This window comes from Pseudomonas sp. FG36 (assembly GCF_057809275.1).
Window position 1 is genome coordinate 1 of the sequence record NZ_JBMDJQ010000001.1, and the last position, 54,805, is coordinate 54,805.

The 54,805-nt window shown below is 64.8% G+C and carries 54 protein-coding genes, 1 pseudogene and 1 riboswitch (1 of these 56 cut by a window edge); of the genes and pseudogenes, 31 read left to right on the forward strand and 24 right to left on the reverse strand.

Annotated features, from left to right (window positions below):
* Positions 1-49 precede the first annotated feature (49 nt).
* The 5 genes from ACODS9_RS00005 to ACODS9_RS00025 form a co-directional block, all read right to left on the reverse strand.
* Positions 50-1,384, reverse strand: coding sequence for an MFS transporter (locus tag ACODS9_RS00005; protein WP_401110542.1), 1,335 nt, complete (start codon positions 1,382-1,384; stop codon positions 50-52).
* Between the two features lie 148 nt (positions 1,385-1,532).
* The gene (locus ACODS9_RS00010) at positions 1,533-1,985 is read right to left on the reverse strand and encodes a hypothetical protein (RefSeq protein ID WP_489092943.1); all 453 of its coding nucleotides are present in this window, start codon (positions 1,983-1,985) and stop codon (positions 1,533-1,535) included.
* 177 nt (positions 1,986-2,162) lie between these two features.
* Positions 2,163-3,737 carry a GGDEF domain-containing protein gene (locus ACODS9_RS00015; RefSeq protein WP_489092944.1) on the reverse strand — a complete coding sequence of 525 codons (1,575 nt, stop codon included), beginning with the start codon at positions 3,735-3,737 and terminating at the stop codon, positions 2,163-2,165.
* Positions 3,738-3,905: 168 nt separating this feature from the next.
* Positions 3,906-4,385: a hypothetical protein gene (locus tag ACODS9_RS00020; protein ID WP_489092945.1), complete on the reverse strand. Its 480-nt coding sequence runs from the start codon at positions 4,383-4,385 to the stop codon at positions 3,906-3,908.
* 56 nt (positions 4,386-4,441) lie between these two features.
* Positions 4,442-4,597, reverse strand: coding sequence for a hypothetical protein (locus ACODS9_RS00025; RefSeq protein WP_156177603.1), 156 nt, complete (start codon positions 4,595-4,597; stop codon positions 4,442-4,444).
* A 166-nt stretch (positions 4,598-4,763) separates the two neighbouring features.
* Between ACODS9_RS00025 and ACODS9_RS00030 the strand changes: the two genes are divergently transcribed.
* From ACODS9_RS00030 to ACODS9_RS00040, 3 genes are all read left to right on the forward strand, one after another.
* Entirely contained in the window at positions 4,764-5,135 is a 372-nt protein-coding gene (locus ACODS9_RS00030; RefSeq protein ID WP_023631227.1) for a GFA family protein, read from the forward strand.
* A gap of 47 nt (positions 5,136-5,182) precedes the next feature.
* On the forward strand, positions 5,183-5,617 hold the full coding sequence (locus tag ACODS9_RS00035) for a bleomycin resistance protein (RefSeq protein ID WP_489092946.1): 435 nt from the start codon (positions 5,183-5,185) through the stop codon (positions 5,615-5,617).
* A gap of 136 nt (positions 5,618-5,753) precedes the next feature.
* A complete protein-coding gene (locus tag ACODS9_RS00040; protein WP_489092947.1) occupies positions 5,754-6,074 on the forward strand; it encodes a hypothetical protein in 321 nt (106 codons plus the stop codon).
* Positions 6,075-6,185: 111 nt separating this feature from the next.
* Here ACODS9_RS00040 and ACODS9_RS00045 read toward each other — a convergent pair whose 3' ends face one another.
* The 8 genes from ACODS9_RS00045 to ACODS9_RS00080 form a co-directional block, all read right to left on the reverse strand.
* Positions 6,186-6,971, reverse strand: a complete 786-nt coding sequence (locus ACODS9_RS00045) for an ABC transporter ATP-binding protein (protein WP_489092948.1) — start codon at positions 6,969-6,971, stop codon at positions 6,186-6,188.
* Positions 6,968-7,984 (reverse strand): FecCD family ABC transporter permease, encoded by a 1,017-nt coding sequence (locus ACODS9_RS00050; RefSeq protein ID WP_401110515.1) that lies wholly within the window; start codon positions 7,982-7,984, stop codon positions 6,968-6,970. Before ACODS9_RS00050 ends, ACODS9_RS00045 begins: the two co-directional genes overlap by 4 nt.
* The gene (locus ACODS9_RS00055; RefSeq protein ID WP_401110513.1) at positions 7,981-8,994 is read right to left on the reverse strand and encodes an ABC transporter substrate-binding protein; all 1,014 of its coding nucleotides are present in this window, start codon (positions 8,992-8,994) and stop codon (positions 7,981-7,983) included. The genes ACODS9_RS00050 and ACODS9_RS00055 overlap by 4 nt, the downstream gene beginning before the upstream one ends.
* Before the next feature lie 109 nt (positions 8,995-9,103).
* Positions 9,104-9,301, reverse strand: a riboswitch (cobalamin riboswitch).
* A gap of 27 nt (positions 9,302-9,328) precedes the next feature.
* Entirely contained in the window at positions 9,329-10,489 is a 1,161-nt protein-coding gene (locus tag ACODS9_RS00060) for an acetyltransferase domain-containing protein (RefSeq protein ID WP_489092949.1), read from the reverse strand.
* Between the two features lie 197 nt (positions 10,490-10,686).
* Positions 10,687-11,661 carry a PDR/VanB family oxidoreductase gene (locus tag ACODS9_RS00065; protein ID WP_401105031.1) on the reverse strand — a complete coding sequence of 325 codons (975 nt, stop codon included), beginning with the start codon at positions 11,659-11,661 and terminating at the stop codon, positions 10,687-10,689.
* Between the two features lie 64 nt (positions 11,662-11,725).
* The gene (locus ACODS9_RS00070) at positions 11,726-12,847 is read right to left on the reverse strand and encodes an aromatic ring-hydroxylating oxygenase subunit alpha (RefSeq protein WP_038705911.1); all 1,122 of its coding nucleotides are present in this window, start codon (positions 12,845-12,847) and stop codon (positions 11,726-11,728) included.
* Positions 12,848-12,952: 105 nt separating this feature from the next.
* Positions 12,953-14,551 (reverse strand): BCCT family transporter, encoded by a 1,599-nt coding sequence (locus ACODS9_RS00075; protein WP_038705912.1) that lies wholly within the window; start codon positions 14,549-14,551, stop codon positions 12,953-12,955.
* A 229-nt stretch (positions 14,552-14,780) separates the two neighbouring features.
* Positions 14,781-15,872 carry a tartrate dehydrogenase gene (locus ACODS9_RS00080; protein WP_038705913.1) on the reverse strand — a complete coding sequence of 364 codons (1,092 nt, stop codon included), beginning with the start codon at positions 15,870-15,872 and terminating at the stop codon, positions 14,781-14,783.
* A 95-nt stretch (positions 15,873-15,967) separates the two neighbouring features.
* On the opposite strand from ACODS9_RS00080, the gene ACODS9_RS00085 reads away from it, so the two are divergent.
* The 8 genes from ACODS9_RS00085 (at position 15,968) to ACODS9_RS00120 (ending at position 24,836) form a co-directional block, all read left to right on the forward strand.
* On the forward strand, positions 15,968-16,879 hold the full coding sequence (locus ACODS9_RS00085) for a LysR substrate-binding domain-containing protein (RefSeq protein ID WP_046855980.1): 912 nt from the start codon (positions 15,968-15,970) through the stop codon (positions 16,877-16,879).
* Positions 16,880-17,042: 163 nt separating this feature from the next.
* Positions 17,043-19,874, forward strand: coding sequence for a xanthine dehydrogenase family protein molybdopterin-binding subunit (locus tag ACODS9_RS00090; RefSeq protein ID WP_401105036.1), 2,832 nt, complete (start codon positions 17,043-17,045; stop codon positions 19,872-19,874).
* Positions 19,867-20,406 (forward strand): (2Fe-2S)-binding protein, encoded by a 540-nt coding sequence (locus tag ACODS9_RS00095; RefSeq protein ID WP_023632847.1) that lies wholly within the window; start codon positions 19,867-19,869, stop codon positions 20,404-20,406. The genes ACODS9_RS00090 and ACODS9_RS00095 overlap by 8 nt, the downstream gene beginning before the upstream one ends.
* 2 nt (positions 20,407-20,408) lie before the next feature.
* Positions 20,409-21,620, forward strand: coding sequence for a c-type cytochrome (locus ACODS9_RS00100; protein WP_489092950.1), 1,212 nt, complete (start codon positions 20,409-20,411; stop codon positions 21,618-21,620).
* Positions 21,621-21,623: 3 nt separating this feature from the next.
* Entirely contained in the window at positions 21,624-22,595 is a 972-nt protein-coding gene (locus ACODS9_RS00105) for an XdhC family protein (RefSeq protein WP_094011103.1), read from the forward strand.
* Positions 22,592-23,155, forward strand: a complete 564-nt coding sequence (locus ACODS9_RS00110) for a nucleotidyltransferase family protein (RefSeq protein ID WP_489092951.1) — start codon at positions 22,592-22,594, stop codon at positions 23,153-23,155. Before ACODS9_RS00105 ends, ACODS9_RS00110 begins: the two co-directional genes overlap by 4 nt.
* A 119-nt stretch (positions 23,156-23,274) precedes the next feature.
* Complete coding sequence (gene hchA / locus ACODS9_RS00115; protein WP_094011105.1) at positions 23,275-24,129, forward strand: glyoxalase III HchA; 855 nt, start codon at positions 23,275-23,277, stop codon at positions 24,127-24,129.
* Positions 24,126-24,836 carry a PA1136 family autoinducer-binding transcriptional regulator gene (locus ACODS9_RS00120; protein ID WP_038705919.1) on the forward strand — a complete coding sequence of 237 codons (711 nt, stop codon included), beginning with the start codon at positions 24,126-24,128 and terminating at the stop codon, positions 24,834-24,836. The genes hchA and ACODS9_RS00120 overlap by 4 nt, the downstream gene beginning before the upstream one ends.
* 1 nt (position 24,837) lies before the next feature.
* Here the strand turns inward: ACODS9_RS00120 and ACODS9_RS00125 are convergent, their stop codons facing one another.
* Positions 24,838-25,830, reverse strand: coding sequence for an NAD(P)H-quinone oxidoreductase (locus ACODS9_RS00125; protein ID WP_489093130.1), 993 nt, complete (start codon positions 25,828-25,830; stop codon positions 24,838-24,840).
* A gap of 175 nt (positions 25,831-26,005) precedes the next feature.
* Here ACODS9_RS00125 and ACODS9_RS00130 point away from each other — a divergent pair, with 175 nt between their 5' ends.
* A complete protein-coding gene (locus ACODS9_RS00130) occupies positions 26,006-26,878 on the forward strand; it encodes a LysR family transcriptional regulator (RefSeq protein ID WP_038705920.1) in 873 nt (290 codons plus the stop codon).
* Positions 26,879-26,890: 12 nt separating this feature from the next.
* On the opposite strand, the gene ACODS9_RS00135 is transcribed toward ACODS9_RS00130, so the two are convergent.
* Positions 26,891-27,364, reverse strand: a complete 474-nt coding sequence (locus ACODS9_RS00135; RefSeq protein WP_401105048.1) for a VOC family protein — start codon at positions 27,362-27,364, stop codon at positions 26,891-26,893.
* 25 nt (positions 27,365-27,389) lie between these two features.
* On the reverse strand, positions 27,390-27,569 hold the full coding sequence (locus tag ACODS9_RS00140) for a DUF2986 domain-containing protein (protein WP_046855970.1): 180 nt from the start codon (positions 27,567-27,569) through the stop codon (positions 27,390-27,392).
* A gap of 153 nt (positions 27,570-27,722) precedes the next feature.
* On the opposite strand from ACODS9_RS00140, the gene ACODS9_RS00145 reads away from it, so the two are divergent.
* The 8 genes and pseudogenes from ACODS9_RS00145 to ACODS9_RS00180 all read left to right on the forward strand — a co-directional run bounded on the left by ACODS9_RS00145 (position 27,723) and on the right by ACODS9_RS00180 (position 37,425).
* Entirely contained in the window at positions 27,723-28,493 is a 771-nt protein-coding gene (locus ACODS9_RS00145; protein WP_489092952.1) for a ribonuclease T2 family protein, read from the forward strand.
* A gap of 23 nt (positions 28,494-28,516) precedes the next feature.
* A complete protein-coding gene (locus ACODS9_RS00150; protein WP_489092953.1) occupies positions 28,517-30,205 on the forward strand; it encodes a phospholipase D-like domain-containing protein in 1,689 nt (562 codons plus the stop codon).
* Positions 30,206-30,432: 227 nt separating this feature from the next.
* Positions 30,433-31,068, forward strand: coding sequence for a lytic polysaccharide monooxygenase auxiliary activity family 9 protein (locus tag ACODS9_RS00155; RefSeq protein ID WP_046855967.1), 636 nt, complete (start codon positions 30,433-30,435; stop codon positions 31,066-31,068).
* A 37-nt stretch (positions 31,069-31,105) separates the two neighbouring features.
* Positions 31,106-32,113, forward strand: a pseudogene (locus ACODS9_RS00160) (chitinase); the annotation flags it as partial.
* 362 nt (positions 32,114-32,475) lie between these two features.
* Positions 32,476-33,402, forward strand: a complete 927-nt coding sequence (locus ACODS9_RS00165; RefSeq protein ID WP_489092954.1) for a DNA-3-methyladenine glycosylase family protein — start codon at positions 32,476-32,478, stop codon at positions 33,400-33,402.
* 163 nt (positions 33,403-33,565) lie between these two features.
* Positions 33,566-34,075, forward strand: a complete 510-nt coding sequence (locus ACODS9_RS00170; protein ID WP_401105057.1) for an RNA polymerase sigma factor — start codon at positions 33,566-33,568, stop codon at positions 34,073-34,075.
* A gap of 3 nt (positions 34,076-34,078) precedes the next feature.
* The gene (locus ACODS9_RS00175; protein WP_489092955.1) at positions 34,079-34,912 is read left to right on the forward strand and encodes a FecR family protein; all 834 of its coding nucleotides are present in this window, start codon (positions 34,079-34,081) and stop codon (positions 34,910-34,912) included.
* Between the two features lie 89 nt (positions 34,913-35,001).
* A complete protein-coding gene (locus ACODS9_RS00180) occupies positions 35,002-37,425 on the forward strand; it encodes a TonB-dependent siderophore receptor (protein WP_489092956.1) in 2,424 nt (807 codons plus the stop codon).
* A 367-nt stretch (positions 37,426-37,792) separates the two neighbouring features.
* Here the strand turns inward: ACODS9_RS00180 and ACODS9_RS00185 are convergent, their stop codons facing one another.
* Both ACODS9_RS00185 and ACODS9_RS00190 read right to left on the reverse strand, forming a co-directional pair.
* Positions 37,793-38,113 (reverse strand): hypothetical protein, encoded by a 321-nt coding sequence (locus ACODS9_RS00185; RefSeq protein WP_198754539.1) that lies wholly within the window; start codon positions 38,111-38,113, stop codon positions 37,793-37,795.
* A 104-nt stretch (positions 38,114-38,217) separates the two neighbouring features.
* The gene (locus ACODS9_RS00190; RefSeq protein ID WP_198754538.1) at positions 38,218-38,463 is read right to left on the reverse strand and encodes a DUF3630 family protein; all 246 of its coding nucleotides are present in this window, start codon (positions 38,461-38,463) and stop codon (positions 38,218-38,220) included.
* Between the two features lie 398 nt (positions 38,464-38,861).
* On the opposite strand from ACODS9_RS00190, the gene ACODS9_RS00195 reads away from it, so the two are divergent.
* From ACODS9_RS00195 to ACODS9_RS00215, 5 genes are all read left to right on the forward strand, one after another.
* Complete coding sequence (locus ACODS9_RS00195; protein ID WP_489092957.1) at positions 38,862-39,188, forward strand: low molecular weight protein tyrosine phosphatase family protein; 327 nt, start codon at positions 38,862-38,864, stop codon at positions 39,186-39,188.
* Between the two features lie 72 nt (positions 39,189-39,260).
* Positions 39,261-39,653 (forward strand): hypothetical protein, encoded by a 393-nt coding sequence (locus tag ACODS9_RS00200; RefSeq protein ID WP_489092958.1) that lies wholly within the window; start codon positions 39,261-39,263, stop codon positions 39,651-39,653.
* 214 nt (positions 39,654-39,867) lie between these two features.
* Complete coding sequence (locus ACODS9_RS00205) at positions 39,868-40,383, forward strand: sigma-70 family RNA polymerase sigma factor (protein ID WP_401105067.1); 516 nt, start codon at positions 39,868-39,870, stop codon at positions 40,381-40,383.
* Entirely contained in the window at positions 40,380-41,300 is a 921-nt protein-coding gene (locus ACODS9_RS00210; protein ID WP_489092959.1) for a FecR domain-containing protein, read from the forward strand. The genes ACODS9_RS00205 and ACODS9_RS00210 overlap by 4 nt, the downstream gene beginning before the upstream one ends.
* Positions 41,301-41,471: 171 nt before the next feature.
* Positions 41,472-43,883 carry a TonB-dependent siderophore receptor gene (locus tag ACODS9_RS00215; RefSeq protein ID WP_489092960.1) on the forward strand — a complete coding sequence of 804 codons (2,412 nt, stop codon included), beginning with the start codon at positions 41,472-41,474 and terminating at the stop codon, positions 43,881-43,883.
* 82 nt (positions 43,884-43,965) lie between these two features.
* Here the strand turns inward: ACODS9_RS00215 and ACODS9_RS00220 are convergent, their stop codons facing one another.
* Both ACODS9_RS00220 and ACODS9_RS00225 read right to left on the reverse strand, forming a co-directional pair.
* The gene (locus ACODS9_RS00220; RefSeq protein WP_489092961.1) at positions 43,966-44,994 is read right to left on the reverse strand and encodes an LLM class oxidoreductase; all 1,029 of its coding nucleotides are present in this window, start codon (positions 44,992-44,994) and stop codon (positions 43,966-43,968) included.
* A gap of 23 nt (positions 44,995-45,017) precedes the next feature.
* Positions 45,018-45,653 carry a glutathione S-transferase family protein gene (locus tag ACODS9_RS00225; protein WP_489092962.1) on the reverse strand — a complete coding sequence of 212 codons (636 nt, stop codon included), beginning with the start codon at positions 45,651-45,653 and terminating at the stop codon, positions 45,018-45,020.
* Positions 45,654-45,779: 126 nt separating this feature from the next.
* Between ACODS9_RS00225 and ACODS9_RS00230 the strand changes: the two genes are divergently transcribed.
* Positions 45,780-46,667 carry a LysR substrate-binding domain-containing protein gene (locus ACODS9_RS00230; protein WP_489092963.1) on the forward strand — a complete coding sequence of 296 codons (888 nt, stop codon included), beginning with the start codon at positions 45,780-45,782 and terminating at the stop codon, positions 46,665-46,667.
* 57 nt (positions 46,668-46,724) lie between these two features.
* On the opposite strand, the gene ACODS9_RS00235 is transcribed toward ACODS9_RS00230, so the two are convergent.
* Positions 46,725-48,575 (reverse strand): ABC transporter ATP-binding protein, encoded by a 1,851-nt coding sequence (locus ACODS9_RS00235; protein WP_489092964.1) that lies wholly within the window; start codon positions 48,573-48,575, stop codon positions 46,725-46,727.
* Positions 48,576-48,712: 137 nt separating this feature from the next.
* The gene (locus ACODS9_RS00240; RefSeq protein WP_489092965.1) at positions 48,713-49,939 is read right to left on the reverse strand and encodes an MFS transporter; all 1,227 of its coding nucleotides are present in this window, start codon (positions 49,937-49,939) and stop codon (positions 48,713-48,715) included.
* Positions 49,940-50,172: 233 nt separating this feature from the next.
* Between ACODS9_RS00240 and ACODS9_RS00245 the strand changes: the two genes are divergently transcribed.
* The 5 genes from ACODS9_RS00245 (at position 50,173) to ACODS9_RS00265 (ending at position 53,775) form a co-directional block, all read left to right on the forward strand.
* A complete protein-coding gene (locus tag ACODS9_RS00245) occupies positions 50,173-50,520 on the forward strand; it encodes a metalloregulator ArsR/SmtB family transcription factor (protein ID WP_094011131.1) in 348 nt (115 codons plus the stop codon).
* A gap of 21 nt (positions 50,521-50,541) precedes the next feature.
* Positions 50,542-51,825: an arsenic transporter gene (locus tag ACODS9_RS00250; protein WP_401105081.1), complete on the forward strand. Its 1,284-nt coding sequence runs from the start codon at positions 50,542-50,544 to the stop codon at positions 51,823-51,825.
* 27 nt (positions 51,826-51,852) lie between these two features.
* The gene (locus tag ACODS9_RS00255; RefSeq protein ID WP_489092966.1) at positions 51,853-52,323 is read left to right on the forward strand and encodes an arsenate reductase ArsC; all 471 of its coding nucleotides are present in this window, start codon (positions 51,853-51,855) and stop codon (positions 52,321-52,323) included.
* A 12-nt stretch (positions 52,324-52,335) separates the two neighbouring features.
* The gene (gene arsH / locus ACODS9_RS00260; RefSeq protein ID WP_217866279.1) at positions 52,336-53,037 is read left to right on the forward strand and encodes an arsenical resistance protein ArsH; all 702 of its coding nucleotides are present in this window, start codon (positions 52,336-52,338) and stop codon (positions 53,035-53,037) included.
* 303 nt (positions 53,038-53,340) lie between these two features.
* On the forward strand, positions 53,341-53,775 hold the full coding sequence (locus ACODS9_RS00265; RefSeq protein WP_489092967.1) for a PRC-barrel domain-containing protein: 435 nt from the start codon (positions 53,341-53,343) through the stop codon (positions 53,773-53,775).
* A 142-nt stretch (positions 53,776-53,917) separates the two neighbouring features.
* On the opposite strand, the gene ACODS9_RS00270 is transcribed toward ACODS9_RS00265, so the two are convergent.
* Together ACODS9_RS00270 and ACODS9_RS00275 are read right to left on the reverse strand one after the other, a co-directional pair.
* Entirely contained in the window at positions 53,918-54,361 is a 444-nt protein-coding gene (locus ACODS9_RS00270; protein WP_489092968.1) for a GFA family protein, read from the reverse strand.
* Positions 54,362-54,535: 174 nt separating this feature from the next.
* Positions 54,536-54,805, reverse strand: the end of a protein-coding gene (locus ACODS9_RS00275) for a tellurite resistance TerB family protein (protein WP_489092969.1). It continues 453 nt past the right edge of the window; the window shows 270 of its 723 coding nt (coding positions 454-723); its start codon lies beyond the right edge, outside the window; it ends in the stop codon at positions 54,536-54,538.

Below are 54,805 nucleotides of genomic sequence, written 5' to 3' on the forward strand. Positions count from 1 at the left end.
TAGGCGCACCGCCGATGCGACATGCCCCGCGATGCTTGCTATCCCCGTCTTAAAGCCCCTGGGATGCCTGCAACGGGTCGGTGCCCGGGTTTTCCTCGTGCAGCGAAACCTGCGCGGTCTCCGGCAACGCCAGCCCGCCGATCAACGCCAGCAAGGCAATCACCACCAGGTAGAACGCCGGCGCCAGGCGGCTGCCGCTCTGTTCGATCAACCAGGTCGCCACTAGCGGCGCGGTACCGCCAAACAGGGTGTAGGCGACGTTGTAGGTGATCGCCGAGGCGGTGTAGCGGCTGCGCGTGGGGAAACACTCCGACAGCAGCGCGGCGGTTACCACGCCACTCATCAGCGCGCCGATGGCCAGCAGGATCACCCCCAGCAATGCCCCCGCCAGCGACCCCGAACTGGCCAGCCAGTAGGCCGGGAACACTGCGATCATCACCCAGAGGCAAGTGAAGCCGATGGTCCGGCGCCGCCCGACACGATCGGAAAAGGCGCCCGCCAGCGGGCAGCCGGCCGCGGCGAACAGCAGCGCCACGGTCGAGACCAGTAGCGCCTGGGCGCGGCTCAGGTGGCCGACCGTCTGCAGGTAGGTGGCGAAGTAGGTGGTGAACATGTAGAACGACAGCGCCGTCAGTGATATGAACGCGCCAAGGTTGCGGATGGTGCGGCCATGGTGGCGCAGGGTGTCGCCCAGCGGCGAATGGCTGTGCGCCTTGCCTTCGGCGATTGCCTGGCGAAACGCCGGGGTTTCCTCCATGCGCCAGCGCAGGTAGAGGCCGACCAGGCCCAGGGGCGCGGCGACCAGGAACGGAATACGCCAACCCCAGGCATTCATCGCCTCGGGTGTGAGGCTCGCCTCCAGGCCATAGGCGATGACTGCCGCGCAGGCGAAGGCGGAGAAGGTCGAGACCGGCACGAAGCTGCCGTAGAACGCGCGCCGGCCCCGTGGCGCGTGCTCCATCAGGTAGGCGCAAGCGCCGGCATATTCACCCCCCGCGGAAAACCCCTGCAGGCAACGGGCAAGGGTGAGCAGCGCCGGGGCCAGCACGCCGATGCTGGCATAGGTCGGCAGCAGGCCGATCAGCGTGGTGGAGCCGGCCATCAGCAGGATGGTCAGCGACAGGATGCGCTTGCGCCCGAGACGGTCGCCCAGCGCGCCGAACACGATGCCGCCCAGCGGGCGCAAGGCGAAGGCCACGGCAAACACGGCGAAGGTCTTGAGCAGGGCGACACTGGCATCCTCGCTGGCGAAGAACTGGCTGGCGATCAGGGTGGCGAGGAAACCGTAGACGGCGAAGTCGAACCACTCGACGAAATTGCCGATGGCCGAGGCGGCGATCACCCGCCGCAAAGTGGCGGGTGGGACCTCGTGGACGATGGACATGGGGTGCTCTCCGGTGGTCTTGGCAGCCTGGACGGATGCGCCGCGCTCAGGCGCGGCGTCGTTGTTCTCAAGCCAGTAGACTAGCGGTAGGGCGAGGGTGCTTTGTCGGGGGCGACATCCGGATGCCTGTTAGCACCGGATGCCGGGTTCAGTGCAATGGCATGGGGGTTGGCAGGCGAGGCATGAGTACCAGAGGCGCGATGACATCGACATGACCATCTTCGAACAGGCTGTCAGGAACGGGCGGGTAGGTGGTTCTCCAGCATTCATGCTCGACCAGTTGCTTCAATTGGCTCAGGGGTGAGGCATTGGCCCAGATGGGCAGCAGCCGTTCATGGGCGGGCGAACTGCGCACGGCCTTGCAGGCGGTGGGGCGATTGTTCCGGTCCAGGGTGAGCTTGAGCGTGACCACGCCGACCAGTGTGCCTTGGTTGGCGGCATCGATGCGGTTGATGAGGGCGCTCTGCATGGCCGCCGTGAAGCCGGCCAGGGCGGCGGCGTCGACTTTTGCCCTGGCCTCGGGGTTGGCGCTGCAGGCCACGAGGGTGAGCAGGCCAAGCGCTGCCAGGGGGAGGAGGGTGAAACGCTGGATCTTCGACACGGGAACGTCCTTGGAGGCAAACACCGGTACCTGCGTGTACCGGTTTGAAAAGGGGCAGTAGCTTAACGTGGCTGGCGCTTCATTCTTCAGGGGGGAAGGCTTCCCCTCACTCCACCTTGAGCAAAAGCGCGGGATACTACTCCAGCCTGTCGACTGAGGGCGTTTTTCGCCTCGACATCAGGCCTGACTGTCGATACACACGCGGTTGCGCCCTTTCTGCTTGGCCCGGTACAGCGCCTGGTCAGCCTTGCGCAGGGTATCCGCAGGTTCTTCACCTGCCTGAGGCTGCCAGCTGGCAACGCCCAGTGACAGCGTGATCCCACCGATAGGCTCGATAGCAGTCTGTTCCACGGTCAGGCGCAGGTGGCCGGCGATGGCGGTCGCCACTTCCAGCCCTGCGCCCGGCAGGAGCATCAGGAACTCCTCGCCGCCGGTGCGGCACAGCAGGTCGCCCTGACGGCAGGTGCCACGCATCAGGCCCGCCAACCGCTGCAAGACCAGGTCACCGATGTCGTGGCCGTGGCTGTCGTTGATCCGCTTGAAATGGTCTATGTCCAGCACCACCACGGCGAAGCCGCGTTTCTCGGCCTGCAGCAAGCGCAGTGCCTGCTGCAGCCCGCGACGGTTCAACAGTCCGGTGAGTGGGTCGGTCTGGGCGTCATGGTTGAGCCGGCCGATGCGCTCCTGCAACAGGTTCAGGCCGAACAGCAGGGCGCGCTTGAGCTCTGCGGCCTCGGCGTACCAGGCGCGGACCTGGTGGATGCGCTCGGTGGTCTGCTGCTCGCCCGGGCCCCGGGCGACCGTGGCCAGTTGCCTGAGCGGGTGGGCAATGACTTGCGTCAGCCAGCACAGCAGCAGGCAGCCGAGCAGGGCCAGTGGCGTGGAAATGGCGATGACATTGAGGATCAGGTGACGCAGCGGCGCCACGGTCTGTTGCAGTGGTTGCTGGGAAACAATGGCCCAGCCGGTGCTGGGCACCGTGGCGAAACCGGCAAGCATCTCCACGCCCTGGCTGTTGACCAGCCGCCGGGTGCCTTGGTCCAGGCCAGGCAGGTCGTCGACCAAGGGGTTGTCGCCCACCAGGGTGCCGACCCGCTGGCTGTCGGGGTGGAACAGCAGTCGACGGTTGCGATCGATCACGTAGAGGTAGGCGCCGTTCTGGTAGAAGTGCGTGCCCAGCAGGCTGTTGAGCAAGTTTCGTTCACGCAGGTACAGGCTGCCGCCGATATAGCCCTGGTAGCGCCCGTCGGCGTCGAAGATCGGCTGCGACATGATCACCAACAGGTTGCCGGCCGCCGACAGGAAGGGCGTGGACACCAGCGTGCGGCGCTCGCGCAAGGCTTCCCGGGACGCGGCCGAGCTGGCCTGGATACCGGCCAGGTGCTGCAGCGGCGCTGGCACAAGCGTACGCACCACACCTTGGGCGTTGACCCGCAAGGTGGAGTTGAACAGGTTGCTTTGCTGTTGCAGGCGATCGATCTCAGCCTGTACCAGGCTATCGTCATCGGCGTGCCGGGCACATTGGCTGGCGCTGTAGGCCAGTTGCTGCAGGGCATTGGCCAGGGTGGTCTCGGTCACCGCGGCCAGCTTGGCGGCGTAGGCCCTGTTGGCTTCCAGGGCGCTGTCGATCAGCAGTTGGCGTTGCACCCGGTAGCTGGCGAAGTAACTGGCCAGCAGCATCACCAGCGCGGTGATGGCGCAGAGCGCGAGTATGAGTGTGCGCAGGTCGGGGCGCCGAGCGTGGGGGGGCATATATCGCAATCCTTGGCCTCATGGGGGGCAGCAGGTCCCTTACCTTACGCGCCAGGTGCAAGGTGAACCATGCAGGCGGACAATTGCAGGGTTGGATGATGGTGGGTGCTCCGATTTCCCACAACAATCACAGACTTTACTGCAGTTGTTTTCAGATCCCTCCAGATATCAGGGCGCGGCCAGCTGCAATGCCCGCAGGTCATCCTCGACCTGCTGCATGCGCGTCTGCGCCAGGGCCTGGACCTGGGGATCGCTGGCGCTCTCGCGCATCAGCCGGGTGAGCTTCTCGCTCAAGCGCTTGCCCTCGTCGCTCTGGCCAAGCTCCTTGGCCTTGGCCGGGTCGCGGGTGGCCTGGACGATGCTGGCGAACTCGGCGTCGTCGAAGTGCTCCTCGCTGTACAGCTTGAACAGGTCCTGGCGCTGATCCTCGACGGTGAGGTGCTTGCGCAGCACTTCCTTGATCTTGTCCTGGGGCACCTGCGCGTGGGTCATGGCCAGCAGCCCGGCCATGCGCTCGATGTTGTGGTCGTAGGCTTCCTGCAAGGGCAGGTTGGCGAGGATCTGTTCCTCGCGGCTGGGCTTCTGGTCGCAGGCGGCGAGGGCGCCGAGCAGGAGCACGGGCAACAGCAATCGGGTCAGGCGGGGCATGGGGCAGCCTTGGGCACGGTAAGGCCTGCGAGTTTACTGCAAACCCATGCGCAAATTCAGCGTTGCAACGGATTGCGCAGGCGCACCCAGACAATCGCCGGCAGGGCCATCAGCAGCCATTTCAGGTAGCGGTTCACTTCGTAGTGCTCGCAGGCGATGCCGATGCTGGTGCAGACCACCACCACCGCCACGAACTGGATCATTCTTTCCATCGGCAGGTTTCCATCATTGCTGGGGCCGGGAGGGCCGCGGCGCGCACTTTAGCAGTGGCGCGGGCGCGCAGGCCAGGATGCCATACGGCGTAACACTTTTACGGCGGTTCATGCGCGCGAAGTTGGCTATTGTGCGGCAATCCTGGCCCCCAAGGAAGGCGACCCGATGACTACCTACAAAGGCGGCTGCCTGTGCGGCCGCATCCGTTTCAGCGCCACGGGCGAGCCGCGGTTTCCGCATACCTGCTCGTGCGGGCAGTGCCAGCGCCACTCCGGCAGCCTGACCCTATGCTGGGTCGAGTTCGACAAGGCGGCGGTCGCCTGGACCGGGGAGGGCGGTGCTCCGGCGCTGTACCGTTCCTCCGACGCTTCCAGCCGCGCGTTCTGCGCCACCTGCGGCAGTTCCCTTGGCGCGGTGGATGACGCCCCCACGGTGGCCTTGCTGCTGGGCTGCTTTGATGCCAAAGGCGCCCAGGCCTTGCGGCCCACATCGCATTCGTTTCGTGCTTGCCGGCCACGCTGGTGGAAGTTGGGGTAAGCGTTATCATGTCGTCCGCTTGCCCATACCCCTCAAGGACGACCCGCATGCTACAGCGCAACACAATGGTGCCCGAACTGATCGTCAGCGACCTCGACAGCAGCCTGGATTTCTGGGTATCGCTGCTGGGCTTCGAGATTGCCTACCAACGCCCGGAGCAGCGTTTCGCCTACCTCGACCTGCACGGCGCGCAGGTGATGCTCGAGCAGCTCGATGCCGATGATCACTGGCTCACCGGGCCGCTGGAAAAGCCCTTCGGGCGGGGAATCAACCTGCTGATCGATGTCGCTGCGGTCGCGCCGCTGCTCGAACGGCTGGAGCGCCATCGCTGGCCGTTGTTCCAGGCGTGCGAGGACGTCTGGTATCGCGCAGATGCCGTCGAAGTGGGGTTGCGCCAGTTCCTGGTCCAGGACCCGGATGGCTACCTGTTGCGGCTGGCGCAGAAACTGGGCGAGCGCCCGGTTGCGTTATCCGCGCGGTAGCCCTTGCACCGGCCCCTGCAGCCGGCGTCTGACAGGCCGTCCCAACCGACACCCGCCATGCTCAACACCGTGTTCATTTCCATTCCCGGCGTATTCGCCTACCGTCTCCTTCCACCCCATCACAAGGAGATCACGCATGCCCGAGCTTGCGTTGTACAAGGTGAAACTGCTGGACGAATTCGAGGCTCGCGAGGACGACTGGAGCTTCGGCCACTTCGAGCACCGGCTGACCCAGGTCAAGCCCGCTGCCAACTATCAGGACGCCAAGGGCATCATCAAGGCTGCCCATCTGGCGAACAACTGGCCGAATACGGTAAAGCGCTATCTGCTGAGCAACTACCGCGCCCACGGTAATGTCAGCAGCGAGCTGACCGAAACCTTCATGCAGGTGCTGGCCAGCCTGACGCCGCAGGAGATGCAGGTCTGGAAGCTGCCGCAGGTAAACCAGCCGGCCTGATCGCCGCCAAGTCGACTCCCACAGGACGGCGCATGGCTTCAGGCTGGCGCGTTCGGCGTGGGAGCCGGCTTGCCGGCGATGCGCCGCGTCAGCGGCGCTTTCCATGCCGACTCAGGCCCAAAACCGCAAAAGCCGCGCCCCATCATACGGATCGACCAGGTAGTGCCCCCGCACCCCAAACGTCCCCAGCAACCGCTCCGGCGTCAACACCGCTTCCGGCTTGCCTAGCGCAACCAGCCGCCCCTGATCGAGCACGGCCAATCGGTCGCAAGTCAGTGCCTGGTTGAGATCATGCAGCGCCACCAGCGTCGTCACCGGTAGCGCCTGCACCTGGCGCAGCAAGCCGAGCTGGTGCTGGATATCGAGATGGTTGGTCGGCTCGTCCAGCAACAGCACCTGCGGCCGTTGCGCCAGGGCCCGGGCGATATGCACGCGCTGGCGCTCGCCGCCAGACAGTTCGCCCCATAGCCGTCGGCGCAGGTGGCTGGCGTCGGCGTCGGCCAGCGCCTGGTCGACGATGGCGCGGTCATCGTTGCCGAACGGTGCCAGGGCCGAGAGCCAGGGCGTGCGGCCCAGGGCGACGGCGTCGTAGACACTGATGGCGTCCAGGGTGTCGGCCTGTTGCTCGACCAGGGCCAGGCGCTGGGCGACATGCCGGCGCGGCATGCGCTCCAGCGCTTGGCCGAGCAGGCGCACGCTGCCACTGCTGGGCGTGCGCAGGCCGGCGAGCAGCTTGAGCAGGGTGGACTTGCCCGAGCCGTTGGGGCCGACCACGCCGAGGGTTTCGCCGGGCATCACGCTCAGGTCGACCCCCTGCAGCACGTCGCGTCCGCCCAGGCGCAGGCCGAGCCCTTGGCAGGTGAGCGGCGCGTCGGCGATGGTGGTCATCACACTCATGGGCGCCCCCTGCGGCTGATCAGGATCAGCGCGAACACCGGTGCGCCGATCAAGGCCGTGACCACGCCCACCGGGATCACCTGGCCGGTGATCAGGGTGCGCGAGAGGATGTCGGCGATGATCAGGAACAGCGCACCGCCCAGGGCGCTGGCCGGCAGCAGGCGGCTGTGCCCGGGGCCGAGCAGCAGGCGCAGGGCATGGGGGATGACCAGGCCGACGAAGCCGATGGCGCCGACGATGGACACCATCACCGCGGTGACCAGCGCCGCGCAACTGATCAGCAGCAGCTGTGTGCGGCGCACCGGTACGCCCAGCGAGGCCGCCGAGTCGGCGCCGAAGGTAAAGGCGTCCAGTGCGCGGCGCTGCCACAGGCATATCACGAGGCCGAACAGGGCGACCGGCACCGCCAGCCACACCGACGGCCAGCGCACGCCGCTGAGGTTGCCCAGCAGCCAGAAAAGGATGCCGCGGGCCTGCTCGGCGGTGGCCGACTTGGTGATGAGGAAAGCGGTGAGGGCGTTGAACAGCTGCGAGCCGGCGATGCCGGCGAGGATCACCTGGGCGTTGTCGTGGCGGCTGCCACTGGCGCGCGATAGCAGCAACACCAGGGCGAACGCCGCCAGCGCGCCGATGAAGGCGCCGGCCGACAGCGACAGCACCGCGCCGCCCAGGCCGAACAGCCCCACCGCCACGGCGCCGGTCGAGGCGCCGGCAGACAGGCCCAGCAGGTACGGCTCGGCCAACGGGTTGCGCAGCAGCGCCTGGAGGATCACCCCACAGGTCGCCAGCCCCGCGCCGCAGGCGGCGGCGACCAGGGTGCGCGGCAGGCGGTAGTTCCAGACGATACCGGCGTCGATCGGGTCGACGCCATGGCCGGCCTGCCACAGCTGGTTGGCCAGCACCTGCCAGATCGCCTCGGCGCCGACACGGGTCTCGCCGATGGCAATCCCGGCAAGCATGGCCAGGCACAGGGCGAGCAAAGCAAAGAGGCTGATGGGCAGCAGGCGGCTCATGGCTGGGGTGCTTTACCGCTGGCGAAGGCGCTGGACAGCACGTCCAGGCCGCGGAACAGGCGGATGCCGGCCTGCATGGCGTCGGCATCGAGGACGATGATCCGGCCGTGCTTGACCGCGTCCATATTGCGCGTGACCGGGTCGCTGCGCAGGAAGTCGAGTTTTTTCTGGTAGTCGTCGGCCGGGTAGCGGCGGCGGTCCATGCGCGCGACGATCAGCCAGGTGGGGTTGGCTTTGACCAGGGTTTCCCAGCCCACGGTAGGCCATTCTTCGCTGGACTCGACCACGTTGCGCACGCCAAGGGTCTGCAGCATGTAGTCGGCCACGCCCTGGCGGCCGGCGACATAGGGGTCGGTCTTGAGGTCGGCGCTGGAGAACCAGAACAGCGCGCTGGTGTGCGCCAGGTCCTGGCCGGCCAGGCGCTGCCTGGCCTGTTCCAGTTGGCCCTGGAGCTCGGCATTCAGGCGCGCGCCACGCTCCTGCACGTCGAATATCTCGGCCAGCTGGCTGACGCTCTTGTAGATGCTCTGCACCTTGAACGGCTGCAGGCGGGTGCCGTCGGCGCCCACCAGGTTGTCCTTGCCCTCGCAGTCCGAGGGCAGCAGGTAGGTGGGGATGCCCAGCTCCTGGAATTGTTCGCGGGTGCCGACCGCCCCTTGGGCGCCGATCATCCATTCGAACTGCGCCGTCACCAGTTGCGGACGTTTGCCGACCACCGCCTCGAAGCTCGGTTCGTTGTCGGCCAGGCGCGGGACCTTGTCGTTCTGCGCCTTGAATTCCGGCAGCACGTTGTTGAACCACAGCGAGGTGCCGGCCAGCCGCTCACCCAGGCCCAGGGCATAGAGCAGCTCGGTGCCGGCCTGGCCGACGGTCACCGCCCGTTGCGGGGCCTGGGTGAAGGTCTGCGGCATGCCGCAGTTGTCGACGGTCAGCGGGTACAGGGTGGTGCTGGCGTGGGCCAGGCCCGACAGGGACAGGCCGGCGAGGAGGGCGGCGAGGCGGTGCGGCATGGTGGGGCGATCTCCTGGGTGGTGCACGGAATGGCCCACGGACAGGCATCGCCCGGCAGCCTGCGCAAGCACGCGGCCAGGGCGGATGACCATCCCGGACACCCCGCCGGTTGGTGAATGCGTGCCGGCAGGTCTCCTGACTGGTGCGTCCAGGCCGGCGCCAGCCTTCCCGGGTCGGCAGACCCAGTGGCATCGATGGCGCAGGCTCGGCACCTACAGTTGCGGGGGCAGTTCCCTTTGGATCGCCAGTGGCGAGCCCGGGATTCCCTTTTGATTCCGTGTGGAAACCGGCGGGCGGCATGGTAGACCATCGGGCTGTCGGGTGAAAACGCTTTTACAGGTACTTGAGCCAGGCGATATCGCGCCGGCGCGCTTTCAGCCGGGCGAACCAGCGCACCGGCAGGTACAGGGCAAGTGGCAGCAGCACGGCGGTCAGCCATACCGCCCCGATGCCATCGAAACCGAAATAGCGGCCCTGGTTCAGGCCGAACAGCGCCACGCAGGCCACGTACAGCAGCTTGAGCACATACAGGTGCAGCAGGTAGAAGAACATCGGCGCTGCGCCAAACACCGCAAGCGGGCCGATCCAGCGGGCGTCGCCGGCACGCTCGAAGCCGCGCAGCAGGAGCAGGCCGACGCCGAGGGTCAGGGCCAGGAACAGCAACGACGGTGGGTACTTGGTGATATTGAAGAAGCTCATCAGCGTCTGCCCGACGCTGGCGTAGAGGCTCCAGGGGGCTTCGCCGTAGCCATTGAGCAGGCGCAGCGCGCCGAACCCCAGCAGCAACGCCGCGCCGGCCCATAGCAGGCGCTGTTGGCGCTTGCCGGCGTCGCTGCCCCGGGCAAACCACGGCCCGAGCCCATAACCCAGGGCGATCACGCCGATCCACGGCAACAGCGGGTAGGACGTGCGCAGGCGCAGATGTTCGCCCACCTCCAGCCAACTGCGCTCATGCAGGATCGCCCATGGCACATGCAGCGCCGATTCCGGCCCGAAGTGCAGGCCATCGAGCAGGTTGTGACCGGCGACGATCAGCGCGCCGAGGGCGAGCAGCGCCGGGCGCGGCAGCCACACCAGCAGCGACAGGGCGAGCATGCTCAGGCCGATGGCCCAGATCACCTGCAGGTAGATCACGCTCGGAGGCAACTCGAAGGTCCAGGCGAAGTTGACCAGGGTGAATTCCAGCAGTACCAGGAACAGACCGCGTTTGAACAGGAACACCGAGACATCGCCACGGCCCTGGTACTTCTCGCCATACAACCAGGCCGATAGCCCGGTAAGCAGCACGAACACCGGCGCGCACAGGTGCGCCAGGGTGCGACTGGCGAACAGGCTGGGTTCGGTGGCGTCGATCGCATCGATGGTCATCGGGTCGCTGACCTGGCGATGCAGGAAGAAGGTTTCGCGCACGTGGTCCAGCAGCATGAACAGGATCACCAGGCCGCGCAGGGCGTCGATGCTTTGCAGGCGTTGGGGGAGTCGGGGGCTGGCCATTGAAAAAGTCGCAAACAGAGGATGCGAGATGTTATCTCATAACAATTAATTGATCTACTGGCCCGCATTTGCATCGACGTGCTCGACGCTATCGCGGGGCAAGCCCGTTCCTACAGGTCATGCGCTATTCCTGCAGGAGCGGGCTTGCTCCGAGATGGCATCGTTCGCCCCATTGGGACACGATCCGACTTTGCCCCTCAGAGATCCAGCACCAACCGCGCCGAGCGCGCCCGCGACACGCACAGCATCATGCTCTGCTGCGCAGCCTTTTCCTCGTCGCTGAGGTATTGGTCGAAATGCTCGGCCTCGCCTTCGAGGATCGCCGTCTCGCAGGTGCCGCACACGCCTTCGCGGCACAGGCACTCGACCTTCGCGGCCTTGGACTTCTCGATGGCCTGGAGGATGGTCATGCCTTCCTCGACTTGCAGTTCGGTGCCCGACCGGGCCAGCACCACGGTGAAGGCCGCACCTGTGGCCGGCGCGGCGGCGGCGAACTGTTCCCAGTGCACCCGCGATTCGGCGATTCCAGCAGCGGCGGCGGTGGCGATCACCGCGTCGATCAGCGGCTTGGGCCCGCACACATAGAGGTGGGCGTCATCGGCCAGGCCCGCGCACAGCGCGGCGAGGTCGAGCTTGCGGTCCAGGCTGTCGATGTAGAACCGCGTGTTGCCGGCATGCGGGCCTTGTTCCAGGTCGCCCTGGAAGGCGCCGTGTTCCGGGGCGCGGAAGGCGTAGTGCAGCTCGTAGGGAGTGGCGCCACCTTCCAGCTCGTGCAACTGCGCCAGGAAGGGGGTAATGCCGATGCCGCCGGCGATCAGCACATGGCGCCCGGCATCGGCGTCCAGGGCGAACAGGTTGTTGGGGGTGGAGATGGTCAGCTCGCTGCCCACCGCGACCTGGTTGTGCATGAACGCCGAACCGCCCTTGGACTGCTCCTCGAGCCGCACGCCGATCTGGTAGCTATGCAATTGACGCGGGTCGCTCATCAGCGAGTAGGCATTGCTGAACTGGCTGCCGCAGGGCGACTGCATCTGCACGATCACGTGGCTGCCGCCGCTGAAGGCGGGCAGGGGGCCGCCGTCGGCGCGGGCCAGGGTGAAGCGCTTGATCTGCGGCGTGGCCTGTTCCACACCGGTCACGCGCACCTTGAACATCTCGTATTGCTTGGCCATGGCGTACCTCGACAACAAAGCCCCGCGCCAGGCCCTGGCGCGGGGCGGGGGAGCTTGGGTGTGTTCAGTCGTCCAGATGGGCGACCGCGATCAGGTTGTGGAAGTGGGCGATGCCGTGCTCGCTGACGCCGCTGCGCTGGGCGTCGACCATGATCCGGCCCTGGCCACGGTAGCCGCGGGACTTCAGGCCTTTCTGCACGCTCTCGACCAGCCGCAGGTCCTCGGGGCGGAACACCTCGCGGTACCAGTCGATCAGCTTGTGCTGCTCTTCGCTGAGTTCCTTGTTGAGGAAGTAGATGTCGTAGTGCTGCAGGGTGGTTTCGGCATCGACCGGGAACTCGTAGATCACGGTCATGAAGTTGGCTCCTGGCGGTACGTTGAACATGGTGCATGGCCAGGCCCAGAAGCCGGCGAAGGACGGGTCTTTCACCGACTCGTCGAAGGTGAATGACTGCTCCGACGGCTTGGCCAGGCCGTATTGCAGGGTCCAGTTGCCGTGCAGGCTGTGGCTGTACTGGCCGACGTCCACCGAATCGGAGAAACCGGGGTGGGCCGGGGCACAGTGGTAGCACTCCAAATAGTTGTCGACGATGGATTTCCAGTTGGCCGGGGTGTCGCTGACGAAGCGCGCGGCCAGATGCAGGTCGTCGATCACCGCGCAGGCTTCGCGCATGCGCTTCTGCATTCCCGGCAGCTGGTCTTCGACGGAGCCTGCGTCGTTGTCCATGTTGATGAAGATGAAGCCGGCGTATTCCTCCACGCGCAGCTGCACCAGGGTTGAATTGTCCTTGTCGAAGTTGGCCACGTTCTCGCAGTTGCGCGCATGGGCCAGCTCGCCGTCGAGCTTGAAGGTCCAGGCGTGGTACGGGCAGGTGATCACGTTCTTGGCCTTGCCGCTGCCTTCGAGCAGTTGGTGGCCGCGGTGCGGGCAGACGTTGTAGAAGGCCCGCAGCACGTCGTCGCGGCCCCGCACGACGATGATGCTCTCGCCGATCACCTGGCGGGTGATGTAGGCGTTCTTCTCGGCGACTTCGCTGCGGTGGCCGACGCAGATCCAGCTGCGGGCGAAGATCGCTTCCTTCTCGTGTTCGAAGACGGCGGCCTGGGTGTAGAACTTGGCCGGGAGGGTGAAGGCCTCCTCGGGGTTGGCGCAGAAGTCGGCGGGCAGGCGTTTGAAATCGTTCATGGCTCTATCTCGGTTCTTATTGGTTAACGCGTATCTGATGGTTAACAAGCTGGGCAAAAAAATTTGCCAGAACGGGGGCGGGCAAGCCCGCTCCCAGGTTGTATTTCAGTGCACCACGGCAGCGCTACGCGGTGCCTGCGGCTGCGGTTCCTCACCCGCCAGGCGGGTGGCCTCTTCCTCGATGCGGTACGCCGGCACCTGGCCGTAGTCGGCCGCCAGCCACTTGAAGAACCCGTAGATCTTTACCAGCAGGATCACCATGAACGGGATCGCGGTGAGCACCACGGCGGTCTTCATGGTCGACAGCGAGGCCTTGGCGAAGAGCATGGCCAGTGGCACCAGGGTCAGCACCACGCACCAGAACAGGCGCAGGGTGGGGCTTGGGTCTTCACCTTCGCGCAGGTTGCGGGTGCTGGTGGCGGCCACGGCGTAGGCGGCGGCGTCCATGTGCGAGGCGCAGAACACCGCCATGATGAACAGGTACGCGGCGAGGAACAGCGTGCCCCAGGGCAGGGCCAGCAACAGGTCGGTCACCGCGGCTTCGCCGCCCAGCGTGCCGAGCAGCTTGGGTACGTCGATCTGGCCGTTGATGAACTGGTGCATGCTGTAGCTTTCCAGCGCCCCGAAGAAGAACCAGCAACCGAAGCTGCCGCCCAGCAGCAGGGCGAACACCACTTCCTTGATCAGTCGGCCACGGGACACGCGGGCGACGAACATCGCCACGCCCGGGGCGTAGGACACCCACCACAGCCAGTAGAACACCGTCCAGTTGCGGGTGAAGGCGCCGTCGCCGGCGGGGTCGGTGAACAGGCTCATCTGCACGTAGTGCTGCAGCATCAGGCCGATGGAATTGGCGGTGTTGTTCAGGGTGAACTGGGTCGGCCCGACCAGCAGGACGATGGCGGCGAACACCAGGGCGCCGATGCAGACCATCTTCGACAGGCGCTGCAGGCCGCCATCGATGCCGATGTACGAGCTCAGCGAGAACAGCAGCGCCACCGCGCCGATCACCAGCAACTGCACGGTGAAGGTGTTGGGGGTGCCGGCCAGGTCGGCAAGGCCGCGGGTCAGGGTCGAGGCGGTGAGCGCCAGCGACACGGTCAGCGCGCCCATCATGGTCAGCAGGAAGATCAGGTCGACGGCGCGGCCGACCGGGCCGGTAGCCTTGAAACCGGTGACTGCTTCGATGATCGAGGCCAGGTTGAGGCCGCTCTTCTTGCGCACATGGAAGTGGTAGGCCATGGCCAGCGAGGCCAGGGCGTAGATCGACCAGGCGCTGATGCCCCAGTGGAAGAACGAGTAGCTGACGCTGTATTCCAGGGCCTTGGCCGACATCGGCGCGATGTTCAGGCCTGGGGTCTGGTAGTAGTAGGCCCACTCCATCACGCCCCAGTACAGGGTCGAGGAACCCATGCCGGCGCAGATGAACATGAACACCCAGGTGGCGGTGGAGTATTCGGGCTTGCCGGCACCCAGGCGGATGTTGCCGTATTTGCTGAAGGCCAGGTACAGCACAGCCAGGGAACTGCCGAACACCAGTACCTGGACGCTGGTGCCGAAGGTGCGGGTGGCCACTTCGAACAGCTGGTTGGCCAGGCTTTCGGCCTGGGCAGGGAAGGCGGCAAGGCCGATCACGGTGAGCAGCACGGCCAACAGGCTCACGGCGATCAGGAACACGTCGATCTTTTTGTTATTGGGGGACATCAATTGTCTCCTGGAGCATTTTTTTTGTAGTAGGCGTCAGGCGTTGGGAAGTCCGTATCGAGGTTCTGTGTTTCCTTTCTGTTAACTAACAGGTAACAGGTATCTTTTGGTTGACAGATTCTGCATTGAATCGAAGTGGGTGGCAATAGGATCGTCGGACAATCCGGATGATTGGGCTGGCGATATCGCGGGGCAAGTCGCATCGGCCCCGCGATTACCTAGCGCCAAATCAGGCGCCGAGCAGCTCGGCAATGGCCTTGCCCACTTCCTGGGTCGAACGGCTGCCGCCCATGTCACGGGTGGTATCGCCGTTGGCGATCACCGTCTCGATGGCCTTGAGGATGTCGTCGTGGGCCGCCTGGTAGCGGGCATCGTTGTTTTCCTGGCCGAGGAACTCGAGCATCAGCGCGCCGGACCAGATCATCGCGATCGGGTTGGCGATGTTCTTGCCGTAGATGTCCGGCGCTGAGCCATGCACCGGCTCGAACAGCGAGGGGAACTTGCGCTCGGGGTTGAGGTTGGCCGACGGCGCGATGCCGATGGTGCCGGCGCACGCCGGGCCGAGGTCGGAGAGGATGTCACCGAACAGGTTGGAGGCCACTACCACGTCGAAACGCTCCGGCTGCAGCACGAAGCGGGCGCAGAGGATGTCGATGTGCTGCTTGTCCCAGCTGATCTCGGGATAGTGGGCGGCCATGGCGGCGGTGCGCTCGTCCCAGTAGGGCATGCTCACGGCCATGCCGTTGGACTTGGTCGCCGAGGTCACGTGCTTGCGCTCGCGGGTCTGCGCCACGTCGAAGGCGTACTTGAGGATGCGGTCGACGCCGCGACGGGTGAACACCGACTCCTGCAGCACGAACTCGTTGTCAGTGCCTTCGAACATGCGCCCGCCCAGGGAGGAGTATTCGCCCTCGGTGTTCTCGCGGATCACCACGAAGTCGATGTCGCCGGGCTGCTTGTTCGCCAGCGGGCAGGGCACGCCGGGGAACAGGCGCACCGGGCGGATGTTCACGTACTGGTCGAAGTCGCGGCGGAACTTGAGCAGGGAGCCCCACAGCGAGATGTGGTCCGGGACCTTGTCGGGCCAGCCGACGGCGCCGAAGTACAGGGCGTCGAAGCCCTTGAGCTGGTCGAACCAGTCGTCGGGCATCATCTTGCCGTGGGCCAGGTAGTAATCGCAGCTGGCCCATTCGAAGAACTCGAACTGCAGGTCCAGGCCGTGCTTGCGGGCGGCGGCCTCGACCACGCGCAGGCCTTCGGGGAGGACTTCGTTGCCGATGCCGTCACCGGGGATGGCGGCGATCTTGAAGGTCTTGGTCATGGGGCGCATCTCGTGTCTAGGGAAGATGCAGACCATGCTATAAGGCTGTGCTTCGGAGATAATCCGGCAATCCATCAATTCTTGGTGCACGAAACGTGAATAATCTGCCGAACCTGGATGACCTCGACATCTTCCTGCAGGTGGCCCGCCGCGCCAGCTTCGCCGCGGTGGCGGACGAGCGCGGCATGTCGGCGGCATTCATCAGCAAGCGTATTCGCCTGCTGGAGGAAAGCCTCGGCGTACGCCTGCTGCACCGCACCACCCGGCGGGTGACGGTGAGCGAGGAGGGCGAGCGCGTGTACCAGTGGGCGCAGCAGATCTTCGAGACCCTGCGGCGCATGGACGACGACCTCAACGCCGGCCAGCGCGAGCCGGCGGGGCAACTGCGCATCGCCAGCAGCCTGGGGCTGGGGCGGCGCTTCGTGGCGCCGGCGCTGTCGGAGCTGGCGGCGCGCTACCCTGGGCTGGACATCCGCCTGGATGTGCATGACCGCCTGGTGGACCTGATCGCCGAAGGGGTGGACCTGGACATCCGCGTCGGCAACGTCATCGCCCCGCACCTGATCGCCAAACCCCTGGCACGCAACCGTCGGGTGCTGTGCGCCGCCCCTGGCTACCTGGCCGCGCATGGCACGCCGCGGGTGCTGGCCGACCTGGCCAGCCATGACTGCCTGGTGATCAAGGAGCGCGACCACCCGTTCGGCCTGTGGCACCTGGAAGGCCCCCAGGGCGAGGAAAGCGTGCGCGTCACCGGCGGGCTTTCCAGCAACCACGGCGAGGTGGCGCACCAGTGGTGCCTGGACGGGCGAGGGATCCTGCTGCGCTCCTGGTGGGACGTGCATGACAGCATCGCCGATGGGCGCCTGGTGCAGGTGCTGCCCGAGTACCAGCAGGCGGCGGATATCTGGGCGGTGTATACGGCGCCGTTGGCAGGTTCAGCCAAGGTGCGGGTGGCGGTGGAGTTCTTCCGCCAGTACTTCGCCGAGCGCTATCGCTTGCCGGATTGACCCTTCGCGACGCCCCGCGACAAGTTGTCTGCTTGACTTGCAGAGGCACCCTACGATCGTTAACTTGACTTTGTAGTCAGTTTTTGTGATCGTGCGCGCCCTTTCAGTTTCTCAAGCACCAGAAAAAGCATGGGCAACCCAAGAGCTGCCCAGAGGATCAACCATGTCCAACCGTGATATTTCCCGGCGTTCGTTCCTGCAAGGCGGGCTGATCGCCGGTGTCGGCGTGACCATGGCGCCGCTCGGCAGCCAGGCGTTCGCCGCCCTGATGGAGAGCAAGGTCACCACCTCGCCGCAGAAGTGGATGAACCACGACGGCAAGGCGCTTTCGCGAAACGACGCGCTGTCCAAGGTCTGCGGCAACAAGGTGTTCGCCCGCGACATCCGTGCCAAGGACATGCCTGGCTGGCCACAGCAGCAAGGCCACGCCATGCTGCTCAAGGCGACCAAGGCCGACCGTATCTACGCGGGCTACGACCTGTCGCTGCTGGGCGCCGAGCTGCAGCCGGACCGCGTCGTCAGCGCCGATGACCTGAAGAAGGACGGCATCGCCTGGCCCGAGGCCCACTCGCCAGATCCATTGCTGCCGCCCGGCCAGGTACCGATGTTCATCGGCCACCCGGTGGCGATCCTGATCTGGAACGACTTCGAGCGCTTCCGCAAGGCCAAGCTCAAGCTGCAGTTCAACGACCAGGCGATCCGCTACGGCGCCCAGGCCCCGCTGTACCAGCGCGATCCTTACGGCAGCTTCCGTTTCGTGCGCGTGGCCGGCAAGACGCCGTTCGACGAGGACGAATACTCGAGCCTGAAGAACACCATGCTGTTCCCCACCATCCTGGCGCGCAAGCCGGTATGGACCGCCGAGCCCAAGCAGCACGGCACCCTCACCGAGCAGGGGATGTTCTACGCCCAGCGTATCGACGAGCAGCTCAAGCAACCGCCGGAAGACTGGCTGCTGTTCGACGAGCGCTACAAGACCCCGTCGATCGAGCCCGCAGCCCTCGAGCCGGACAACGGCAACGGCTGGTTCGACCCGGCCACCGGCACCCTGCATTTCGTCGTCGCCACCCAGTGCCCGTTCGAAGTGGCGCAGGAATGCGTGCACATGATCAAACCGTCGCGTTTCGGCCTGAAGCACCTGAACATGCACCCGGGTTACACCGTCGGCTATGGCTCCAAGGACAACAACATCTTCGTGTTCTACGCCGCCGTCGCCGCGCTGTATGGCGCGGGTGTGCCGATCCGCCTGGCCAACGACCGCTACGAGCAGTTCCAGAGCGGCATCAAGCGCCACCCGTTCGACATCCGCTACCAGCTGGCCGTCGACAAGAAGGACATGAGCTTCAAGATCTTCCGCGCCGACATGACCGTCGACGGCGGCGGGCGCATCAACTACAGCCCGTCGGTGGCTTCAGTAGGCGCTACCGCTGCGCAGTCGATCTACTACATGCCGCAGAACGACCTGTCGGTCACCGCCTACCACTCCCGTGGCGTCGAGGCCGGCTCCATGCGCGGCTACGGCACCCTGCAGAGCATGGCCGCCACCGAGATGATGGTCGACGAGATCGCCGATCGCCTGGGCGTGGATGCCATCGAGCTGCGCCGCAAGAACGCGCTCAAGTCGGGCATGAAGAACACCCAGGGCGCGGTGCCCGCCGGTGCCCTGCGCCTGCACGAGATCCTCGACAAGGCCGCGGAACACGACTGGTGGAAGAACCGCCATGCGCGCAAGCAGGCCGAAGACGCCAAGGACCACGACAACTGGTACGGCGTGGGCTTCGCCATCACCCAGAAGGACTTCGGCACCGGCGCCGAGGCGCCGATGGCGGCGGTCGAGTTCACTGCCGATGGCCAGATTACTTTGCGCCATATCGGCACCGAGCTGGGCACCGGCATGTCGACCTCCCAGGCCCTGGTGGTCAGCGACTTCCTTGGCCGCGTCGCCGATCACGTGCAGACCGCCCAGACCGAATGGCCTGAGCTGCAGCTGAGCACCAGCGGCAACCCCTACCTGATCAGCCAGGCCGAGCAGGACGCCGCGCTGCGCAACCCGCGCTGGGTCGCCAAGCTGGCTTCGCCGTCGTCGGCGACCAACTCGGCGTTCTACTTCAGCCACGCCACCCGCGAGGCGGCCCGGGTGCTGTTCAACCACGGCCTGTGGCCGGCGGCCATGGCCTTGTGGAGCCAGGGTCCGTTCGGCGGCCAGGCCAACCCGTTGGTGGTGCGCCGCGAGAACGCGGTGTGGGTCAACGGCGCGCTGACCGGCAACGGCCTGGAGCCGATCCCGTTCGCGGAGCTTGCGAAGAAGGCCCACGAGATGGGCCTGATCACCGGCGTCAGCGTGCATGGCTTCAACCGCTGGAGCTGGGCCGAGGCCGACTTCGTCATCGACGGCGTGCGCGAGCGCCTGCCGCTCGATGCCCTGGCGGTGAAGTACGGCGACGGTGCGCTGAACGCGAAGAAGGCGCAGATGAACAGCGCCGGCTTCCACCTGCTCGACCGGCAGAACGTCGAGTACCCGGCTACCCAGCTGAACAACGCCATGGTCACCTACTACAGCCCGGTGGCGACCATCGTCGAGGTCAAGGTGAACAAGGGCAGCGGCGAGGTCAGCGTGCTCAACCACCACAGCTGGGTCGAGTGTGGCCGGGTGCTGGTGCCCGAGCTGGTCAAGGGTCAGCTCGAGGGCGGTATCGCCATGGGCATCGGCCATGCGCTGCTGGAGGAGATGCCGCTGTACGAGGGTGGCCCAGGCGAGGGCGACTGGAACTTCAACCGTTACCGTCTGCCGATGGCCCGGCATGTGGCGGTATGGAAACAGACGTCCGAGATCCTGCCGCCGCTGTCGCCGACCGACCCGTCCAAGGGCATCGCCGAGGTGGTGATGATCCCGGTGGTCGGCGCCATCGGCAACGCCGTGGCCCATGCCATCGGCAAGCGTGTCCGCGACCTGCCCATCACCCCCGCCCGCGTCAAGGAGGCCCTCAATGGCTGACCGCAAGCTGCAACTGACCCTCAACGGTCAATCTGTCGTCACCGAGGTGGTCCCCGATGACCTGGCGATGATCGACTACCTGCACGAGTACCAGAACCTCACAGGCTCGCGCCTGGGCTGCGGGCAGGGCATCTGCCATGCCTGCGTGGTGATCGTCGACAACCCCGACGGCACCAGCGAGGAAGTGCGCACCTGCATCACCGGCGCGCACTATTTCGAGGGCAAGCAAGTGCGCACCATCGAAGGCCACGCCAAACGCGACGAAGCGGGCAACCCCACCGAGTTGAACCCGATCCAGCAGAAGTTCGTCGACCGCTTCGCCTTCCAGTGCAGCTACTGCGCCCCGGGCTTCGTCAACGCCGCCACGGTGCTGGTGGAGAAGGCCCAGCGCAAGCCGCTGAAAAAGAGCGAGCTGGAGCAGGCCATCGAAGCCAGCCTCGGCCACCATGTGTGCCGCTGCACCGGCTATGTGCGCTACTACGAGGCGACCCGCGACGTGCTGGGCGACCTCGGCCTGGTCAAGGAGGGTTGAGCATGACGCGAGTTCTGAGCAGCCTGGCACTGGCCATTGGCGCGCTGGTCGCCTGCAACGTCCAGGCGGCCGACGAGGCATTGATCAAGCGCGGCGAATACCTCGCCCGCGCCGCCGACTGCATGGCCTGCCACACCGCCGAAGGCGGCGCGCCCTACGCCGGCGGTCTGCCAATCCATTCGCCGTTCGGCACCATCTACGGCACCAACATCACCCCGGACAAGCAGCACGGCATCGGCAACTACAGCAGCGACGAGTTCTTCGCCGCCCTCACCGAGGGCAAGCGCAAGGACGGCGCCAACCTTTACCCGGCCATGCCCTACACCTCGTATCACCTGATCAAGCGCGAGGACTCCGATGCGATCCACGCCTACCTGATGAGCGTGGCGCCAATCAACCGGCCGGCGCCGGAAACCAGCCTGAGCTTCCCGTTCAACGTGCGCACCGGCCTGATGGGCTGGAACCTGCTGTACGGCAAGAGCGTGCAGCTGGAGGAAGGCAAGGGCAACAGCGAGGCATGGAAGCGCGGCCAGTACATGGTCGAAGTGCTCGGCCATTGCGGCGAGTGCCACACCCCGCGCAATCCCATCGGCGCGCTGCAGCAGGACAAGCGCCTGACCGGCGGCCTGCTGCTGGGCTACCTGGCGCCTAGCCTGCTGGCCCAGGACCTGGCCGACCGCGGCTGGAACCAGGCCGACCTGGCAACCTTCCTCAAGCACGGTATCAGTGCCCAGGGCAGCATGTTCAACGAGATGTACCCGGTGGTGCACCACAGCACCCAGCACCTTGAAGACAGCGACCTGTCGGCCATGGCCACCTACCTGCTCGGCGACCAGCCGCCGGCGGCCAAGGTGGTGCAGGCGGTGGCCCATGAAACCCTGGGCGAGAGCGCCAAGCGCGGCCGCCAGCAGTACCTCAATGTCTGCGCCGGCTGCCACGGCGGCGATGGCGAGGGCAAGCCGCACATTGCCGTGGCCATGCAGGGCAACACCGTGCTGCGCCAGGCCGACTCGCGCAACCTGGTCAAGGCCATCGTCGACGGCATCCGCGAACAGCAGTTCACCGGCTTCGAGCGCATGCAGCCGATGCCGGGCTTTGCCGACAAGCTCGACGACCAGCAGATGACCGACATGGTCAACTACCTGCGCGAAGCCTGGGGCGGCCTGCCGGGCGACCTGACCACCCAGCAGCTGGCCCAGCTGAAGGCGGATTGACCCGTGCAGCATCTCGACCTGCAGGTGGTGCGCCAGGCGGCGCAATGGTCGCGCGACGGCTTGCGCGTGTGGCTGTGCAGCGTGCTGTGCACCTATGGCTCGGCGCCGCGCGCGCCGGGTTCGCTATTGGCGGTGAGCGAAGGCGGGCACTGGGTGGGATCGCTGTCGGGCGGCTGTGTCGAGGATGACTTCCTCGAGCGGGTCGCCGCCGGCGAGTTCGCCACGGCGGTTGCCGTGGTGCGCTATGGCGACGGCAGCGACACCCGCGGCAACATTCGCCTGCCGTGCGGCGGCATTCTCGACGTGCTGGTGGAGAACCTGCCCGGCGACTGCGCCACCCAGGCGCATCTTGCCGAGCTGGAGAGCGCCTTGCTCGGGCGTCGGCGGCTGTTGCGCGAGGTCGACCTGCGCAGCGGTGAACGGCGCCTGAGCGATGACCTCGGCCAGGGGCCACGGGTGGAGCGTGGCGAGCACTGCGTGCGCCTGCGCATCGGCGCCGCCCAGCGCCTGTTGCTGGCGGGGTATTCGAGCGTCGCGCATTTCTGCGCCGAATTCGGCAAGGGCCTGGGCTTCGAGGTGGTGCTGTGCGACCCTCGCGACGAGGTGATGGACAACGTGGCGCTGGACGGGATAGAAATCCGTCGTGAACTGCCTTCGCTGTTCATCGCCAACGGCGGCTGCCATCGCGACACTGCGGTGGTGGCGCTCACCCACGACCCCAAGATCGACGACCTGGCCATGCTCGAAGCGGTGCGTACCGAAGCGTTCTACATCGGTGTGATGGGCTCACAGGCCACGTCGGCCAAGCGTCGTGAGCGCCTGCGCCGTATCGGCGAGCTGGGTGATGCCGACATGGCGCGCATTCATGCGCCGATCGGCCTGAACCTGGGCAGCAAGACGCCGGCGGAAATCGCCCTGGCGGTGCTCGCCGATATCCTGCGGACCCGCAGCGGCATCGCCCGCGAGGCCTTGTGAAGGTCGTCGCCCTGGTGCTCGCGGCCGGGCAGGGCGCGCGCTTCGGCGCGGACAAGCGCCAGGCCCTGATGGCCGATGGTCGCAGCCTGCTGCAGCACAGCGTCGAGCGCGCCCTGGCGGTGTTCGACGAGGTACGCGTGGTGCTGCGCGCAGGCGAGCGGGCCGAGGATCTTGGGCTGCCGCCAGCCTGCCGGGTCGTCCACAGCCCCGAGGCGGGCATGGGCATGGGCCATAGCCTGGCGGCCGGCGCGGCGTCGCTGGGTGACAGCGAGGCGCAGGCTGTGGCGATCCTGCTCGGGGACATGCCGTGGATCGGGGCGGAGACCTTCCGTCGTCTGCTCGCCTCGGCGGCGCCCTCGGTCATCGTGGTGCCGCGTCATCAGGGGCAGAACGGCCACCCGGTGGTGTTCGGCCGGGATTACTGGGCCGAGCTGACGCTGTTGGCTGGTGATGAAGGGGCGCGCTCGGTGCTGCGGCGGCATGCGAACAGCGTTTTGCTCCTGGATTTGCAGGACAGCGGTGTGCTGCGCGACGTCGATACGCCCTCGGCGCTCGGCTAGACTGCCCTGGGGCCGCCACCTCACCGACGCCACCATTGAGGGAAAACCCTCATTGCCGCTCATCCGGCGGCCTCCTAGCATGGATCCGGTTACCTACCCCAGGCCACAGGAGCACTACCATGACCAGCCCCAACGACGACAAACGCCCAACGCCCGACCCGGCCGAGGACAACGCCTTCTTCCCTTCGCCGTATTCCCTCAGCCAGTTCACCTCGCGCAAGTCCGACCTCAGCGGCGCCGACTATCCCGACGCCTACCGCGGCGGACGCTGGAAGGTCCTGCTGATCGGCGCCGACGAGCGCTACCTGCTCACCGACAACGGCACGTTGTTCTCCACCGGCAACCACCCGGTGGAAACCCTGCTGCCGATGTACCACCTGGACAAGGCCGGTTTTGCCTTCGACGTCGCGACCTTGTCGGGCAACCCGGTCAAGTTCGAGTACTGGGCCATGCCCGGCGAGGACACCGAAGTGCTGGGCCTGTTCGATCGCTACAAGCCAGCGTTCAAGCAGCCGCGCAAGCTCGCCGATGTGCTGGAACAGGCCTTGGGTGAGGACTCGGACTATATCGGTGTGTTCATCCCGGGCGGCCACGGCGCTTTGATCGGCCTGCCGGAAAGCGAGGAAGTCGGGCGAGTGCTGAAATGGGCGGCGGACCACGACAAGTTCGTCATCACCCTGTGCCACGGACCGGCGGCGCTGCTGGCCGGCGGCAAGCTCTACGACGGCTACAAGATCTGCGCCTTCCCTGACGATCTGGATGCCAAGACCCCGGACATCGGCTACATGCCCGGCCACCTGACCTGGAAGTTCGGCGAACGCCTGCAGGCCCAGGGCGTCGAGATCATCAACGAGGGTATCTCCGGTGCCGTCCACCAGGACCGCAAGCTGCTCACCGGCGACAGTCCGTTGGCCGGCAATGCCCTGGGCAAGCTGGCCGCCTCGGCGCTGCTCAAGGCAGTCAACGGCGGATGAGGGACCTGCCATTCGATCAGCTGGTGCAAGCCGTCCAGCGGATCGCGCAGGCCACTGACCTCGCGGATATCCAGTCGGCCGTGCGCAATGTCGCCCGGCCGCTGGGCTATGACCGTTTCGTGCTGTTCAGCGCCAGCGCTGCGCGGGACGAGGTGGTCGAGCGTATCCATTGGGTGGAGGGGGACTGGTTCGGCGATGGCCAGGCGGTCGACGCCCAGACCTACGTGCGCCACTGTCCGGTGACCCGTCACCTGCTGGCGGCACGCGAGCCGTTCTTCTGGAGCAAGCGGCTGGACGATGGCAACGAGCGTTACCGCGTGGTACGAACGCCGAGCGGGCCGGGTATCCACGGCTTGCAGGTGCCGGTGTTCGGTCCCGCAGGCCTGGAAGGCGCCATGAGTTTCGGTGGCGCGCAGGTCGTGGCGACACCTGCCGCGCGGCTGGCCCTGACGCTGCTGGCCCAGGCCGCGTTCGCGGGCGCTCGGCGGCTGCTGGAAGCGCCCAGCGGCCAGGGGCGTTTGTCCGAGCGTGAGCGCCAGGTCCTGGCCTGGACCGCCGCCGGGCAGCGCCAGGCCGATATCGCCGCCACCCTCGGACTGTCGCTGCGCACGGTGGAAAACCACCTGCGCGCCGCCCGCCGGCGCCTGGGGGTGAGCACCACCGCCCAGGCGATCAGGATCGCCCTGGGCAGCGGTGCGCTCGACTGACTCAGCCTTTGTGCACGACGTTCAGCACCACCTTGCCGATATGCCGGCCCGACTCCATCAGTTCATGGGCCTGGCTGGCCGCGGCCAGCGGGAAGGTGGCGTGGATCAGCGGCTTGACCGCGCCGCTGCGTACATGGGGCCAGGCCTTGGCCTGCAGCTCGCCGAGGATCGCCGCCTTGTCGTCGGCGCTGCGCGCGCGCAGGGTCGAGCCGATATGGGTCAGGCGCTTGGTCAGCAGCGGGAACAGGTCGACCTCGGTGGCCGGACCCTTGACCACGCCGATCTGCACGATGCGCCCGTCCATGGCGGCGGCCCTGAAGTTCCGCGCCACGTAGTCGCCGGCGATGATGTCGACGATCACATCCACGCCCTTGCCGTCGGTGTGCGCCATGACTTGCTCGACGAAGTCCTCGCAGGTGTAGTCGATGGCCACGTCGGCGCCAAGTTCCAGGCTTGCGGCCTGTTGCCCGGCGCCATTGACCGTGGTGAAGATCTTCGCCGCGCCGAAGGCCCGGGCCAGTTGCGTCGCGGTAGTGCCGATGCCCGACGCGCCACCATGGATCAGCACGCTTTCACCGGCCTTGAAGCCGCCGCGCTGGAACAGGTTGACCCACACGGTCATGAAGGTTTCCGGCAGCGCCGCGCCCTCGACCATCGACAGGTTTTCCGGCAGGTGCGCGGTGGTGCGTTCGTCGGCCACGGCGTACTCGGCATAACCACCGCCCTGGACCAGGGCGATCACGGCATCGCCGAGGGCAAAGTGACGGACCTGCTCGCCGATGGCCACCACCTTGCCGGCGATCTCCAGGCCCGGGATGGCCGGCGCGCCGGCGGGTGGATCGTACAGGCCCTTGCGCTGCAGCAGGTCGGGGCCGTTGACGCCGGCGGCATGCACCTGCACCAGCACCTCGCGCGGGCCTGGCTGGGGCGTGGCATGGCTGGCAACCTGCAGGACCTCGGGGCCGCCTGGCCGGGTGATGTCGATGGCGCTCATTTGGCTGGGGATGATGTGACGCATGAAGACCTCTGTCATTCTGAAGAAAGGCCGTGTCGGCCCGTTGCGTCACAGGGTATGCAAGCCGGGTTGTCCGGTCGCGCGGCGATTTTGCGACGCACCTTTGCAGATTTTCTTCAGCCGGCAGTGACTGCGCTGAATCAGGAGTGGACCAATGAACTGGGATGATGCGCGCATGCTGCTGGCCTTGAGCCGCGAACAGACCCTGCGCCGCGCCGCCCGGGTGCTGCGGGTCGACCAGGCCACGGTGGGCCGGCGAGTGGCGGCGCTGGAGGCGGACCTGGGCTCGACCCTGTTCCTGCGCACGCCGGCCGGTTATCAGTTAACCGCCATCGGTGAAGTGGCCGTGGAAATGGCGCAGAAGATGGAACAGGCGGCCCTGGAACTTGCCCGCCGAACCCGAGGCGCGGATAACGAGGAGGCCGGCGAGGTGCGCATCGCCACCACCGACTCCCTGGCCCTGGAGTTCGTCATCCCGGCACTGCGGCAGGTACATGAGACCCATCCCGAGGTGCGCGTGGTGCTCAGTGGCAGTTCGGAGATCGTCAATCTGTCGCAACGCGAAACCGACATCGCCATTCGCAACCAGCGCCCGGACAGCCCCGACCTGGTGCTGCGCAAGCTGGCCAGCTGGCAGATGGGCCTGTTCGCCTCGGCGGATTACCTGGCGCGGCGGGGCGTGCCGGAGGAGGGCAGCTTTGCCGGCCACGACCTGGTGGTGTATGAGCCGTACTGGCGCGATCGCGCCGAACCGACCCTGGTGGACGTGCCCATGGGCGAAGGGCGGGTGGTGATGGCGGCCAACGCCAGCATGATGCTGCGCCGCGGCATCGCCGAAGGCCTGGGCCTCGGGGAGATCCCGGTGGAGCTGGGGCAGCGTGACGGCTTGCGGCGAGTCTGGCCGCAGCGTACGCGCAGCCAGCCCTACGAGGTGTGGATGGTCACCCACCAGGACCTGCGCCACACGGCGCGGGTGCGCGCGGTGATCGACCAGTTGGTGCGGGCGTTTGCCGGGCCAGGCGAGTGACAGGCGCCCCAGTCAGCCTGCAACGGCCAAAGGGCTGAACGCGCCTGCGATGAAGGCTTCGAGCGCCTGGGCCTCGATGATCTCGATCGAGAAATGCCCGAAACGCTTGGGCAACCAGATGATGCGGGCTCCGGCAGGCGATTGCAGCTGCTCGCGAGCCAGTGGCTTGCCGTTCTCGTCCTCGGGCTGGATGCCATTGGCCGTCAGCTGGTCATAGGCCTGTTCGATGTCCGGCGTGGAGTAGCAGTGGCGGTAGATCATCCCTTCGCCGTGGGTATCGAGCAGGTCCTTGAGGTTGCCCGCCAGCGGCTGGACCAGCATGAAACGCTCCTGGCCGACCCGGGCGATCGCATAGTGGACGTGCAGGCCGCCGCGTTCCCAGACCAGCGTGCGGGAAATGTCGGCGCCCAGCACCTGCGCGTAATAGCTACAGGCGGCGTCCAGATCGGCGACCAGTACATCCACGTGGCTGAACTTGAGGTCCATCGCATTGCTCGCTCATGCAGAAGGTTCAGGGCTGTGCCGGCGCGACGTCGCTCACCGAGTCTGCTTCGGGCTGGCCGGCCTCGGCCGCCAGTTTCAACCGGTCGGCCTTGGAGATGTAGGGGTTCCTGTTTTTCGGCGCCAACTTGGCGCTGGCCTTCTTGGCGTGGGCTTTCAACAGCTGGTTGATCTTTTTACGACGGTTCATGTTATTCCACTTCATTGACGCTGGGTGCTGCCGCAGGGCGAACGATACAGCAAACCGCCACTGACGAATCGTCATATTCGCGCTACACCATCACCTGACGGGTTTAACCGAGCGACAGGCACGGAGCCTGTCGCACCCGACAAGGAGGTCATCATGCAATGGACGCCACAATCTGCAACCTGCCTGAAAGCGCTGCTCTTTGGCTGCCTGGCAGCCGCCGCCTCGCCCACCTTCGCCGAGCAAATCTGCGCGTTGCCCGACAACGTCGAGCCTGCGCCGGCCCGCCCGGTGGACTACGTCAACAAGGACCTGCCCACCGATTACCTGGCCCTGGTGCTGTCCTGGTCGCCGGAGCATTGTGAAGCCCAGCGCAACAAGCCCAAGGCGCAACGCGAAAAGCATGCCTTCCAGTGCTTCTCGGGCAATCGTTTCGAATGGGTGGTGCACGGCCTGTGGCCGCAGAATGGCTACGCCAGGTCCAACCAGGACCATCCGCGCAACTGCCAGACAGTCGGTTCGCTGCCGGCGCCCTTGGTCAGGCAGCACCTGTGCATGATGCCCGGGCCGGACCTGATGCAGAACGAATGGCAGGCCCACGGTACCTGCGGCTGGTCATCGCCGGAGCGCTACTTTGCCGATATACAGCGGGTCTACGACTCGCTGCAGCGGCCCTCCCTGCAGGAAATGCTCGGCAGCGAAGCGGGTCCCAACCAATTGGTGGACGCCAAGGTGAGCGACATCAAGCAGGCGTTCCTGGCCCATAACCCGGCGCTGCCTGCGCAGAGCCTGCGGGTATCGGTGGGTTCGGGCAACCGCCTGAAAGAGCTCTGGGTCTGCCTGGACAAACAGCTCGGCCCATTGCCGTGCCCAGCCGGCGGGACCCCCGACAACCAGCAGATCAAGGTCCGCACACCCAACCAGTAACCTTCCTGCAAGGAGTGCCTCCCATGCGAGCATCCGCCACTGGCGACTACCTGCGCGTACGCGCCATCGCCGGCACCCATGTCGTGGTGCTGGCCTGGGACTTCGTCACGCCACCGAACCTTGCGACGCTGGTAGGCGAGCAGAACCTGCTGGGCTTTGCCGTGCAGCGCAAGCAGTTCGACGCGGCCGGCCAGGTGCGTACCCGCTATTACCTGCGTGGCTTGAAACGCTTCGCAGACAAGGACAAGGGGCTGCCCCCGGGCACGCGGGTGCCGACCAGCGAACACCCCATCCAGAGCTTCCTGTGGGCGGACTACACCGCCTCTGCCGAAGGCGACTACGAGTACGCGGTGCAACCGGTGTTCGGCGAGCCGAAGAACCTGCGTGTGGATGAGGCCCTGGGTGTTGCCGTGCGTGTGCGCTGCGAAAGCACGGCGGCGCCGGGCACGGGCGTGCGCCACGACGTGTACTTCAACCGTGGCGTGATCGGCTCCCAGGCCTATGCCCGGGAGTTCGACAACGTTGCCCCCGACCCCGACGCACCGCAATCCAAGCCGATGCGATGGCTTTCGCGAGGCTTGTACGAGGCCCTGCTTGCCTTCATCGAACGCGGTGCCAGGCCGGGCATGGGGTTGCGCGCGGCGTTCTATGAATTTCACTACCTGCCGGTCGCCCAGGCGCTAAGCGATGCTGCGCGTGAAGGCGACGTGCAGGTCGTCTATGACGCGGCCAGCAAGTACAAGGCCGAGAACCAGGCCACCATCGCCCAGGCCGGCCTGGCCGCTCACGCTCATCCGCGCACGGTCAGCGAGGGTATCCGCCACAACAAGTTCATCGTGCTGCTCGAGCATGGCCAGCCGGTCAGTGTCTGGACCGGCTCGACCAATATCTCGGCCGGTGGGATCTTCGGCCATTCGAACGTGGGGCACGTCGTCCACGACCCCGGAATCGCCCGGCAATACCTCGACTACTGGACACGCCTGCAACGCAACCTGACGCCGGGCAAATTGCGTACCCCCAACGCCCTGGCCAGCCCGCAGCCGCCCTTGCCGTTGCAGCCGGGCACCTATCCCGTGTTCAGCCCGCGCGAGGACAAGGACGAGCCCCAGGCGCGCAAGACCTTGCAGTGGTACGCCAACCTGGCCAGCGCGGCCAGTCAATTGGTGTGCTTCACCGCTGCTTTCGATATCGCCGCCGAGTTCCAGACGGTGTTCCAGGCACAGAACGATGTGCTGCGCTACGTGATCAAGGACGATCCGCTCAGCGCGACCGAGAACATTGGTACCGACGGTGATGTGATCTTCGCTGCCGGTAGCCATCTGAGCGAGGACAACACGCTGGCCAACGCGCTGAAGGAACGCGACAACCCGCTCAACAGCAACGATTACATCCATACCAAGTACATGCTGGTCGATCCCTTGGGCGAGCAGCCCACGGTGGTGACGGGCTCGGCGAACTTCAGCAGCGCCTCCCAGGTGAAGAACGACGAGAACATGCTGGTGATCCACGGCGACACCCGGGTGGCGGACATCTACTTCGGCGAATTCATGCGCCTGTTCGACCATCACTACGCCCGCTACCTGGCGGCAAGGTACCAGGCCCGACCCGGCAGCCAGGGCAATTATCTGAAGGAGACGGCCGGGCAATGGCTGCCCGCGCACCTGGACCCGTCCAACTACCGCTCGAAGCGCCGGCAGTACTTCATTGGCTGACAGGCTCGGGCACTGGCCAGACGTCGCGCTGGCGTGTAGGTGTTTTGCTTCAAGGCGGGTAGGAGAACTCAGGCGGTACTGTATATTTGTCCAGTATTCATTGGCGATTCCAATGCCAGAGCACGCCAGGGCCAAAAATGGCTGCGTGGACAATAAATCCAGCTCCGTTAGTTTGAAGGCCTCTCCTTCGGAAAGGGAGAGTTCTCAAACCACATGGAGTTACAACGATGAACCAACCAGAAAACCAGAACCCGCTTCGCCACGGTCGTGTCACCACCCCAGCCTCGCGTGGCGCCGTCGCCATCGACCTCGGCGTGCTGAGCGGCTGGCAGGTCGATGAAATGGAAGGCGGCAAGAACTTCCCGGCCCTGGCCGCCGGTCCGTTCCCCGCGCCGTTCCAGTCGGACAACCCGAGCGTCGCGCCGCCCGCCGATGGCTACATCCTCAGCGGTGGCAAGACCGACGCCCGTGACTGCGTCAACTTCACCGACGAGGAGATGGGCAAGAAACTCAACCGCGCCTTCACCTGGCCGCTGATCAATGTCGACGCCGGGCAAGTGTTCAAGGTGACCTGGCGCTACACCGCGCCGCATACCACCCGTGGCTATCGTTGGCTGATCACCAAGGACGGCTGGGACCCGAAACAACGCATCACCCGTGCGCAACTGGAAGACAAGCCGTTCGCCGAGGACTTCTACCCGCAGGTGCCGTATTACAGCCACGCCGGCGAGTTGAAGGCCAAGGTCGATCACGAAGTGAAGCTGCCGGCCAACAAAAAGGGCCGTCACGTGATCGTGCTGATGTGGATCGTCGCCAATACCGGCAACGCCTTCTACCAGGCATTCGACGTCGACTTCCAGTAAGTCCGCGGGATCTACACACGTTCTGAAGGATTAGAACATGGCAACGATTGACTTTACCCAACTCAAGGCAGCGCAGGATGACGCTGCATCGCGGATGCCCAGCCTGGCGGGCAAGAAGATCCTCATGGGCTACTGGCACAACTGGCCGGCCGGCCCGGCGGATGGTTACCAGCGCGGGCAGTTCGCCAACATGAGCCTGGAGGAGGTGCCACGCGACTACAACGTGGTGGCGGTGGCCTTCATGAAGGGCAGCGGCATACCGACCTTCAAGCCTTACAACCTGTCCGATGCCGAGTTCCGGCGCCAGGTGGGCGTGCTCAACAGCCAGGGCAGGGCGGTGCTGATGTCCCTGGGCGGCGCCGATGCGCATATCGCCCTGAACCCGGGCCATGAACAACCGCTGGCCAATGAAATCATTCGCCTGGTGGAAACCTACGGTTTCGACGGGCTGGACATCGACCTTGAACAGAGCGCGATCGATTTCGCCGCCAACAAGACCGTCCTGCCTGCCGCACTGAAACTGGTGAAGGATCACTACGCCGCCGAGGGCAAGCATTTCATCATCAGCATGGCACCGGAGTTCCCCTACCTGACCAGCGCGGGGCGCTACGTCGACTACCTCAAGGCACTGGAGGGGTACTACGATTTCATCGCCCCGCAGTTCTACAACCAGGGGGGCGACGGGCTCTGGGTGCAGGAGGCCAACAATGGCAACGGCGCCTGGATCGCGCAGAACAACGATGCCATGAAGGAGGACTTCCTGTTCTACCTGACCGAGAGCCTGGTCAGTGGCACCCGCGGCTTCACCCGGATCCCGGCCGACAAGTTCGTCATCGGCCTGCCGGCCAACGTCGACGCCGCCGCCACCGGCTATGTGATCAACCCGACGGCGGTGACCAACGCGTTCAAGCGTCTCTACGCCAAGGGCGTGTCGATCAAGGGCCTGATGACCTGGTCGGTCAACTGGGACAGCGGGTTCAACAAGAACCACGTGCCTTACAACCAGGAGTTCAGCCGGCGCTACGGGCCGCTGATCAACAGTGGCAACAAGGCCACAGCGTCCGTCGACGCCTGATCGAGTTAGCATCCGGCAGACGTGCCTGATGCCCGACAGTCGAGGCCTGTCGGCTTGATCACCGCATGAAGATCCGATGCCGCAAGGCATCGGATTTTTTGTGCCTGGTCGCTAGTGTGGTGTTTCACAAATAACGACCATAACTCGCGGCGCTTTTTGCGCTCATGCGGCGTTGTCGCTCCTCGCCGTAGCTGGGCTACGACTCGTCGCGACGCCTTGCCTGAGCGCAAAAATTGCTCGCGATTTATTGGTCGTATTTGCAAAACACCACACTAGGGCGCCGGTACGAAAATGGCGAGTCACCGCTATGCACAGGGGCTACCATGTCACCCATGGCCAATATCAACGACACCACCGAAAACGACGCCTGCTACCTGGCACTGAAAACGCACGATGCGCGCTTGGACGGCTGTTTTTTCCTGGGCTGGCGTCCGCCCTATGACACGGCGGCAATGCTCGGGTTTCTGTGCCTGCGGGCGATACCCGGCGTGGAGCGTGTGGAGGAGGGGACGTACACCCGTACGCTGCGCCTCATGCAGGACGGTCAGGAACATTGCGGCTGGTTGAGCGTGGCCTTTGACGAGGCGCGCGCTCAGGTGCGAGTAACGATCAGCGATTCCCTGGCGGGCGTCCTGCCCACGGTGATCAACCGCGTGCGCGCCGCGTTCGACCTGGATGCCGACCCGCTCGCCATCGACGCGGTGCTGCACAGTGCGTTCCCCTCGGGTGCGGGCCTGCGCGTTCCGGGAACGGTGGATGGTTTCGAGCTGGCCGTGCGTGCCGTGCTGGGCCAGCAGATCACCGTGGCCGCTGCGCGCACATTGGGCGCACGCCTGGTCGCGTCCTTCGGACAACCCATCACAACGCCGCTGGCTGGCATGGACCGTCTGTTCCCCACGCCCGCCGCGCTGATCGCGGCCAGCGGTGATCAACTGGGCCGACTGGGCATCACGCGCCAACGCCAGGCGGCGCTCAAGGCGTTGGCCGAGGCGGTGCTGGAGGGCGGCCTAATCCTGAGCCCCGGGGTGGACGTCGCGGCCACCTGTGCCCGCTTGCGCGCACTGCCGGGGATCGGCGACTGGACCGCGCAATACATCGCCTTGCGTGCGTTGCGCTGGCCCGATGCCTTCCCGGCGGGCGATGTGGCGCTGCAAAAAGCCCTGGGTGTGAGCAGCGCACAGGCGGCAACGCAAGCCGCGCAGGGCTGGCGACCCTGGCGCGGTTATGCAGTGCTGCGCGCCTGGCAACGCTTGCACTGACACGCCAGCCTGAACAGGTGTAAACCAATTTCAGGACTAGACAGTATCGGGGGTCTAAGCTCTGGGCGCCGAACACAGCTGACGTGTCTGCCATGGCAGGTCAAGTTGCCCGACCTGAAAAGCGCATGATATAAATGAGATTCACTATCAATTGGTTGCCATCATGGCTTCGACCGACAACGATCTCCTGCGAGCCCTGGCCTTGCACTACGACGATTTGGTCGAGCACATTCGCCGACGTTTTTCCAACCAGCATTTTGCCCGCGACGTGGTCCATGATGTCTGCGTGCAGATCCTGGAAAAGCCGCCACTCAACGCCATCAGCGTGCCCATGGCCTTTTTGCGGCGTGCCACGCTCAACCGCGCAATCGACCGGCGCCGTGCGGAAAGCACCCGCATGCTGTACGCGCAGAGCCAGATCGCCGTGGTCGAGCAGCACTGCGACCCGCTGGACGGTGCGATGGCGCTCGAATTCGAACAGCGCCTGCGTGCCTTGCTGGCGGTGATCGACGCATTGCCGGCGCGTCAGCGCCAGGTGTTCCTGCTCCACCGTATCCACGGCATGCCACAAAAGGACATCGCGCAGGAGCTGGAGATTTCCGTGAACATGGTTGCCCAGCATTTCATGCGGGCCATGCGCACCCTCGCGCAACGCTGGCAGCCGGAGGCCTGATCGATGCAACGCCGTAGCGCGCCCGGCGCGCGCGATGCCCTCGAGCCTTACGCTGAATCCCTGCGTGCGCTGGTGCCCAGCCGTGAGGCGCTTTTGCAGGAAGCCAAGGCGCAGAGCGCACGCAATGCCAATCGTCGGCGCAAGGCCGCCGGCACGGCCCTGCTGCTGGCCCTGGCCGGTTGGGCCTGGCTGGCCGACCCGGCGCTGGGCTACCGCCAGGTCGAGGTGGCCAGCAGCGGTCGCGAAACGTTGCACCTGGACGACGGCAGCGTGGTCGAACTGGACGCCGGCAGCGTGCTGCGCATCGAGTATCGCCTGCGCAGTCGGCAGTTCGAGCTGCTCGATGGCGAAGGCTTGTTCAGCGTCGCTCATCAAGCCAAGCCCTTCATCGTGCGTAGCCAGGGCGTGGCTGTGCGCGATATCGGCACGGTGTTCGATGTACGCAGCGACCTGGACGGCGTGCGGGTGGCTGTTCTGGAGGGAGAAGTTGAGGTGGACAACGGCATGGCGCGTCAACGGCTGACGGCCAACCAGCAACTGCTTGCCAACCCTCAGCGCCTGGGGCCGGTGCACGCCAGCAACCCCGGCGAACGAGACGCCTGGCGGCATGACCTGTTCCATTTCGACGGCACCCCGCTCGAGTCGGTCCTGGCGCAACTGCGCCGCCATCGCGACGCGCCGATTCGCCTGCAGGGCGCGACCACCAGGCAACACCGGCTCAGCGGAGAGTTCCCGACCGGCAATGTCGAACAGTTGCTCGACAGCCTGCCGCAGCTGGCGCCGGTAACAGTCAGCCGCGACAAGAGCGGTGCGGTGCAGGTGGATGTGCAGCGCTGAAAAAATTTTTTAGCGCTGCATCAATGTGCGGGTCAGCACAAACGCCAATCCCTATGAAACGCATTCTCACTTGCTCTGATGGGGATTCCATGACGCTCTTTATCCACCCGCTGCGTCAGGCCATGGGCCTGGCGACATTCGGATTTCTGCTTGCCGGGCCTTTGCAGGCCGAACAGACGCACTACCGCATCGACCTGCCGGCCCAACCGCTGGATCAGTCGATCAACGCCCTTGCCCGCCAGACCGGTAGCCGCATTCTGTTCAACACTGACGCCGCGCACGCGGTACAAGCGCCGGCATTGCACCAGCAACTGAGCGTCGAACAGGCGCTGCACCATTTGCTCGCCGGCAGCCACCTGAGCCTCACCCAGGCAGCCGATGGCCAGTATCTGATCGCGCTGCCCAGCGAACCCAGCAACGGTGCGCTGGAACTGGACGCTTCCAGCGTCATCGGCCGCCAGCCGGTCACCACCACCGAGGGCAGCCATTCCTACACCTCCGGCGCGGTCACCCTGGGCAAGGGCGTGCAGACCCTCAAGGACATCCCGCAGTCGGTCACGGTGATGACCCGCCAGCAGATGGACGACCAGAACACCCAGACCATCAGCGACCTGGTCAACCGCACGCCCGGCCTCACCGCCAGCCGTTCGCCGGGGTCGGGGCTGTTCATCTATTCGCGCGGTTTCAGCATCGACACGCTGCAGTACGATGGCGTGCCGATCCCGCGCAATACCTACTCGCTCGGCAGCTACCTCACCGAAGACCTGAGCTTCTATGACCGTGTCGAAGTGCTGCGTGGCCCGGCCGCGCTGTTGCAAGGTGGTGACAGCCCGGGCGGGGCGATGAACCTGGTACGCAAGCGCGGGCAGGACAAGGCGGTGGTCAGCCTGACCGGCAAGGCCGGTTCCTGGGACCGCTATGGCCTGCAGCTGGACGCTGGCGGCCCGCTGAATGCCGAGGGCACCCTGCGTGCCCGCACGGTGGTCAGCCAGAACGACAACGGCTCGTTCATCGACTATGTGCGTGGCTGGAACCAGACCGTCTACGCTGCCGTGGACTATGACTTCACCCCGGACTTCACGATGGGCCTTGGCGTTGCCAACCAGAAGGGCCACGCCCGCCCGGCCATGCTTGGCCTGCCGCGCTATGCCGACGGCGGCAACCCCGACTGGTCGCGCTCGACCTATGTCGGCGCGGACTGGAACCGTGCCAACAACGACCAGACCAGCGTGTTCCTCGACGCCAGCTACCGGCTCAACGACGACTGGCGGCTGAAGGCTGCCGGCGTGTACATGAGCGAACACAACGGCGCGACCTACCAGGCGTTGTGGGATGCCCTCCCGGCCAACGGCTCCACCAGCAACACCTACATCGACTGGAGCACCGATTTCACCACCCACAGCAAGGGCCTGGACCTGTACCTGGACGGCCAGTTCACCGGCTTCGGTTTCGAGCAGACCTTCCTGCTCGGCGCCAACTACTCGCGCATCAATACCGACGACCGCTGGGCCAGGGCTCCCACTTTCGGCGCAGACTCCAGTAACGTCGACCACCACCGGCCGATGCCAGACATCTACGGCCTGGCAAGCCGGGGCCGTGGCGAGTTGACCGAGTACCAGATCACCCAGAAAGGCTTGTATTCGCGCTGGTCGATCAACCTGACCGAGCCGCTGAAGCTGATCGTCGGTGCCCGTACCAGCTGGTACGACTACAGCTACGCCTCCCAGTCCTTCGCCCGCACCGGCTACAGCGAATCGACAACCAGCAGCAACGGCAAGGTTTCGCCCTATGCGGGCCTGGTGTATGCGCTGAACAAACAGTGGTCGGTCTACACCAGCTACACCGACGTCTTCCAGCCGCAGAGTGCACGCACCAGCAGCGGTTCGGTGGTCGAGCCGATCATAGGCAGCAACTACGAACTGGGGCTCAAAGGTGAGTTGTTCGACGGGGCGCTGAACACCTCGGTCGCGCTGTTCCGCTACGACCAGGAGCACCACGCGGTGCTCGACCGCAGCGGGCCGATGGACTGCAATGGCTGGTACTGCTCGAAGGCGTCAGGCAAGGTGCGCAGCCAGGGCCTGGAGGCGCAGGTCAGCGGTGAAGTCCTCAGTGGCCTGCAAGTGATGGCCGGCTACGTCTACAACACCACGCGCTACCTGGAAGATGCCAACTACAAGGACAAGGTCTACAGCACCTGGACGCCCAAGCATCAGTTCAAGCTGTGGGCCGACTACACCTTGCCCGGTAACTGGAGCCGTACCTCCGTGGGGCTGGGCACCACGGCGGTCACCGGCACCACTTCCTATGACCACGTCTTCGACCTGCCCGGTTATGCCATCTGGGATGCTCGGGTCGCGTACAAGGTCAGCGACGAGGTGACCGTGGCGGCGAACCTCAACAACCTGCTGGACAAGAAGTACTACCAGCCGGCCTACAACACCATCGACTACAACAACTACTACGGCGACCCGCGCAACGTCATGTTCAGTGTGAAATACACGCCTGAATTTTAGTTTGGCTGTAGTGCGCGAGGGCTCGCTGTAATTGCCACAGGGCTCATGGCGCGAGCGAATGTTGTCCGTGGGCCGGAAGCTGGCACGCCGATGTGAGCTCTTTGCGACCTGTAGCAGATGCTGGAAGGTTGGGGCCGCTCTGCGGCCCATCGCCGGCAAGCGCGGCTCCCACAAGTGAAGCGCAGGCCTGGAAGCGGCGCTTGGTCCTGTTGGAAGCGGCCGGCGATGAGGCCTGCACTGACAACACAAAGGCGTGGTTCAATGTCTGCTCTGGGTCAGAAGCGGTCAGTCTCGCCCGGCTACTTTTGACCCATAGCAGCTGTTAGCAAAGCACGGTAATTGACCGGAAGCGACCATGAGACCAGTCTCATGATGTTTGACAGGCAAGCCTACGTGCCCTGTGGCGTCGAGACTGCGACAGCGTCCGATCTTCGACGCTATGAGTCAAAAGTGTGGTCAACTCGGCATCCATAGGAAAACCATCCTCCAACCATTTGAGCGCTAACCCCGACCAATAGTCGGAGTGTGACATCAGCGCTGTTATGACCAGCGGCTGCAATGTTATGTCGTCAGGCAGTATGTATTTTTCTTCGAGGGCTTTTACCGCGCGGGGCAATTGTTGCGCTGCTTGTTCTAATGGTTTTTCCAGCAGCGGCAGTAACCATACGTAGGTGAATTCCTCTTTCATCCTCTCTCCACGAATACTGAAGGGTGTGCTTTGTATGGCAGGGGCTGTGTTGACCGACTTTTGCCTGCCGTCACCTGCGCTGTCCGGTTACGTGGGGCTGCATGCTACTTAACCAACGCACGTACTCGTTGAACCATCTCATTGGCATGATCAGGTACAGATATTGAAATGCCCAGATAGTGCTCAAGATGCAGGGTAAGCGCGTGCTCACCTACTATCAAATCCCAGTAGCGCTGATCCAGTCCGTCGAATTTTTCCTTCCAGTAACCGTCCAGCCCTTGCTCAAGCTGCTGAGCCACGTTCTCGAAAACTTCCCAATCTGCGTGCTCTGATACTTCTATGATCGCCATGCGTCACCTCACCAAGCGAATGCAGATTTTCGTGGTTCTTGCGAACGGCAGCAATGGGGCGTAAGCGGCCGGTCGCGAAGGGCCGCTCTGGGTCGAAATTACGCCGACCAACTCTGACAGGGCTCGCAACATCGCCCAAACCCTTCTATCCTGTGCCTGACTCGTATTACCGCGGCTGCTGAACCCGGTACTCACGAGGAAGCCAATATGCAAAGAACCCGAGCCTGGAGACGCCAGCAGGGCCGTAAACACGGCAAGATCAACACAGTACAATCACCTGAGTTCAAGCCGGAAAAGAACTGGAAGTTGCTGTACGGGCGGGCCGAGAAGCTGAAGAGGGCGTGCCAGCTCGGCATGAGTTACCCAGTTCGCTCCACCCGCCAATTGCTGGATCAAGGATGACCAACCTTCTATTCATTTGCAGCCGCAACCAATGGCGCAGCCCCACTGCGGAAAATCTGTGGCGCCGCCGCGCAGGCTTTGACGCCCGCTCGGCAGGCACTAGCCCGAATGCACGCAGGCCCATCGGCCCGGCGGATATCCGCTGGGCCGATGTCATTTTCGTCATGGAGATCAAACACCGGCAGCGGCTGCAGGCGGAGTATTCACGTTTGCTTGAACACAAGCGGTTCCACGTCCTGGATATTCCCGACGACTACCGCTACATGGACCCTGAGTTGATCTCCATCTTGGAAGACAGCGTGGCGGCCTGCCTTGAGAGTTAGCCCTCAGATTGGGTTCCGCGTGTATCGCGTGGGCGCCTCGCCAGCAATCAACCGCCCAGTGCCAGGATGCCAATGATCAAAGCGCTCCCCGACACCAAGATCGAGACCCTGCTGAGCACGGCGCAACGGGCCGAGCTGAAACTGACCGATTTATTGTTTTACTCCAGGCAATTGGGCCTGCGCCCTGCGGAGCTGCTGAATACTCTGTCGATTGAAGCTGCTCGACGATTCATCTTGGGTGAAATGTCGTTTGAGATTGGCGATGACATCATGAACGGTCTGTTCACGGTCATTGTTGACCTGGGTATGGATGAGCAGATGCCGCAGCCAGCGTTCAACATCTATCTGGCTTTCGACGAGGGGGAATATCACCACTCGGGGGGCTCGGAACACATCAAGCCGTCTGAGTGCTACACCCGGCTACAGCTTTTGGAGTTACTACGAGAATTGCCCGACAGCGATTGACCGCTTTGGGTCGAAAGGGGCCACTAGAAAAGTCATCTTCGCCTCGCTTTGCGCTCGCCCAAACATCCAGCTATGCCCAGACCCCACCAAGGCCTATGGCGGACTTCAATCCCTGCGACCCCTTTCACATGCCAGCATTCCCAATCCTTCCCTCACTGAGTACACTTGAGACAAGTTCTTATTTGCACCTGGTAATCTTTTTTAGGGAGGCGTGATGTCCACCGTTGTTCCCGATGGCACTGCGCACACTGGCCTGGAAACACTGTATCGTGAGCACAGCGGCTGGCTGCACGGTTGGTTGCGCCAGCGTCTGAGCAACTCCGCCGATGCCGCGGACCTGGCCCAGGACACCTTCATCCGGGTGCTGTTGGCGCGCACCGCCGGCACCCTCAAGGAGCCGCGGCACTACCTGGCGACCATCGCACGTGGGCTGACCATCGACCTGTACCGTCGCCGCAGCCTGGAAAGCGCCTACCTTGAAGCCTTGGCGCAGCAGCCGGAGCGTTATGCGCCTTCGGCCGAAACCCACGCCGCGATCCTCGATACCTTGATGGCCATCGACCGTATGCTCGATGGGCTGGGCCCGCGCACGCGGGCTGTGTTTCTCGCCGTGCAACTGGATGGCCTGAGCTACGAGAAGACCGGCGAACGCCTGGGTGTTTCGGTAAGCACCGTGCGCAAGCACCTGGCCCGCGCGCTGATGCATTGCCTGCTGGTCGAGGACGCATGAAGGCCATTCTCAGCGCGGCGGTGGACTGGTACGTGCGCCTGCATGACAGCAGTGTCGATGACGCCACCCGCGCCGCATGGCAAGCCTGGTGCATGGCCGACCCTCGCCACGCCGCAGCCTGGGCGCGCCTGGAGCAACTGCAAGGCCGCCTGGACAGCGCCCCCCGCGGTGCCGCGCAGACCCTGGAAAACGCCCGGCGCGACCGGCGCCATGCCGTGAAGGCACTGGCGCTGTTGCTCGGCGTCGCGGCCGTTGGTTGGCAGGGGTACCGGGCTTCGCCCTGGAGTGCCGACTATGCGACACGGATCGGTGAGCGCCGCCGACTGACCCTGGCCGATGGCACATGCCTGGACCTCAACACCGACAGCCGTGTCGATGTTCGCTACGACGCGGGCCAACGCCTGATCCAGCTGCAGCGCGGCGAGATCCTGGTGGAAACCGCCAAGGATGCGCGGCCACTCAGCGTGCGCACCGTGGCAGGCGACATCCTGGCCCTGGGTACCCGCTTCAGCGTGCGTCAGGACAACGACGTGAGCCATGTGGCGGTGGCCGCCCATGCCGTGGAGGTGCGGCCCAGCCGGGCGTCGCAGGTGGTGCGTATCGACAGCGGGTACAGCTTGAGTTTTGCCGCCGACCACATCGGCCCCCTGCAACCCTTGGCCACCGGTGGCCAGGCCTGGGCCGAGGGCATGCTGGTCAGCGTCGACTGGCGCCTGGACGAGGTGGTCCACGAGCTGGCGCGCTACCGCCCCGGTTATCTCGGCTGCGCGGGGGAGGTCGCTGGCTTGCGCCTGTCTGGCGCATTCAACCTGGACGACACCGACGTCGCCCTGGCCAGCCTGGAAGACGCGTTGCCGGTTCGCGCACGGCGCATGACGCGCTACTGGGTGCGCCTGGAGCCAATCGGCAAGGGGTAGGAGCCCACAATCGTGGAGGCCCGAGCCGGGAAGAGTGGGTGAAATCCCATCCGCTCTCAAACATTCGAGAATTTTTCGCATTTGGGGTAGCAGATTTCCTTCGCTGCTTCGGCTCTTGAGGGCGCGCGCATCAAGCGTGCCCAAGCCAACCCGAAACAGGAACCCTTTTTCATGTCCGCACGCCGTACCTCGCTAGCCTGCAGTATTCGTCAGGCGACCCTCGCACTGAGCCTTTGCGGCGCCGCGCTGGCGACCTCGACCGCCTGGGCCGCCGCGCAGCGCTACGATATCCCGGCCGGCAGCCTGGCTTCCGCGATCAGCCAGTTCGCCGCCGCCAGCGGCGTGACCATCAGCTTCAGCAATGACGAAACCAGCGGGCTGCATTCCTCGGGGCTGCACGGCAGCTTCGAGCTGGAGCAAGGTTTCTCCGCGTTGCTGCAGGGATCGGGGCTGCGCGTGCAGCAGGTGGGCGACAAGCGCTATGTGCTGAGCAAGGTGTACAACGACGGCGCCGTCGAGCTTGGCGCGACCAGCGTCGACGCCCTGGGCCTGGGCAGCACCACCGAAGGCACCGGCAGCTACACCACAGGTTCTGCCAGCACCGCGACCGGCCTGCGCCTGTCGGCACGCGAGACGCCGCAGTCGGTCAGTGTGGTGACCCGTCAGCAGATCGAGGACCAGAACCTGACAGACGTCACTCAGGTGCTCGAGCAGACGCCGGGCGTGGTCGTCGACAGCATGGGGCCGGCCGGTAGCGACGCCAACCATATCTATGTGCGCGGCTTCCAGGTCGGCAGCATCCAGGTCGATGGCGTCAACCGCCCCGATACCTTCGGCTTTCGCGACGACCTGGCCGACATGGTGTCGTACGACCGGGTCGAGGTGGTGCGCGGAGCGACCGGCCTGATGTCGGGGACTGGCGATCCCGGCGCCACCATCAACCTGGTGCGCAAGAAGCCGACCCTCGAGACGCAGCGCAAGTTGACCCTCAAGGCCGGCTCCTGGGACAGCTACCGCACCGAACTGGACCTGTCCGGCAAGCTGTCGGAGAGCGGCCATGTACGTGGGCGTTTCGTCGCCTCGACCACCGACAGCCAGAGCCATATCGACCGGCAGTCGCTGGAGCGCCAGGTCGCCTACGGCGTGGTGGAGTGGGACGTCACCGACAGCACGATGCTGACCGTGGGCGCCGAGTACCAGGAGATGGACAACGACGGCGCGGGCAACCACGGCTTCCCGATGTACAACTCCGATGGCAGCCATTTCAATCCGTCGCGTTCGTTCAACTCGGCTTCGGACTGGAGCTACCACAAGCGCCGCACGAAAACGCTGTTCACCACGCTGGAACACCAGCTGGACAACGGCTGGCAGTTGAAACTGAATGCCGAGCACAGTCGCCGCAGCTATGACGACACCTTCGCCACTGCCGCCGCCGGTAGCGTCAAGCCCGATGGCAGCGGTATCAGTACCTGGACCGGGCGTTGGGCGGGCGAGCCCCGGCAGACATCGTTCGACCTGTCCGCCAGCGGCCCGTTCGAGCTGCTTTCCCGCGAGCATCAAGCGTACCTCGGCGCCAGCCACTACCGGGCCTACTACCGTAATCCCGGTTACCAGCTATGGACGAGCCAGCCGATCGACAACATTCATACCTGGGATGGTTCGCTGGCGATTCCGGACGCCATCCACAACAAGTATTCGCAAGATGCGCTGGACGAAACCCAGGACGGCCTGGTGGCGTCGGTGCGTTGGAGCCTGGCCGATGACTTGTCGCTGATCACCGGCGCGCGGGTGATCGACTGGAAACGCGACGAAACCGGGACCACCCTGTCAAGCGGCGCTACCACGCGCACCTCGCGCAGCGAAACCGGGGTTGTCACGCCTTACGTGGGGCTGGTCTACGACTTCGCCGAGAACTGGTCGGCCTACGCCAGCTATACCGCGATCTTCAAGCCGCAGAGCAGACAGGATGCCAGTGGCGGCTACATCGAGCCGCTGGAGGGTGTGAACTACGAGTTGGGTATCAAGAGCGAGTTCTGGGACAAGCGCCTGACCACCGCCTTCAGTGTCTTCGAGGTGCAGCAGGACAACCTGGCCGTGGCTGACGGCGACAAGCTGGCACCGAACGGCGACCAGGCCTACCGCGCCGAGTCCGGCACCAAGACCCGTGGTTTCGAGATGGAGATGGCGGGGCAGATCCTGCCTGACTGGCAGGTTTCCGCCAGCTACACCTATGCCCAGGCCGAAGATTCCGATGGCAAGCGCCTGCTCACTGAGGTGCCGCGCGATACCTTCAAGCTGTTCACCAGTTACCAACTGCAGTCCTTGCCACAGTTGAAGATTGGCGGCGGCGTGCGCTGGCAGGGCATGGAGTACAAGAAGAACGCCGGCCCGAACAAGGAGACGTTCACCCAGGGCGCCTACAGTGTGGTCGACCTGATGGCGCAGTACGCGTTCACGCCGCAGACCAGCGTCGCTTTGAACCTCAACAACGTGCTGGATGAGAAGTACTACTCCGCGATCGGTGGGCGCGGGTGGTACGGCACCCCGCGCAGTGCCACGGCAACGTTGGTCTACGCATTCTGATCCACGTCGGGCAGGTCGGGTGGCGCCCATGGCTGGGGCCACCCGACATACCGCGATGGACAGGCTCTGCGGCTGCCTGGTGCTACCAGCTTTGTGAATGAGGCTGCGGCCCTGGCAGCGTCGGAAACAACGGCAACACCTCCTCGGCCAGCTCCTGGATGATGTCCTGCGCCGGACGCCTGGCCATCTGCAATCCCAGCGCGGCGTGGTTCACCCCGGCCTCGCGCCATTCCTCCAGCAGTTCGACCAGCCCATGGCGCCCTGTGCGCAGCACGTAACCGCCCTGCAGGGGCGTTCGGGGAAAGTGCGGGTCGTCGTCCAGGTCGATCCATTCATTGGTCATGTGCGGGCGGAAACCACCACCCGGTATCGCCTCGCGCCAGGCACGGACTTTTGCCGCCAGGCGCAGCGGCCCGTGCCTGTCGTGGGTGGCGTGCGGGTAGGTGAGCCAGCCATCGGCATGCTCGCCGAGCCACTGCAGGCTTTGCCGCGAAGAACCGGTCATCACCAGCGGGATGCGCCCGCAGACAGGCGCGGGCAGCAGGCGGGCGTCGTGCAGTTGCCCCAGCGGTGAGTCGATCGGCCCAGGTTGCTGGGCCAGTAGCCGACGGAAGTAGTCCACGCCCTGGGCAAAGCGCTCGCCACGGCTATCGTGGTCCAGGCCGTAGGCCGGGAACTCCACGGGCCGGTCCCCCGAAGCGATGCCCAGCACCAGGCGCCCGCCCGACAGGTTGTCGAGGGTGGCCGCGGCCTTGGCCAGGTCGATGGGGTGGCGCAGGGGGAAGACGGTACTGCCGGTCACCAGGGCGATGCGTTCGGTATGGGCGGCCAGATAGGCGAGGTAGGCAAATGGGTCGAAGACCTGCCCGGCATCGCCAAAGTGCGGGTCGAACAACGGTACATCACGCACCCAGACCGCCGCGAAACCCAATTGGTCGATCTTGCTGACCAGGTGCGCCTGGCCGGACAGCACGCGCATATCGCCGTCATAGAAGCGCAGTGGCATGAAGATGCCCAGCGTCAGCGTGTCGGGGGCGAACATGCGCCGGTAGCCAGGATGCTCGCGAAAGGCGTCGGCGTTGGCGCCACAGGTGCTCGGGGTGGTGTTCATGACTGCTCCTTGGGTCAGCGTGTTCACGGGCCGGTGGCCGGGGCGGGTAGGCGGATACCGCGTTGCACGGCCGGGCGCCGTTCGACCTGCCGGTACCAGCGCACCAGGTGGCGGTGGGCGCTGAAATCAAAGCCCACCAGGGCTGCGATATGCAGCCAGGCGAAGGTGGCGATGTCGGCAATCGAATAAGCGTCCCCAGCCAGCCACGAGCGGCTGGCCAGGTGCTGGTCGAGCGTTTCGAAGGTGCTTTCGGTCAGGCTGCGGTAGCGCTGCAGCGCCGCCGGGTTGGGTGTGGCCTCGAAGCACTCGAAGTGCACGCGCTGGCCGAGCTGGGGCCCCATGCTGGCGCTGTGGTACATCAGCCAGGTAATCGCGGCCCAGCGGGGCTGCGCTGCCTGATCGAGCAGCTGGCCGCTGAGCTGAGCCAGGTAAAGCAGGATGGCGGCGGACTCGAACAGCACGATGTCGGCATCACGGTCGACCAGCACCGGTATGCGGCCTGCCGGGTTGAGCGCGAGAAAGTCTGGTTGCATGTGCTCGCCGTGCTCGATGCGGACATGCTCCAGACGATAGGGCAGGCCCATCTCTTCCATTGCGATGGTGATTTTGAAACCGTTGGGGGAGCTGTCGGTGTAGAGAACAAGGGAGGGGTCTTGCATGCTGGATAACCTCAGGGAAACTAACGTAAGTTGTTTGGCCTGAGCGCTATCCTATGCATGCTGTATGCACATTTAAAACGATAGCTTCTGTCACCAGAGTTAGATTTTCTAAATCAAGGAATCCCCATGGGCGCTGTCCTGCCATTGCTCGCATTGCGCGCTTTTACCGAAACCACTCGCCTGGGCAGCCTGAAGGCTGCGGCCGAGCGCATGGGGGTGACGCCTGGGGCGATCAGCCAGCAGATCCACCAGCTGGAGGACCGCCTTGGCGTCAGCTTGCTGACCCGCAGCCGCCATGGTGTGCAGCTCACCGAGGCGGGAGCGGCGCTGTACCCGGGCCTCTCGCGTGGCTTCGGCGAGATCGAGAACGCGCTGCTGGACCTGGACGCGTTGGTGGGCGCCAGCACCTTGACCATCAGTACCCAGCCCTCGTTCGCCTCCAGCTGGCTGGTGCCGCGCCTGGCCGCTTTCAATGCGCTGTATCCGCATATCGAGGTGCGCGTGGAGGCTACCGCGCAACTGGTCGACCTGCAGCGCGGGCGCGTCGATATCGCATTGCGCCATGGCTTGGGCGACTATCCGGGGCTTGAATCGATCCCCTTCCTGGCACCGGTGCTGCTGCCCGTCTGCAGCCCGGCCCTGCTCGCCGGCGGGCCGCTGCTGCGCGAGCCGCAGGACTGCCTGCAATACCCGCTGCTGCAGGAGGCCGAGCGCGCCGACTGGGCGCTGTGGTTGCAGGCCCATGGTGTGGTGCCGGACAGCCGCAGCCGGCGCGGGCCGAGCTTCGACGAGGACTTGCTGCTGTTGCGTGCGGCTGTCGGTGGCCAGGGCATCGCGCTGGTGCAGGCGCAGCATGCCGAGGAAGACCTGCGCGAGGGTCGACTGGTGGTGGCCTTGGACCGTCCCTGGCCATCGCGCTTCGCCTACTACGTGGTCGCCCGCAGGGAGAAGCTCGAACGACCGCCGGTGCGGGCGTTCATCGACTGGCTGGGTGGGCAGCTTGCTGGCGACTAGAGGGCAGGGGGCGGTATTTTCCGAGCCGCGACTTTCACGACGTTTCCCTGCTTTACGCTACTCCACAGCCTCCGCCAGCCCCTGATCCTCCCCCAGGAACCCACCGCTCTGATGCCGCCACAGCCGTGCATAGGTGCCGTTCCTTTCGAGCAGTTCGGCATGGCTGCCTTGTTCGATGATGCTTCCTTCGTCCATGACGATGAGCCGGTCCATGGCGGCGATCGTGGACAAGCGGTGGGCGATGGCGATAACGGTCTTGCCCTGCATCATGTCGTCGAGGCTTTCCTGGATCGCGACTTCGACCTCCGAGTCCAGGGCGCTGGTGGCTTCGTCGAGCAACAGGATCGGCGCGTTCTTGAGCATCACCCGGGCAATGGCAATGCGCTGGCGCTGGCCACCGGACAGCTTGATGCCACGCTCGCCCACCAGGGTGTCGTAACCGCTATGGCCTTGCCGATCGCTCAGCTGGCTGATGAAACCATCGGCCTGGGCGTTGGCCGCGGCGCTGCGGATTTGCGCCTCGGTCGCTTCGGGGCGGCCGTAGGCGATGTTGTCGCGGATGGAGCGGTGCAGCAACGACGTGTCCTGGGTGACCATGCCGATGGCGCTGCGCAGGCTGTCCTGGGTGACCTGGGCGATGTTCTGCCCGTCGATGCGGATCTCGCCGGCGTTGACGTCGTAGAAGCGCAGCAGCAGGTTGATCAGCGTGGACTTGCCGGCGCCGGAGCGGCCCACCAAGCCGACCTTTTCGCCGGGGCGGATGTGCAGACTCAGGTCATCGAGCACCTGGCGTTCGCCGTTGTAGTTGAAGCTCACCTTGTCGAAGGTCACCGCGCCACCGCGGGTCACCAGCGTGCCGGCGTCGGGCGCATCCTGCACCTTGGGGCCGCGGGTCAGGGTGGCCATGCCGTCCTGCACGGTGCCGATGTTTTCGAACAGCGACGTCATCTGCCACATGATCCAGTGCGACATGCCGTTGATCCGCAGGGCCATGGCCGTGACCGCCGCCACGGCGCCCGCGCCGACCTGGCCCTGATGCCAGAGCCACAGGGCATAGCCGCCAGCGCCCAGGATCAAGCCGACCACCAGCGCCTGGTTGACGATCTCGAACTGGCTGACCAGGCGCATCTGGCGAAAGCCGGTGAGCTTGAAGTCTTCCATCGCCGCCCGCGCAAAGTGCGCTTCGCGTTTGGAGTGGGAGAACAGTTTCACCGTGGTGATGTTGGTGTAGGCGTCGGAGATGCGCCCGGTCATCGATGACCGCGCATGGGCCTGCTCTTGGCCGACCTTGCCCAGGCGCGGCACGAAGTACAGCATGGCCAGCCCGAACAGGGCGCCCCAGGCCAGGAACGGCAGCATCAGTTGCAGGGCGAAACCGCCGGCCAGGGCGATGATGGCGATGAAGTACACGCCGATGCCGGGCAGGACCTCGATCAGGGTGAACAACACCTCGCGCACGGCCAGCGCGGTCTGCATCACCTTGGTGGTGACCCGGCCGGAAAACTCGTCGGAGAAGAACGACAGGCTCTGGCGCAGCATCAGTCGATGGAAATCCCAGCGCAGGCGCAGCGGCAGGTTGATCGCCAACACCTGGTGCTGCATCAGGGTACGCAGGGCCACCAGCACGATACTGGTCAGCAGGACGATACCGATGCTCCAGAGCACGCGGCTTTCCTGTTCGCTTGCGCCGCCTGCCTGCCAGGCGGGAAGCAGGTCGACCACCTGGCCGAGGAAGGAAAACAGCCAGGCTTCATAGATCGACACGCCGGCACTGAACAGCGCGAGGGCCAGGATGTATCCGCGCGCCCCCCGCGTGCAGGCCCACAAGAAGCGCAGCAGGCCTAGCGGTGGCGGTGGAATCTCATCAGGCGGGAAGGGGTCGAGCCATCGTTCAAAAACACGCAGCATGCTGGTCTCCGGAAGGGCGCGGCGTTGATCGGCAACGCCGTAGCGATCGTGCAACCATACCGCACATCGAGGTGTTCGCCTTGCCGCTTGTGTCCTCCAGAGGCCAACTGCTGCCCAGTGTCATCTACCGTGATCGGTCAGCAAGGCTGCGCCGCCATCCGATTGGAGACGTTGCGCCCGAGCACCAGTACCGCGACAAAACCGCAGCCCACCAGGGCCGTGGCCAGGCTCAACAGCACCGCGGTACCGAGCTGGTCGACAATGCGCCCGCCGAAGAACGAGCCCAAGGCGATGATCACCTGGAACATGGCGACGAACAGCGGCATGCCGCGTTCGACATCCTTGGGCGCCACCACGAACATCCAGATACTGGCGCAGGCGGGGAAGGCACCGAAGGCGAAGCCCCACAGCGCGATCAGCATCGCGGCGCCGGTCATGCCGGTGGCGAAGTAGGGGAACAGGGCGGTGCTGATACCGATCATCAGGGCGACCAGCAACAAGGTGTGACGCACACTGCGGTTGGCGGCGAAACCGGCGAAGATGTTGCCGATCACCCCGGCCACGCCATACAGCAACAGCAGCGAACCAATGGTCGGCCCATCGAAACCGGCACTCTGCTTGAAGAACGGTGCGACATAGGTATAGGCGGCAAAATGCGCCAGGCCGATCAGCAGTACCGCGATCAACCCGACCCGCGCTTGCGGATTGACGAACAGCGCCGGCAGGTCGCTGATGCGAATGGCTTTGTCGGGGGTGAGCCGTGGCAGCAGGAAGACCTGCGCCAGCAGCACCGGCACGCCTACCAGCGCGGTGGCCAGGAAGGTCATGCGCCAGCCCATCAGGCCACTCAGCCAGGTGCCGACCGGCACGCCCAGCACGGTGGCCAGGGTCACGCCGACCATGATGATCGAGGTGGCCTGGGCCACGCCCACGCCCTTGGGTGCCAGGCGGCCACTGAGGGCAATGGCGGTGGCCCAGAAACCGCCGATGCTGATGCCCAGCAGCACGCGGCCGAACAGCAGCAGGCTGAAGTCGCTGGCGTAGGCCACGACGGCGTTGGCGAGGATCATGATCAGCGTCAGGCCGATCAGCAGGTAGCGACGGTCCAGGGCGCCGATGCCCACCGACAGCAAAGGCGCGGCGAGGGCGGCCATGATGCCGGGCAGGGTGACCATCAGGCCAGCCTGCCCGGCGCTGATGCCCAGGTCGCTGGCGACATCGTTGAGTACGCCCACCGGGAGAAACTCACTGGTGACCAGGGCGAAGGCGCCCACGGCGACCGAGAGAATCGCCAGCCACTGTTGGCTGACGCTTTGTTGACTGTGTTCGGGACGGCCGTGAGACGGCGGAGTGACGCTGGACATGGTGTTGGATTCCATGGGGGGATGCCGCCTGGGGCGGACCGGGGAGCGGGAAAAATGGTTGGCGATTATAAGAGACGGATTTGCCGAGCCGACAGGCGGGGCGCTCGATAGTAATCATCAGCCTGATCGATTGTTGTACCGCGAAAACTGACCACCCCTGGCACGCCTGAACGCGCTTGCAATATGCATGTGGAAATCCGTATATTCGTATTTCCATATGTATTGGTGCAACCATGATAACCCCGCCCGATGTGTTCAAGAGCCTGTCTGACGAAACTCGTGCTCGCGCCAGCCTGCTGATCGCCAGTCTCGGTGAGCTGTGTGTCTGCGAGCTGATGTGCGCGCTGAACGACAGCCAGCCGAAGATCAGTCGCCACCTGGCGCAGCTGCGCAGCAGTGGCATGCTGCTGGACCGCCGCCAAGGGCAATGGGTGTATTACCGCCTCAACCCGGATCTGCCCGCCTGGGTACACGAGATCTTGCAGGCGACACTGCAGGCCAACACGCAATGGTTGGCAGAGAACACCCTGCGCCTGCAGAACATGGACGGTCGCCCCGTTCGTGACGCTGCCTGCTGCTGATCATCACTGTACGAGGTCATCATGCTGGTAGCGATTGCAGTCTTCGTTTTCACCCTCATCCTGGTCATCTGGCAGCCGAAGGGGCTTGGTGTTGGCTGGAGCGCAGCGCTCGGTGCCCTCATCGCCCTGGCGGCAGGCGCCGTTTCGCTGCACGACATCCCGACTGTGTGGGCCATCGTCTGGAACGCCACCGTCACCTTCATCGCCGTCATCATCATCAGCCTGCTGCTGGATGAGGCCGGTTTCTTCGAGTGGGCCGCGCTGCACGTGGCGCGCTGGGCAAACGGCAGCGGCTATCGCCTGTTCGCCTTCTGTGTGCTGCTCGGCGCCGCCATGTCGGCGCTGTTCGCCAACGATGGTGCGGCGCTGATCCTCACACCTATCGTCATGTCGATGCTGCTCGCGCTGCGTTTCTCGCCCGCCGCGACACTGGCCTTCGTCATGGCCGCCGGCTTCATCGCCGACACGGCGAGCCTGCCATTGGTGGTCTCCAATCTGGTGAACATCGTCTCGGCCGACTACTTCAGGTTGGGCTTCAGCGAATACGCTGCGGTGATGGTGCCAGTGAATTTCGCCAGCGTGTCGGCAACCCTGCTGGTGCTGTTCCTGTTCTTCCGCCGTGATATCCCGAGACAGTACGCGGTCGCGGCCCTGAAGAGGCCAAACGAGGCAATCCATGACCGCGCAACCTTCAAGGTGGGTGGCTGGGTGCTGCTGGTGTTGCTGATCGGCTTGTTCGCACTGGAACCACTGGGTATCCCGATCAGTGCGGTAGCAGCAACTTGTGCAGCGATCCTGTTTGCCGTCGCCGCCCGTGGTCATCGCATCTCGACCCGTCGTGTGCTGCGCGAGGCACCCTGGCAGGTGGTGATCTTTTCCCTCGGTATGTACCTGGTGGTATACGGGCTGAAGAACGCCGGCCTTACCGACATGCTCACCCACCTGCTCGACCGCCTTGCGCAGCAAGGGCTGTGGAGTGCCGCCATCGGCACCGGGCTGATCGCTGCATTGCTGTCCTCGGTCATGAACAACATGCCCAGCGTGCTGATCGGCGCTTTGTCGATCCAGGCCAGCGAGGCGCAAGGGCTGGTACGCGAGGCGATGATCTACGCCAACATCATCGGCTGCGACCTCGGCCCGAAAATTACCCCCATTGGCAGCCTCGCCACGCTGCTCTGGCTGCACGTGCTGGAGCGCAAAGGCATGCGCATCACCTGGGGTTACTACTTCAAAGTCGGCATCCTGCTGACGCTGCCAGTGCTACTGATCACCCTTTCGGCTCTGGCATTGCGCCTCAGCCTCTGAAACCCGCCACGAAGCGCAGGAGCTTTCATGCGAGTCCTATTCATGTGTACGGCCAACAGCTGCCGCAGCATCCTTTCCGAGGCCATGTTCAATCACCTGGCGCCTCACGGATTTGAAGCCGTCAGTTCCGGCAGTTTCCCGAAAGGCCAAGTGTTGCCTCGCAGCCTGACCACCTTGCAGCATGCCGGCATCTCGATCGAGGGGCTGAGCAGCAAGGGCAATGACGCGTTCGAGCGTTGCCCTCCTGACATCGTCATCACCGTTTGCGACAACGCTGCCGGCGAAGCCTGCCCGGTGTATTTCGGCCCTGCGCTGAAGACGCACTGGGGGCTGGAGGATCCGTCCGCTGTCGTGGCTGACGAAGCGTCGGTCGATGCTGCATTCCGCGCCACGCTGGCCCGGATCCAGTCTCGCTGCCAGGCCTTCTTCGCGCTGCCATTCGAAAATCTCGACCGTGAGCAGCTCAAAAACGAGCTGGATCGCATCGCTACGCTTTGAGCAGGAGGAAACATGTCCGAGCAACTGCCTAATCTCGATCTCTCGCTGTTCGATCTACCGCCAGCGGCAACCCGCTCCAGCGAGCACAAACCGCGCATCCTGTTGCTGTATGGATCGACCCGCGAACGTTCCTTCAGTCGCCTGCTGGTGGAGGAAGCTGCACGCCTGCTGGAGCACTTCGGTGCCGAGACCAGGGTCTTCAATCCGTCGGGCCTGCCGCTACCTGACGATGTGCCTGTCGAGCACCCCAAGGTGCAGGAGCTGCGTGATCTGGTGCAGTGGTCGGAAGGCCAGGTCTGGTGCTCTCCAGAGCGCCACGGTGCAATGTCAGCAGTGTTCAAGGCGCAGATCGACTGGATTCCTCTGGCACTGGGTGCGGTTCGCCCCACTCAAGGCAAGACCCTGGCGGTCATGCAGGTGTGTGGCGGCTCGCAGTCATTCAACGTGGTCAACCAGTTGCGTGTGCTTGGCCGCTGGATGCGCATGTTCACCATTCCCAACCAGTCTTCGCTGCCCAAAGCCTACCTTGAGTTTGATGACGCCGGACGGATGAAACCCTCGCCGTACTACGATCGTGTGGTGGACGTCATGGAGGAGCTGGTGAAGTTCACCGTTCTGTTGCGCGACCGCCAGGCGTTCTTGGTGGATCGCTATTCGGAACGCAAGGAAAACGCCGAGCAACTCTCTGCCCGTGTGAACCAGCGCTCGATCTGAGACGATGCCGCTTCAGTCGTCTCCACGTCCCACCGCTGGTCGCAAATAGCGAACGGCTGATGATGCTCATCACTCTCCTATTCTGAGCACCGCAGCAACGGATCCAGGCCCTCGAAGCTTAGTGTCCTAGCCCGTCGCTCGCTGTCCCGCCCGCCTCTCCTACCAGCCTTGCTGACGCAGGAAAGATACCGTGCGGTTAAAAAATGTCTGATCACGCCGGGCATCTCCGCCGGCGTCACCCGAGCAGCCTTGAACCAAGCGTCGAGATGCTCACTGCCTATGGCCTCCGGCCAGGAGCGCACTATGAACTTCGAAGAACGCGACAAGTACGGTATGTACAAGGGACGGACCGATTTCACTGTCGAGGGAGACCGCGGACCGGGGCCGCGGCTGATGGGGGCGGATACCCTCATCGGCAACGACGTGTATAACACGCAAGACGAAGACTTGGGTGACATCAAGGAAATCATGTTGGACACCGCCAGCGGCAAGGTTGCGTACGCTGTACTGTCGTTCGGCGGTTTCCTTGGGATGGGTGAAAAGCTGTTCGCCGTGCCGTGGGGGGCTTTGCGCCTGGATACGGTGAACAAGCGCTTCGTCCTTGATGCCGACAAGGACCGCCTGAAGAACGCCCCAGGCTTCGATGAGGACAACTGGCCAAACATGAGTGATCCGACTTGGGGCAGAGGTATCCACGACTACTACGGCACCACGTGGGAAAACGATCCCCGGCTGTGATGTGTCAACCTGCTTGGCCGGGCTCCCGGCCAAGCCTATCCTGATCAACAGGACCGTGACAGGCGGCTTTGGGTCGATGGACGTGCTCTTCGCAGCGAGAGCCACACGCCCTCGCAGCACGGTCTCCAGGCAGGCTGTGCAGTCACTCTGCGGTGCTTTCGTATCGCACCCATCCTGCAACCTCGGAACCTGCGACTACACGGTCTTTGGGGTGAATCCGACCTTCACTGACAGGCACCTCTGGGAAGTCAAATGGGCTCATGCCCTCAATGCAGGCCACATTGACTCCATACTGATCAGGCGCAGAACGGCGCTGGTGGAAGGTGTAGATGCCACACTTCGAGCAGAAGTAGTGCTTTGCTTCGCGTGTGTTGAACTGATAAAGAGTCAGCGCCTCTTCCCCTTTGGTAACAGTGATGTCGCCCAGGTTAGCTGATACCGCCACGGCACCACGCATACGGCACAGAGAGCAGTTGCACCTACGCGCTGTACGCGTGCCGTCGGTCAAGCGCAATGAGAATTGCACCGTCCCACAATGGCAGGCTGCTTGGTAGACAGTGCGGTTATCGTTTGTTTCATTGAGCATGGCATTCCTCTACTTGAGTCTGGGAACGGATGGCCGGTCCGACAGGTTGGGGCGAGTATTTTGAGTCGTAAGCGATCACTCGCAGATGGTAGCGATCGTCCCACAGCCGTCGTTCGCCAAAGCCTTGCCCACTCTGGCCGCAGATCAATGGCGAGCGCAGGGATCGCGGCCAGGTCAGGCGACGCCCTTGGCCTGTTGCTCCAGATGCACCTGCAATGCCGGATCGAGTTGCAGTGCGCCGGCCAGCTCATCCAGGTAGGCCCGCTCTGCTTCCTGCTGGTCATCCACCAGCATCACGCTGGCCAGGTACATTTCCGCGGCCATCGCCGGGTCCCACGCCGACTGCGCCACCTCGGCAGCATCGAGTGGCTTGCCGACTTCTTCATCCAGCCATTGCTGCAGTTGCGGGTCGCTGGTCTGGCGTTTGATTTCGGCGTAGATCAA

What these genes read in the sequence shown, in the direction of transcription:
- ACODS9_RS00100 (WP_489092950.1), top strand. Translation starts at nt 20,409, where the DNA reads ATGACGCGAGTTCTGAGCAGCCTGGCACTGGCCATTGGCGCGCTGGTC.
- ACODS9_RS00130 (WP_038705920.1), top strand. Translation starts at nt 26,006, where the DNA reads ATGAACTGGGATGATGCGCGCATGCTGCTGGCCTTGAGCCGCGAACAG.
- ACODS9_RS00190 (WP_198754538.1), bottom strand. Translation starts at nt 38,463, where the DNA reads ATGGCGATCATAGAAGTATCAGAGCACGCAGATTGGGAAGTTTTCGAG.
- arsH (WP_217866279.1), top strand. Translation starts at nt 52,336, where the DNA reads ATGTCCGAGCAACTGCCTAATCTCGATCTCTCGCTGTTCGATCTACCG.
- hchA (WP_094011105.1), top strand. Translation starts at nt 23,275, where the DNA reads ATGACCAGCCCCAACGACGACAAACGCCCAACGCCCGACCCGGCCGAG.
- ACODS9_RS00050 (WP_401110515.1), bottom strand. Translation starts at nt 7,984, where the DNA reads ATGAGCCGCCTGCTGCCCATCAGCCTCTTTGCTTTGCTCGCCCTGTGC.
- ACODS9_RS00005 (WP_401110542.1), bottom strand. Translation starts at nt 1,384, where the DNA reads ATGTCCATCGTCCACGAGGTCCCACCCGCCACTTTGCGGCGGGTGATC.
- ACODS9_RS00015 (WP_489092944.1), bottom strand. Translation starts at nt 3,737, where the DNA reads ATGCCCCCCCACGCTCGGCGCCCCGACCTGCGCACACTCATACTCGCG.
- ACODS9_RS00065 (WP_401105031.1), bottom strand. Translation starts at nt 11,661, where the DNA reads ATGGCCAAGCAATACGAGATGTTCAAGGTGCGCGTGACCGGTGTGGAA.
- ACODS9_RS00200 (WP_489092958.1), top strand. Translation starts at nt 39,261, where the DNA reads ATGATCAAAGCGCTCCCCGACACCAAGATCGAGACCCTGCTGAGCACG.
- ACODS9_RS00045 (WP_489092948.1), bottom strand. Translation starts at nt 6,971, where the DNA reads ATGAGTGTGATGACCACCATCGCCGACGCGCCGCTCACCTGCCAAGGG.
- ACODS9_RS00090 (WP_401105036.1), top strand. Translation starts at nt 17,043, where the DNA reads ATGTCCAACCGTGATATTTCCCGGCGTTCGTTCCTGCAAGGCGGGCTG.
- ACODS9_RS00255 (WP_489092966.1), top strand. Translation starts at nt 51,853, where the DNA reads ATGCGAGTCCTATTCATGTGTACGGCCAACAGCTGCCGCAGCATCCTT.
- ACODS9_RS00215 (WP_489092960.1), top strand. Translation starts at nt 41,472, where the DNA reads ATGTCCGCACGCCGTACCTCGCTAGCCTGCAGTATTCGTCAGGCGACC.
- ACODS9_RS00075 (WP_038705912.1), bottom strand. Translation starts at nt 14,551, where the DNA reads ATGTCCCCCAATAACAAAAAGATCGACGTGTTCCTGATCGCCGTGAGC.
- ACODS9_RS00170 (WP_401105057.1), top strand. Translation starts at nt 33,566, where the DNA reads ATGGCTTCGACCGACAACGATCTCCTGCGAGCCCTGGCCTTGCACTAC.
- ACODS9_RS00125 (WP_489093130.1), bottom strand. Translation starts at nt 25,830, where the DNA reads ATGAGCGCCATCGACATCACCCGGCCAGGCGGCCCCGAGGTCCTGCAG.
- ACODS9_RS00235 (WP_489092964.1), bottom strand. Translation starts at nt 48,575, where the DNA reads ATGCTGCGTGTTTTTGAACGATGGCTCGACCCCTTCCCGCCTGATGAG.
- ACODS9_RS00035 (WP_489092946.1), top strand. Translation starts at nt 5,183, where the DNA reads ATGCTACAGCGCAACACAATGGTGCCCGAACTGATCGTCAGCGACCTC.
- ACODS9_RS00220 (WP_489092961.1), bottom strand. Translation starts at nt 44,994, where the DNA reads ATGAACACCACCCCGAGCACCTGTGGCGCCAACGCCGACGCCTTTCGC.
- ACODS9_RS00180 (WP_489092956.1), top strand. Translation starts at nt 35,002, where the DNA reads ATGACGCTCTTTATCCACCCGCTGCGTCAGGCCATGGGCCTGGCGACA.
- ACODS9_RS00030 (WP_023631227.1), top strand. Translation starts at nt 4,764, where the DNA reads ATGACTACCTACAAAGGCGGCTGCCTGTGCGGCCGCATCCGTTTCAGC.
- ACODS9_RS00195 (WP_489092957.1), top strand. Translation starts at nt 38,862, where the DNA reads ATGACCAACCTTCTATTCATTTGCAGCCGCAACCAATGGCGCAGCCCC.
- ACODS9_RS00080 (WP_038705913.1), bottom strand. Translation starts at nt 15,872, where the DNA reads ATGACCAAGACCTTCAAGATCGCCGCCATCCCCGGTGACGGCATCGGC.
- ACODS9_RS00040 (WP_489092947.1), top strand. Translation starts at nt 5,754, where the DNA reads ATGCCCGAGCTTGCGTTGTACAAGGTGAAACTGCTGGACGAATTCGAG.
- ACODS9_RS00270 (WP_489092968.1), bottom strand. Translation starts at nt 54,361, where the DNA reads ATGCTCAATGAAACAAACGATAACCGCACTGTCTACCAAGCAGCCTGC.
- ACODS9_RS00025 (WP_156177603.1), bottom strand. Translation starts at nt 4,597, where the DNA reads ATGGAAAGAATGATCCAGTTCGTGGCGGTGGTGGTGGTCTGCACCAGC.
- ACODS9_RS00120 (WP_038705919.1), top strand. Translation starts at nt 24,126, where the DNA reads ATGAGGGACCTGCCATTCGATCAGCTGGTGCAAGCCGTCCAGCGGATC.
- ACODS9_RS00140 (WP_046855970.1), bottom strand. Translation starts at nt 27,569, where the DNA reads ATGAACCGTCGTAAAAAGATCAACCAGCTGTTGAAAGCCCACGCCAAG.
- ACODS9_RS00095 (WP_023632847.1), top strand. Translation starts at nt 19,867, where the DNA reads ATGGCTGACCGCAAGCTGCAACTGACCCTCAACGGTCAATCTGTCGTC.
- ACODS9_RS00245 (WP_094011131.1), top strand. Translation starts at nt 50,173, where the DNA reads ATGATAACCCCGCCCGATGTGTTCAAGAGCCTGTCTGACGAAACTCGT.
- ACODS9_RS00205 (WP_401105067.1), top strand. Translation starts at nt 39,868, where the DNA reads ATGTCCACCGTTGTTCCCGATGGCACTGCGCACACTGGCCTGGAAACA.
- ACODS9_RS00070 (WP_038705911.1), bottom strand. Translation starts at nt 12,847, where the DNA reads ATGAACGATTTCAAACGCCTGCCCGCCGACTTCTGCGCCAACCCCGAG.
- ACODS9_RS00020 (WP_489092945.1), bottom strand. Translation starts at nt 4,385, where the DNA reads ATGCCCCGCCTGACCCGATTGCTGTTGCCCGTGCTCCTGCTCGGCGCC.
- ACODS9_RS00135 (WP_401105048.1), bottom strand. Translation starts at nt 27,364, where the DNA reads ATGGACCTCAAGTTCAGCCACGTGGATGTACTGGTCGCCGATCTGGAC.
- ACODS9_RS00250 (WP_401105081.1), top strand. Translation starts at nt 50,542, where the DNA reads ATGCTGGTAGCGATTGCAGTCTTCGTTTTCACCCTCATCCTGGTCATC.
- ACODS9_RS00155 (WP_046855967.1), top strand. Translation starts at nt 30,433, where the DNA reads ATGAACCAACCAGAAAACCAGAACCCGCTTCGCCACGGTCGTGTCACC.
- ACODS9_RS00060 (WP_489092949.1), bottom strand. Translation starts at nt 10,489, where the DNA reads ATGGCCAGCCCCCGACTCCCCCAACGCCTGCAAAGCATCGACGCCCTG.
- ACODS9_RS00225 (WP_489092962.1), bottom strand. Translation starts at nt 45,653, where the DNA reads ATGCAAGACCCCTCCCTTGTTCTCTACACCGACAGCTCCCCCAACGGT.
- ACODS9_RS00055 (WP_401110513.1), bottom strand. Translation starts at nt 8,994, where the DNA reads ATGCCGCACCGCCTCGCCGCCCTCCTCGCCGGCCTGTCCCTGTCGGGC.
- ACODS9_RS00150 (WP_489092953.1), top strand. Translation starts at nt 28,517, where the DNA reads ATGCGAGCATCCGCCACTGGCGACTACCTGCGCGTACGCGCCATCGCC.
- ACODS9_RS00175 (WP_489092955.1), top strand. Translation starts at nt 34,079, where the DNA reads ATGCAACGCCGTAGCGCGCCCGGCGCGCGCGATGCCCTCGAGCCTTAC.
- ACODS9_RS00165 (WP_489092954.1), top strand. Translation starts at nt 32,476, where the DNA reads ATGGCCAATATCAACGACACCACCGAAAACGACGCCTGCTACCTGGCA.
- ACODS9_RS00210 (WP_489092959.1), top strand. Translation starts at nt 40,380, where the DNA reads ATGAAGGCCATTCTCAGCGCGGCGGTGGACTGGTACGTGCGCCTGCAT.
- ACODS9_RS00185 (WP_198754539.1), bottom strand. Translation starts at nt 38,113, where the DNA reads ATGAAAGAGGAATTCACCTACGTATGGTTACTGCCGCTGCTGGAAAAA.
- ACODS9_RS00230 (WP_489092963.1), top strand. Translation starts at nt 45,780, where the DNA reads ATGGGCGCTGTCCTGCCATTGCTCGCATTGCGCGCTTTTACCGAAACC.
- ACODS9_RS00240 (WP_489092965.1), bottom strand. Translation starts at nt 49,939, where the DNA reads ATGTCCAGCGTCACTCCGCCGTCTCACGGCCGTCCCGAACACAGTCAA.
- ACODS9_RS00145 (WP_489092952.1), top strand. Translation starts at nt 27,723, where the DNA reads ATGCAATGGACGCCACAATCTGCAACCTGCCTGAAAGCGCTGCTCTTT.
- ACODS9_RS00265 (WP_489092967.1), top strand. Translation starts at nt 53,341, where the DNA reads ATGAACTTCGAAGAACGCGACAAGTACGGTATGTACAAGGGACGGACC.